This is a genomic window from Streptomyces sp. NPDC001315, from assembly GCF_042896175.1.
Classification (GTDB): Bacteria; Actinomycetota; Actinomycetes; order Streptomycetales; family Streptomycetaceae; genus Streptomyces.
Genome location: NZ_JBIAWZ010000003.1, coordinates 483,492 through 540,974 on the forward strand (window position 1 = coordinate 483,492; position 57,483 = coordinate 540,974).

General features: G+C 71.1%; 47 protein-coding genes, 1 tRNA gene and 1 pseudogene (2 of these 49 running past the window's edge). 31 read left to right on the forward strand and 18 right to left on the reverse strand.

The annotated features are described in order from the left end of the window. Window positions 1–72 carry the 5' portion of a hypothetical protein gene (locus tag ACFY16_RS12660; RefSeq protein WP_390647074.1) on the reverse strand. The gene continues 141 nt to the left of window position 1, outside the view, so 72 of the gene's 213 nt are visible here — the first part of the coding sequence; its start codon is at window positions 70–72; the stop codon falls past the left edge of the window. A gap of 126 nt (window positions 73–198) precedes the next feature. Between ACFY16_RS12660 and ACFY16_RS12665 the strand changes: the two genes are divergently transcribed. Together ACFY16_RS12665 and ACFY16_RS12670 are read left to right on the forward strand one after the other, a co-directional pair. Continuing rightward, window positions 199–1,548 (forward strand): hypothetical protein, encoded by a 1,350-nt coding sequence (locus ACFY16_RS12665; RefSeq protein WP_390647075.1) that lies wholly within the window; start codon window positions 199–201, stop codon window positions 1,546–1,548. Window positions 1,549–1,731: 183 nt separating this feature from the next. Beyond that, window positions 1,732–2,187: pseudogene (locus ACFY16_RS12670) on the forward strand (tyrosine-type recombinase/integrase); the annotation flags it as partial. A 79-nt stretch (window positions 2,188–2,266) separates the two neighbouring features. Here the strand turns inward: ACFY16_RS12670 and ACFY16_RS12675 are convergent. From ACFY16_RS12675 to ACFY16_RS12685, 3 genes are all read right to left on the reverse strand, one after another. Then, window positions 2,267–2,340, reverse strand: a tRNA-Pro gene (locus ACFY16_RS12675). 33 nt (window positions 2,341–2,373) lie between these two features. Further along, on the reverse strand, window positions 2,374–3,159 hold the full coding sequence (locus ACFY16_RS12680) for a Pr6Pr family membrane protein (protein ID WP_390647076.1): 786 nt from the start codon (window positions 3,157–3,159) through the stop codon (window positions 2,374–2,376). A gap of 175 nt (window positions 3,160–3,334) precedes the next feature. After that, window positions 3,335–4,261, reverse strand: a complete 927-nt coding sequence (locus tag ACFY16_RS12685) for a metallophosphoesterase (protein WP_390647077.1) — start codon at window positions 4,259–4,261, stop codon at window positions 3,335–3,337. Between the two features lie 108 nt (window positions 4,262–4,369). Here ACFY16_RS12685 and ACFY16_RS12690 point away from each other — a divergent pair, with 108 nt between their 5' ends. Then, window positions 4,370–4,834, forward strand: coding sequence for a GatB/YqeY domain-containing protein (locus tag ACFY16_RS12690; RefSeq protein WP_390647078.1), 465 nt, complete (start codon window positions 4,370–4,372; stop codon window positions 4,832–4,834). A gap of 101 nt (window positions 4,835–4,935) precedes the next feature. On the opposite strand, the gene ACFY16_RS12695 is transcribed toward ACFY16_RS12690, so the two are convergent. Further along, the gene (locus ACFY16_RS12695; protein ID WP_390647079.1) at window positions 4,936–7,200 is read right to left on the reverse strand and encodes a transglycosylase domain-containing protein; all 2,265 of its coding nucleotides are present in this window, start codon (window positions 7,198–7,200) and stop codon (window positions 4,936–4,938) included. A gap of 408 nt (window positions 7,201–7,608) precedes the next feature. Here ACFY16_RS12695 and wblA point away from each other — a divergent pair, with 408 nt between their 5' ends. Further along, window positions 7,609–7,947: a transcriptional regulator WblA gene (gene wblA / locus ACFY16_RS12700; protein ID WP_189956079.1), complete on the forward strand. Its 339-nt coding sequence runs from the start codon at window positions 7,609–7,611 to the stop codon at window positions 7,945–7,947. Between the two features lie 14 nt (window positions 7,948–7,961). On the opposite strand, the gene ACFY16_RS12705 is transcribed toward wblA, so the two are convergent. Together ACFY16_RS12705 and ACFY16_RS12710 are read right to left on the reverse strand one after the other, a co-directional pair. Next, window positions 7,962–9,356 carry an ArsA family ATPase gene (locus ACFY16_RS12705; RefSeq protein ID WP_390647080.1) on the reverse strand — a complete coding sequence of 465 codons (1,395 nt, stop codon included), beginning with the start codon at window positions 9,354–9,356 and terminating at the stop codon, window positions 7,962–7,964. After that, entirely contained in the window at window positions 9,353–10,330 is a 978-nt protein-coding gene (locus ACFY16_RS12710) for an ArsA-related P-loop ATPase (RefSeq protein ID WP_390647081.1), read from the reverse strand. Before ACFY16_RS12710 ends, ACFY16_RS12705 begins: the two co-directional genes overlap by 4 nt. Before the next feature lie 317 nt (window positions 10,331–10,647). On the opposite strand from ACFY16_RS12710, the gene ACFY16_RS12715 reads away from it, so the two are divergent. From ACFY16_RS12715 to ACFY16_RS12730, 4 genes are all read left to right on the forward strand, one after another. Next, complete coding sequence (locus ACFY16_RS12715) at window positions 10,648–10,809, forward strand: DUF4177 domain-containing protein (protein ID WP_003975360.1); 162 nt, start codon at window positions 10,648–10,650, stop codon at window positions 10,807–10,809. Further along, on the forward strand, window positions 10,806–11,273 hold the full coding sequence (locus ACFY16_RS12720) for a RidA family protein (RefSeq protein ID WP_390647082.1): 468 nt from the start codon (window positions 10,806–10,808) through the stop codon (window positions 11,271–11,273). Before ACFY16_RS12715 ends, ACFY16_RS12720 begins: the two co-directional genes overlap by 4 nt. Window positions 11,274–11,375: 102 nt before the next feature. Next, the gene (locus ACFY16_RS12725) at window positions 11,376–12,245 is read left to right on the forward strand and encodes an NUDIX hydrolase (protein WP_390647083.1); all 870 of its coding nucleotides are present in this window, start codon (window positions 11,376–11,378) and stop codon (window positions 12,243–12,245) included. Beyond that, window positions 12,242–13,072 (forward strand): MBL fold metallo-hydrolase, encoded by an 831-nt coding sequence (locus ACFY16_RS12730; protein WP_390647084.1) that lies wholly within the window; start codon window positions 12,242–12,244, stop codon window positions 13,070–13,072. The genes ACFY16_RS12725 and ACFY16_RS12730 overlap by 4 nt, the downstream gene beginning before the upstream one ends. 35 nt (window positions 13,073–13,107) lie before the next feature. On the opposite strand, the gene ACFY16_RS12735 is transcribed toward ACFY16_RS12730, so the two are convergent. Both ACFY16_RS12735 and ACFY16_RS12740 read right to left on the reverse strand, forming a co-directional pair. After that, the gene (locus ACFY16_RS12735) at window positions 13,108–13,929 is read right to left on the reverse strand and encodes a nucleotidyltransferase domain-containing protein (protein ID WP_390647085.1); all 822 of its coding nucleotides are present in this window, start codon (window positions 13,927–13,929) and stop codon (window positions 13,108–13,110) included. Between the two features lie 215 nt (window positions 13,930–14,144). Continuing rightward, window positions 14,145–14,819, reverse strand: a complete 675-nt coding sequence (locus tag ACFY16_RS12740; RefSeq protein WP_020129286.1) for a Crp/Fnr family transcriptional regulator — start codon at window positions 14,817–14,819, stop codon at window positions 14,145–14,147. A gap of 250 nt (window positions 14,820–15,069) precedes the next feature. Between ACFY16_RS12740 and nth the strand changes: the two genes are divergently transcribed. The 3 genes from nth (at window position 15,070) to ACFY16_RS12755 (ending at window position 18,187) form a co-directional block, all read left to right on the forward strand. After that, on the forward strand, window positions 15,070–16,011 hold the full coding sequence (nth, locus tag ACFY16_RS12745) for an endonuclease III (protein ID WP_390647086.1): 942 nt from the start codon (window positions 15,070–15,072) through the stop codon (window positions 16,009–16,011). 186 nt (window positions 16,012–16,197) lie between these two features. Next, window positions 16,198–16,893: an NUDIX hydrolase gene (locus ACFY16_RS12750; RefSeq protein WP_390647087.1), complete on the forward strand. Its 696-nt coding sequence runs from the start codon at window positions 16,198–16,200 to the stop codon at window positions 16,891–16,893. Between the two features lie 94 nt (window positions 16,894–16,987). Then, the gene (locus tag ACFY16_RS12755) at window positions 16,988–18,187 is read left to right on the forward strand and encodes a MarP family serine protease (protein ID WP_390647088.1); all 1,200 of its coding nucleotides are present in this window, start codon (window positions 16,988–16,990) and stop codon (window positions 18,185–18,187) included. A gap of 21 nt (window positions 18,188–18,208) precedes the next feature. On the opposite strand, the gene ACFY16_RS12760 is transcribed toward ACFY16_RS12755, so the two are convergent. The 6 genes from ACFY16_RS12760 to ACFY16_RS12785 form a co-directional block, all read right to left on the reverse strand. Then, complete coding sequence (locus ACFY16_RS12760) at window positions 18,209–18,388, reverse strand: hypothetical protein (RefSeq protein ID WP_390647089.1); 180 nt, start codon at window positions 18,386–18,388, stop codon at window positions 18,209–18,211. A 127-nt stretch (window positions 18,389–18,515) separates the two neighbouring features. Then, the gene (locus ACFY16_RS12765) at window positions 18,516–19,466 is read right to left on the reverse strand and encodes an alpha/beta fold hydrolase (RefSeq protein ID WP_390647090.1); all 951 of its coding nucleotides are present in this window, start codon (window positions 19,464–19,466) and stop codon (window positions 18,516–18,518) included. Then, the gene (locus ACFY16_RS12770; protein ID WP_390647091.1) at window positions 19,463–19,957 is read right to left on the reverse strand and encodes a phage holin family protein; all 495 of its coding nucleotides are present in this window, start codon (window positions 19,955–19,957) and stop codon (window positions 19,463–19,465) included. The genes ACFY16_RS12765 and ACFY16_RS12770 overlap by 4 nt, the downstream gene beginning before the upstream one ends. Before the next feature lie 143 nt (window positions 19,958–20,100). Next, window positions 20,101–21,540: a Na+/H+ antiporter NhaA gene (nhaA, locus tag ACFY16_RS12775; RefSeq protein ID WP_390647092.1), complete on the reverse strand. Its 1,440-nt coding sequence runs from the start codon at window positions 21,538–21,540 to the stop codon at window positions 20,101–20,103. A 232-nt stretch (window positions 21,541–21,772) separates the two neighbouring features. After that, on the reverse strand, window positions 21,773–23,731 hold the full coding sequence (gene acs, locus ACFY16_RS12780) for an acetate--CoA ligase (RefSeq protein ID WP_390647093.1): 1,959 nt from the start codon (window positions 23,729–23,731) through the stop codon (window positions 21,773–21,775). 530 nt (window positions 23,732–24,261) lie between these two features. Then, window positions 24,262–26,862, reverse strand: coding sequence for a bifunctional SulP family inorganic anion transporter/carbonic anhydrase (locus ACFY16_RS12785; protein ID WP_390647094.1), 2,601 nt, complete (start codon window positions 26,860–26,862; stop codon window positions 24,262–24,264). Window positions 26,863–27,197: 335 nt separating this feature from the next. Here ACFY16_RS12785 and ACFY16_RS12790 point away from each other — a divergent pair, with 335 nt between their 5' ends. Beyond that, window positions 27,198–28,475, forward strand: coding sequence for a hypothetical protein (locus tag ACFY16_RS12790; RefSeq protein WP_390647095.1), 1,278 nt, complete (start codon window positions 27,198–27,200; stop codon window positions 28,473–28,475). A 12-nt stretch (window positions 28,476–28,487) separates the two neighbouring features. Here the strand turns inward: ACFY16_RS12790 and ACFY16_RS12795 are convergent, their stop codons facing one another. Beyond that, window positions 28,488–29,468, reverse strand: a complete 981-nt coding sequence (locus ACFY16_RS12795; RefSeq protein ID WP_390647096.1) for an ATP-binding protein — start codon at window positions 29,466–29,468, stop codon at window positions 28,488–28,490. A gap of 101 nt (window positions 29,469–29,569) precedes the next feature. On the opposite strand from ACFY16_RS12795, the gene ACFY16_RS12800 reads away from it, so the two are divergent. Then, entirely contained in the window at window positions 29,570–30,394 is an 825-nt protein-coding gene (locus ACFY16_RS12800) for an oxidoreductase (protein ID WP_390647097.1), read from the forward strand. A 398-nt stretch (window positions 30,395–30,792) separates the two neighbouring features. Here the strand turns inward: ACFY16_RS12800 and ACFY16_RS12805 are convergent, their stop codons facing one another. Beyond that, a complete protein-coding gene (locus ACFY16_RS12805; RefSeq protein WP_390647098.1) occupies window positions 30,793–31,626 on the reverse strand; it encodes an HAD family hydrolase in 834 nt (277 codons plus the stop codon). 571 nt (window positions 31,627–32,197) lie between these two features. Here ACFY16_RS12805 and ssd point away from each other — a divergent pair. From ssd to ACFY16_RS12840, 7 genes are all read left to right on the forward strand, one after another. Then, window positions 32,198–33,310, forward strand: a complete 1,113-nt coding sequence (gene ssd, locus ACFY16_RS12810; RefSeq protein ID WP_390647099.1) for a septum site-determining protein Ssd — start codon at window positions 32,198–32,200, stop codon at window positions 33,308–33,310. Further along, the gene (locus tag ACFY16_RS12815; RefSeq protein ID WP_390647100.1) at window positions 33,307–34,617 is read left to right on the forward strand and encodes a TadA family conjugal transfer-associated ATPase; all 1,311 of its coding nucleotides are present in this window, start codon (window positions 33,307–33,309) and stop codon (window positions 34,615–34,617) included. Before ssd ends, ACFY16_RS12815 begins: the two co-directional genes overlap by 4 nt. A 27-nt stretch (window positions 34,618–34,644) precedes the next feature. Beyond that, complete coding sequence (locus tag ACFY16_RS12820) at window positions 34,645–35,520, forward strand: type II secretion system F family protein (RefSeq protein WP_390647101.1); 876 nt, start codon at window positions 34,645–34,647, stop codon at window positions 35,518–35,520. Then, window positions 35,517–36,302, forward strand: a complete 786-nt coding sequence (locus ACFY16_RS12825; RefSeq protein WP_390647102.1) for a type II secretion system F family protein — start codon at window positions 35,517–35,519, stop codon at window positions 36,300–36,302. The genes ACFY16_RS12820 and ACFY16_RS12825 overlap by 4 nt, the downstream gene beginning before the upstream one ends. A 105-nt stretch (window positions 36,303–36,407) precedes the next feature. Further along, complete coding sequence (locus tag ACFY16_RS12830) at window positions 36,408–36,617, forward strand: DUF4244 domain-containing protein (RefSeq protein ID WP_390647103.1); 210 nt, start codon at window positions 36,408–36,410, stop codon at window positions 36,615–36,617. Beyond that, window positions 36,604–36,969 (forward strand): TadE family type IV pilus minor pilin, encoded by a 366-nt coding sequence (locus tag ACFY16_RS12835; protein ID WP_390647104.1) that lies wholly within the window; start codon window positions 36,604–36,606, stop codon window positions 36,967–36,969. Before ACFY16_RS12830 ends, ACFY16_RS12835 begins: the two co-directional genes overlap by 14 nt. A 26-nt stretch (window positions 36,970–36,995) precedes the next feature. Next, the gene (locus tag ACFY16_RS12840) at window positions 36,996–37,427 is read left to right on the forward strand and encodes an Rv3654c family TadE-like protein (protein WP_390647258.1); all 432 of its coding nucleotides are present in this window, start codon (window positions 36,996–36,998) and stop codon (window positions 37,425–37,427) included. On the opposite strand, the gene ACFY16_RS12845 is transcribed toward ACFY16_RS12840, so the two are convergent. Beyond that, a complete protein-coding gene (locus ACFY16_RS12845; RefSeq protein WP_390647105.1) occupies window positions 37,324–39,846 on the reverse strand; it encodes a DEAD/DEAH box helicase in 2,523 nt (840 codons plus the stop codon). The genes ACFY16_RS12840 and ACFY16_RS12845 overlap by 104 nt on opposite strands. An 80-nt stretch (window positions 39,847–39,926) precedes the next feature. Between ACFY16_RS12845 and bldG the strand changes: the two genes are divergently transcribed. The 11 genes from bldG to ACFY16_RS12900 all read left to right on the forward strand — a co-directional run. Then, window positions 39,927–40,268, forward strand: coding sequence for an anti-sigma factor antagonist BldG (gene bldG / locus ACFY16_RS12850; RefSeq protein ID WP_009189842.1), 342 nt, complete (start codon window positions 39,927–39,929; stop codon window positions 40,266–40,268). Between the two features lie 106 nt (window positions 40,269–40,374). Then, window positions 40,375–40,809 (forward strand): ATP-binding protein, encoded by a 435-nt coding sequence (locus ACFY16_RS12855; protein ID WP_390647106.1) that lies wholly within the window; start codon window positions 40,375–40,377, stop codon window positions 40,807–40,809. Window positions 40,810–41,119: 310 nt separating this feature from the next. Next, entirely contained in the window at window positions 41,120–43,525 is a 2,406-nt protein-coding gene (locus ACFY16_RS12860) for a sodium-translocating pyrophosphatase (protein WP_390647107.1), read from the forward strand. Window positions 43,526–43,719: 194 nt separating this feature from the next. After that, window positions 43,720–44,322: a small secreted protein gene (locus tag ACFY16_RS12865; protein WP_390647108.1), complete on the forward strand. Its 603-nt coding sequence runs from the start codon at window positions 43,720–43,722 to the stop codon at window positions 44,320–44,322. Between the two features lie 179 nt (window positions 44,323–44,501). Beyond that, entirely contained in the window at window positions 44,502–46,031 is a 1,530-nt protein-coding gene (locus tag ACFY16_RS12870) for a methyltransferase (RefSeq protein ID WP_390647109.1), read from the forward strand. A gap of 180 nt (window positions 46,032–46,211) precedes the next feature. Then, window positions 46,212–48,608, forward strand: coding sequence for a serine/threonine-protein kinase (locus tag ACFY16_RS12875; protein WP_390647110.1), 2,397 nt, complete (start codon window positions 46,212–46,214; stop codon window positions 48,606–48,608). Window positions 48,609–48,735: 127 nt separating this feature from the next. Further along, window positions 48,736–48,933: a hypothetical protein gene (locus tag ACFY16_RS12880; RefSeq protein ID WP_390647111.1), complete on the forward strand. Its 198-nt coding sequence runs from the start codon at window positions 48,736–48,738 to the stop codon at window positions 48,931–48,933. 243 nt (window positions 48,934–49,176) lie between these two features. Then, complete coding sequence (gene topA / locus ACFY16_RS12885; RefSeq protein ID WP_390647112.1) at window positions 49,177–52,035, forward strand: type I DNA topoisomerase; 2,859 nt, start codon at window positions 49,177–49,179, stop codon at window positions 52,033–52,035. 190 nt (window positions 52,036–52,225) lie between these two features. Further along, entirely contained in the window at window positions 52,226–55,435 is a 3,210-nt protein-coding gene (gene tmk / locus ACFY16_RS12890) for a dTMP kinase (RefSeq protein ID WP_390647113.1), read from the forward strand. A gap of 261 nt (window positions 55,436–55,696) precedes the next feature. After that, window positions 55,697–56,902, forward strand: a complete 1,206-nt coding sequence (locus ACFY16_RS12895; RefSeq protein ID WP_390647114.1) for a DNA polymerase III subunit delta' — start codon at window positions 55,697–55,699, stop codon at window positions 56,900–56,902. 139 nt (window positions 56,903–57,041) lie between these two features. After that, window positions 57,042–57,483, forward strand: partial view of an alpha/beta hydrolase gene (locus ACFY16_RS12900; protein ID WP_390647115.1) — the 5' portion only. Its footprint extends 1,184 nt past the window's final position; the window shows 442 of its 1,626 coding nt (coding positions 1–442); it begins with the start codon at window positions 57,042–57,044; its stop codon lies off the right edge, out of view.

Below are 57,483 nucleotides of genomic sequence, written 5' to 3' on the forward strand. Positions count from 1 at the left end.
GATCACGGCCGCCCGCCCGCCCAGGTCACCGATCAGTGCCGTGGCGAGATCCAGAGCTACCCGACTGATCAAGAAGACGGTAAGAACCACGCACCACGTGCGCCCCTCCCTACAACCTTCAGTCTCGGCAGGTCGTCCAATTCGCGCCTGGTGCTGATCACTGTGCCGGGGTCTCTTCTGTCCCATCTGGGGGATGTCATGAGTTCTGTCTCCGTCGGGCGTGCGCTGCGTCGCGGAGCCTGTGCCGGAGCCGTGGGGGCGTTGGTCGCAGCCGGTCTCGGGAGTGGGGTCGCCTTCGCCGACGACCAGCCGCAGAGCGATCAGCTGTGGATCCAGGCGCCGTACGAGCAGTCGGTCACCGTCGCTCCGGACGGCGGTGCGGCGCAGTTCCGGTCGCTGGCGCTCGGCCTTTACCACGACAACGACAACTTCACCGTGACCGACGGGCGGCTGACCGTCGACGTCTCCGGCCTCGCCGGCGTCGCGGACGTGTCCTGGCCCGACAACTGCACGCCGAACGATGCCGGCACCGTCGCCGTGTGCGACACCGGAGACGTGGCGACCCGCTACAGCGCGCAGGTGCAGCTGAAGGTGCAGGCCGCGGCTGGCGCCGTCGTGGGAGCGCAGGGTGCGATCGAGTACTCCGCCGAAGCCACCGGCGGACCCGACGGCACGCTCGTCGCCCCGCAGGACTCCGCGGAGACCGTCGTCACCGTCGGCTCCGGCCCCGACCTCGGCATCAGCGCCCCGCATGACACCACCGACGTCGCGCCCGGCACCAGCCTCACCGTGCCGTTCACCGTCACCAACACCGGCAACGAGACCGCCCACGGCTTCAGCGTGAAGATGTGGGCGACGTACGGCCTCGACGTCGTCACCCGCTACCCGCAGTGCACCTACACCGGGCCGGACGACGGCGGCGAGTACACACCCATGACGTACGTGACCTGCTCCTTCGACACCGACGTCGCGCCCGGCGCCAGCGTCGACCTCCCGGAGCCGCTACGCCTCACCGTCACCGACCACGCCCTGTACGAACGGTTCGACTACGAGGTCCAGCCCGGCCGCGACGCCACCGACCTCGACGGCTCGGACAACGGCCGCTCCTGGCGCATCACCGCCGACAACACCGCCGACTTCGCCGTGCGCGGCACCGAGGTGAGCGGCGCGGCCGGCGACACCGTCACCGCCGCCTTCCGCTTCGTCAACCGCGGCCCGGCCTGGGTAGGCAACGTCGGCTCCGGCGACCCGGTCGCCGTGATCGACTACTACCTCCCGGAGGGCACCACCGCCACGTCCGTGCCCGACACCTGCCACAACGCCTGGACGTCCGGCGACGACCCGGCCATCGGCCACTACGCCTGCACCCTGCCGATGTGGGCCAAGCAGGACATGAAGGTCAGCTTCCCGTTCCAGCTGCGCATCGACCAGGTCGTCCCCGACGCGACGGGCCGCGTCGTCGTCCACCCCCACTCCGACACGTCCTCCACCTTCGACCCGAACAGCAAGAACAACTCGGCCAAGGTGGTCGTCAACCCGTCCGCCTGACAGCGGTGAGGGGGCGAGCCCGCGGCTCGCCCACGTAACCAGCAGCTCTAGCTTGACGCTTGGTCAGTTAGCCCTGCGCAGTTTCTCCCGGAACGCCCCGGACAACAAATCAGGCCCGGTGCTGATCTCAGCACCGGGCCTGATTTGGTATTTCTCTGTCGGGGTGGCGGGTTTGAACCCACGGTGTGGCGGTCGGTGCGGCGCAGTGGGGACACCAAGACCAGGAAGTCCCGGCGCACGCTCGCCCTGGCGGCGCGCTGCGTGGACGCCCTCTGGCAGCAGTTCGAAGATCAGGGCTGGGACCGGCTCGCCGCTGACGAGGAGTGGGAGGAGCACGGGCTCGTCTTCTCCTCGGCCGTCGGCAGGCCGCTCGACGCGGCCAACGTCCGCCGTGCCTTCCGCCAGGCGCTCAGGGACGTCGAAGGGGTCGACCCCGCCGAGTGGACGCCCCGGGAGCTCCGGCACAGCTTCGTGTCGCTGCTCTCCGACCGGGGCGTCCCGCTGGAGGAGATCTCCCGGCTCGTCGGGCACTCCGGGACGGCGGTCACCGAGGAGGTCTACCGGAAGCAGATCCGTCCCGTGATCCAGACCGGTGCTGTGGTCATGGACGGCATCTTCCAGCGCGGCCCGAACCGATAGTCACGCAGATAGACACGCACGCAGAAACAGGTGAGGCACCTACGGAAATCCGTAGGTGCCTCACCTGGTGTTTCGGCTGTCGGGGTGGCGGGATTTGAACCCACGACCTCTTCGTCCCGAACGAAGCGCGCTGCCAAGCTGCGCTACACCCCGATGTCGCTGCTTGTCGCGGCGACGTCGTTTACTTTAGCCCACTGGTGGCCGGAGACGAAATCCGGTTTTGCCGCGGTGGCGCATCGGGTTGGGGCGGACGTGGTCGAGGACTACGAGGAGGATGGCCAGGGCGTAGAAGGAGAGGCCCAGGAGGAGGGCGTTGGCGAGGGCGCCCTTGTAGCCGTGGTGGTCCACGTCGAGGAACGGGTAGAGGTAGCGGCCCGGGGTGCCGGGGAGGATCAGTTCGCCGCGGGCCAGGGAGAAGGCCAGGTAGGCCAGGGGGTAGAGGAGCCAGGTGCTGGCCTGGCGCAGGCGCAGGCAGCCGGGGGCGGTGAGGAGCAGCCAGTCCAGGAGGGCCGCGGCCGGGGTGACCGTGTGCAGGATGTGGCCGGCCAGTGCCTGCCAGAGCCTGTGGGTGTCGGGCGCGCTCGTCAGGGAGAACGGGGGTGCCGTGCCGGTCAGGAGCAGGTGGTGGACCAGGGCCGTGATGGTGACGTAGAGGAGGGTGGCGCCGGTCAGGACGGAGGGCAGGGGGCGCCGGGCGGTCGCGGCCCTGCGGGCCGAGAGGATCAGGACCAGGGCCAGCAGGATGTTGCTCTGGATCTCGAAGTGACTCAGGACCCGGACCGGGCTGCCGATCAGCAGGTCGATCGTCACGCCCGCGGCCGCCGTCGCGGCGATCACCAGGCGGTAGACGGCGGTCAGGGGGCGGCGTACGGGGTTCACCACCGCCGTGGCGGGGACGTGGGAGGTCAGTGGCGGGGCCATGCCCGGGACCGCGGGAAGGTCTGGGAGGTCCCTGGGTATCGGGGCGATCATGCCCTCACGTTACGTAAAACCGGCATATGGGGCGATGCGGGTGTGGCATGTGGGTTACTTCCCCCGATCCATGGATGCCTCCGCCCTCCACCTGTGGATGCCCGCCCCCAGCCGGCCCCCACCCGCGGCTTCCTGCAGCCCCCACCCGCAACCGCAGCCGTGACGGCCGGCGCGTCTACTCCCGGCCCACCAGCGTCAGCAGTGTCGCCTCCGGCGGGCACGCGAACCGCACCGGCGTGTAGCGGTTCGTGCCGCAGCCCGCCGAGACGTGCAGGTAGGCCGTACGGCCCTCCGCCGTGTGCGTGGACAGGCCCTTCACCCGGTCCGTGTCCAGGTCGCAGTTGGTGACGAGCGCGCCGTAGAAGGGGATGCAGAGCTGGCCGCCGTGGGTGTGACCGGCCAGGACCAAGGGATAGCCGTCCGCCGTGTAGGAGTCCAGCACCCGCAGGTACGGGGCGTGCACCACGCCCATCGAGAAGTCGGCGGAGGGGGCCGGACCGCCGGCCACCAGTGTGTAGCGGTCCCGCTTGATGTGCGGGTCGTCCAGCCCCGTCAGCTCGATCGTGACGCCCTCGACCTTCAGGGTGCCGCGCGTGTTCGTCAGGTTGAGCCAGCCCGCCCCGTCGAATCCGTCGCGCAGGTCCTCCCACGGGTTGTGGATCGCTCCTACGGCGGGCGCGTTGCCGTTCAGGCCGTGGCGGCCGCTGGTCTTCTCCAGCAGGTAGCGGGCGGGGTTGCGCAGCTTGGGGCCGTAGTAGTCGTTGGAGCCGAAGACATACGCGCCCGGGAACTCCATCAGCGGACCCAGAGCGTCCAGCACCTCCGGGACGCCCTCCGGGTCGGAGAGGTTGTCGCCCGTGTTGATCACGAAGTCCGGGCGTAGACCCGCCAGCGAGCGCAGCCAGCGCTGCTTCTTGCGCTGCCCGCTCACCATGTGGATGTCGGAGACCTGGAGCACGCGCAGCGGGCGCATACCGGCGGGGAGGACGGGGATCGTCACCCGTCGAAGGCGGAAGGAGCGGGCCTCGAAGCCCGCAGAGTAGACGAGTCCGGCGGTCGCGACCGCCGTGATGCCCAGGGGTACTCCGTATCGCGCGCGCATACGACCATCGTGTCAGACCGCGTCGGCGCGCCGTACCCGGCCGCCGCTCACGGACGCCCCTTTAAATCAGCGGGCGTTCCGGCTCGCACACCTGCGACAATCAAACCCATGACCACGCTCAAGTCGAAGTTGCAGGAAGACCTCAACGCCGCGATCCGGGAGCGGGACGAGCTGCGCTCCTCGACGCTCCGGCTGACGCTCACCGCGATCACCAAGGAGGAGGTCGCGGGCAAGGAGAAGCGTGAGCTCTCCGACGACGAGGTGCTGAAGGTGATCACCAAGGAGGCGAAGAAGCGCCGCGAGGCCGCGGACGCCTTCGCGCAGGGGGGTCGCGCCGAGTCGGCCGAGCGGGAGAAGGCGGAGGGCGAGCTGCTCGCCACGTACCTGCCCAAGCAGCTGTCCGACGAGGACCTGAACCAGATCGTCGCCCAGGCCGTCCAGGAGGCCAAGGCCGCCGGCGCCGAGGGGCCGCGGGCCATGGGTGCCGTCATGAAGATCGTGAACCCGAAGGTGGCCGGCCTGGCAGAGGGCGGCCGAGTCGCCGCCGTGGTCAAGAAGCTCCTGGCCGGCTGAACAAGCCGACTCCGGCTGCCGCACAGACGAACGGCCCCTTCCTCTCCGTCGCACGACGGAAAGGAAGGGGCCGACGTTGTGCCGGGCCAGAGGCCAGGGGCTCAGTCCCGCCCGCCGTTCCCGTTCCCGTTGCTCCCGCCGTTGGTCAGCCCCTGGATGAACCCGTCCGGGAGCGAGACCGAGGGGGTCGGGACACCGCCGCCGTCCGCGCCGCCGTTCGTCAGGCCGGCGATGAGCCCGCCGATGGTGTCGCCGTTGCCATGGCCGTTTCCGTCGCCCTTGTCCTTGTCCTTGTCGGCGTCCGGGATGTCGACGAGGTTGAAGGTATCGGCGGACTTGCCCGCGAGGGCGCCGGTCATGGCGTCCTTCCAGATCGGGCCCGGGACCTCGCCGCCGTAGACGAGCGGGTGGTAGACGCCGCCGATCGTGATGTTCTTCATCTTGACCTTCTGGGAGGCGCTGCCGACCCAGACGGCACCCGACAGGTTCGGCGTGTAGCCGACGAACCAGGCGTTCTTGCGCTCGTCCGTCGTACCCGTCTTACCGGCGCTCTCGCGGTCGGTGAGGCCGGCCTTCTGGCCCGTACCGGAGTCGACCACGCCACGCAGCAGCGTGTTCACCGTGTCGGCCGTCTTCTCGCTCATCGCGCGCGAGCACGTCGACTTCGGCACCTCGAGCGACTTCTGCTCGTTGCCGACCTTCTGGGTGATCGACTCGATGGCGACCGGCGTGCAGTACATGCCCCGGGAGGCGAAGGCGGCGTACGCGCTCGCCATCGTCAGCGGGGACAGACCCACCGCGCCGAGGGCGATGGAGGGGCTCTCGGGGAGCTTGGTGCCGTTGCCCTGCGTCACGTGCAGCGCGTCGGTCATCTTCACCACGGGGCAGAGGCCGATGTCGGAGATCATCTGGACGAAGTAGGTGTTGACCGACTTCTCCATCGCCTCCTTCAACTGGTACGGGCCGGACTCCGACTCGCTCTCGTTCTCGACCTTCTCGCCGGTCCGGTTGGTCCACGGATTGCTGGCGCACGTCTGGACCGGGCTCGGGTACGCCATGTCGTACGGCGACGAGTACTCCTGCGTCACGGGCTTGCCGCCCTCCAGCGCGGCCGCGGCCACGAACGGCTTGAACGTCGAACCGGTCGGGAAGCCGAAGTTCGAGCCGCCCATCGAGGCGTTGACCGAGAAGTTGTACTCGGTCTCGTTCTTGCCGTAGCCGTACGGCTTCGACTGGCCCATCGCGACGATCTTGCCGGTGCCGGGCTCCACCAGGGTGGACGCCGCGGCGACCTTGTCCGACTTCTTGACGTGCTCCTTGAGCGAGGCCTGGACCGACTCCTGGGCCTGCGGCTGGAGCGTGGTGCGGATCGTCAGACCGCCCTGGTTCCAGAGCTTCGCCCGCGCCTCCTGGGTCTTGCCGAAGACCGGGTCGTTGAGGAAGACCTTCTCCACGTACTTGCAGAAGAAGCTGGCACCACGGACGGCCGTGATGCAGCCGTTCTTGGGCTGGCTGACCTTCAGGTCCAGCGGCGCTTCCTTGGCCTTGTCGGCCTCGGCCTGGGAGATGTCGCCGACCTCGGCCATGCGCTGGAGCACGACGTTGCGGCGCTTGGTGGACTCCGCCTCGTCGTTCACCGGGTCGTAGCGGCTCGGGGACTGCACGATGCCCGCGAGCATCGCCGACTCCGGGAGGGTCAGGTCCTTGGCGTGCTTGGAGAAGTAGCGCTGGGCGGCCGCCTCGACTCCGTAGGCCTGCTCACCGAAGAACGTGATGTTCAGGTAGTTCTCGAGGATCTTCTTCTTGCCGAGCTCCTCCTCCACCTGGATCGCGTACTTCAGCTCCTTGATCTTGCGGCCGAGGGTCTGCTGGGTGGCCTGCGCGACCTTCGTCGGGTCGTCGCCGGCCTCCTCGACGAAGACGTTCTTCACGTACTGCTGCGTGAGCGTGGAGGCGCCCTGGGAGACACCGCTGCTCTGCACGTTCTTGTTCAGCGCGCGCAGGATGCCCTTCAGGTCGACCGCGCCGTGCTGATAGAAGCGCGAGTCCTCGATCGCGACGATCGCCTTCTGCATGTACGGCGAGATGCTCTTGAGCTCGACGACCGTGCGGTCACGGGAGTAGACCGTGGCGATCTGGCCGCCGTCCGCGTCGAGGATCGTGGTGCGCTGGCTCAGCGGCGGCGTCTTCAGATTGGCGGGGAGCTCGTCGAAGCTCTCCACCGATCCCTTGGCGGCCAGGCCCAGCACGCCGAAGGCGGGCACTGCGATACCGGCCAGGACGGCTCCCGCGAGCACACTGACACCGAGGAACTTGGCGGCCTGCTGCGTTGCCGACAGGCCACCGCCCGAGCGCTTCTTTGGCATGAGGGCAGCCTACGTTCTCATTCGCCGGACACGCGTATATGCCTTGGCCTAAGCTGCTCTCAACTGTCACAGCAGTAGGGCTACGTATCAATACGTCCGGCGACCCTGAATCGTTCCGGAGGTTCCCCAACTTTTTTGGTGGGGGCGTGTCCGAATCCGCCTTCTGTGTCACCTGGCGCCCGTTGTGACTCGACAGAACTGTCCGGTTTTGCCGGGAAAGTCACGCATGTCGCCAGCTCACTCCCCCGGGTGATCTGCCGCTTACCCATAGTCCGTTCGGGCCATTCAAGATTGGGCCCGAAGGGGGTGTTGCGCTGTCCCCACCTTCCGTAACGTCCTCAACTGGCGGCGGTGAATATGCCGCTGCCGCCGTGGGGGAGCCTCGATTCGGGAGAGGACGGCGCCGGTATGGGCTGGGTAACCGACTGGAGTGCGCAGGCCGCCTGCCGCACTACCGATCCGGATGAACTGTTCGTTCAGGGAGCAGCGCAGAACAGGGCCAAGGCAGTGTGCACCGGATGCCCGGTACGCACCGAGTGCCTGGCCGACGCGCTCGACAATCGCGTCGAGTTCGGCGTGTGGGGAGGCATGACGGAGCGGGAGCGCCGCGCACTGCTGCGCAGGCGGCCCACCGTGACCTCCTGGCGCAGGCTGCTGGAGACGGCTCGTTCGGAGTACGAGCGCGGTACGGGCATCGTGCCGCTCGACGACGACGAGGTGTACGAGAACTACGCGGCGGTGAGCTGAGGGGACCCCTCGGCTCAGCTGTCGGCAGCCTCGGGCAGCTCCGGCCGGTTGGCCGCGAGCCGGTTCCCGATGTCCCGCAGCCCCGCGAGGTCGTGCACGTCGCCGGGCAGCGCGCCCACTTCGGCCACCGCCACCTCAGGGTGGAGCGCGGTGAAGCGGTCACGCGTGCGCTGCTCGCGGGAGAGCAATTGCATACGTTCGGCGTGCAGGCGCAGCAGACCCGCGGTGAGCTGTTCGACGCTTTGATCGGTGCCGGTGGACTGATCGGCGCCCGGGGAGCCGGGCTGGGATGCGGAAGACTCTGAACTTCCGTACGTGTCGGGAGAGTTACGAAGTCCAGCTTTCCCGCCGTCCTGATCCACAATGCGGGGCTCTTCAAGATTTTCCGCGGCGGGGTCGGTGGGGTCGGTGGAATCGGCGGGATCGGCGGGGTCGCCGGCGAGATCGAGGTTCTCCGCAGCGGCGAGTGCCCGCTCGGCCGACAGCCGGGCGGCTCCGCTGCCGTGGACCCGGTTGAGCACCAGACCGGCGAGCGGCATGTCCTCGGCGGCCAGCCGCTCCACGAAGTACGCGGCTTCGCGCAGCGCGTCCCGCTCCGGGGCCGCGACCACCAGGAACGCCGTCCCGGGCGCCTGCAGCAGCTTGTACGTCGCGTCCGCGCGCGTGCGGAAACCGCCGAAGGTCGTGTCCATCGCGGCCACGAACGTCTGGACGTCCTTGAGGAGCTGACCGCCCAGCAGCTTGCCGAGCGTGCCGGTCATCATCGACATCCCGACGTTCAGGAACTTCATCCCCGCGCGTCCGCCCAGCTTCGCCGGCGCGGTCAGCAGCCGGATCAGCCGCCCGTCCAGGAAGGACCCGAGCCGCTTCGGCGCGTCGAGGAAGTCGAGCGCCGAGCGGGACGGCGGCGTGTCGACGACGATCAGGTCCCACTCGTCCCGGGCCCGCAGCTGCCCGAGCTTCTCCATCGCCATGTACTCCTGCGTGCCCGCGAAGCCCGCCGAGAGCGATTGGTAGAAGGGGTTGTTCAGGATCGTGGCGGCCCGCTCCCGGTCCGCGTGCGCCTCGACGATCTCGTCGAAGGTGCGCTTCATGTCGAGCATCATGGCGTGCAGCTCGCCGCCGCCGTCGACTCCCTTGACCCGACGAGGGGTGTTGTCCAGGGAGTCGATGCCCATCGACTGGGCGAGCCGGCGGGCCGGGTCGATGGTGAGGACGACGACCTTGCGGCCCCGCTCGGCCGCACGCAGGCCCAGCGCCGCCGCGGTGGTGGTCTTCCCGACCCCGCCCGAGCCGCAGCAGACGACGATCCGCGTCCCGGGATCGTCGAGCAGCGGATCGACGTCGAGCACGCGCGCGGGGGAGAGACGACGCGCGCTGTCCTGCGCAGGCGCCGGGTCCGGACTCATGACATTCCCTGCTTCCGCAACTCGGTGGCCAGTTCGTACAGTCCCGCCAGGTCCATGCCCTCGGTGAGCAGCGGCAGTTCGTGCAGCGGCAGTTCCAGCTCGCCCAGGACGGCGCGCTGCTCGTGCTCCAGCGCGTACCGCTCGGCGTACTCCTCGGCCTGCGCCAGCAGCGGATCCACCAGCCGCTCGGCGTTCCCGCCGCGCCGCGCCCCGCCGAGCCCGGCACTGGACAGCGATCGCGCCAGGGCGGTGCGCGGCACGGTCCGTACGAGTTCCAGGTCGGACGCGTCCAACACTGCGGGCCGCACCATGTTGACCATGATCCGCCCCACCGGCAGCCCGGCGGCGCGGAGTTCCGCGATGCCGTCGGCGGTCTCCTGGACGGGCATCTCCTCCAGCAGCGTCACCAGGTGCACGGCCGTCTCCGCCGACTTCAGCACCCGCATCACGGCCTGCGCCTGATTGTGTATCGGGCCGATCTTCGCCAGGCCCGCGACCTCGTCGTTCACGTTGAGGAACCGCGTGATGCGTCCCGTCGGTGGCGCGTCCATGACGACGTAGTCGTACATGAACCGCCCGCTCTTGTCCTTCCGGCGGACCGCCTCGCACGCCTTCCCGGTCAGGAGTACGTCCCTGAGGCCGGGCGCGATGGTGGTGGCGAAGTCGATCGCGCCGAGCTTCTTCAAGGCACGCCCCGCGCTCCCCAGCTTGTAGAACATCTGGAGGTAGTCCAGAAGGGCCAGTTCGGGGTCGATGGCGAGGGCGAACACCTCCCCGCCCCCGGGAGCGACGGCGATCTTCCGCTCCTCATAAGGCAGCGCTTCCGTTTCGAAGAGCTGCGCGATGCCCTGCCGACCCTCGACCTCGACGAGAAGCGTCCGCTTCCCCTCGGTCGCGAGGGCCAACGCGAGGGCTGCGGCGACCGTCGTCTTTCCGGTCCCGCCCTTGCCGCTGACGACCTGGAGCCTGCTCACGTCTTCGAGCGTAACCAGTCCGCGCCCGAGCCAACCGGCAGGCTGTGGACAAGAGGGTCGAGACTCGGCCACATGGCTTGTGGACAACGGAGCGAGAGCCGGGCACTCGACCCGTGCGTGACGGGGGCGCCGACACAGCCACTCCGCCTGTGCGTGACGGGGGCGCCGATACGGCCACTCGCCCTGTGCGTGCCCGGCGTGACAGTCGGACCTTCGACCTGCGCTCGACGGGCGTGACAGTCGGGCACTCGGCCGGTGTGCGACGACGGTCGTGGTCGCCACGTGCCCCACGGACCACAGCGGATACAGTCGGCCACATGACCAAGTGGGAATACGCAACCGTGCCGCTGCTCGTCCATGCCACGAAGCAGATTCTGGACACCTGGGGCGAGGACGGCTGGGAGCTCGTCCAGGTCGTGCCCGGGCCGAACAACCCCGAGCAGCTCGTGGCCTACCTGAAGCGGGAGAAGCAGGCGTGAGCGCGGTCGAGGCGAGGCTCGCCGAGCTGGGCCTGACCCTGCCGGAGGTCGTGCCGCCGCTCGCCGCGTACCAGCCGGCCGTGCGGTCGGGCGTGTACGTGTACACCGCCGGCCAGCTCCCGATGGTGGAGGGCAATCTTCCGGTCACCGGCAAGGTGGGCGCGGAGGTCACCCCGGAGGAGGCCAAGGGCCTGGCCCGCACCTGCGCGCTGAACGCGCTGGCCGCCGTGAAGTCCGTCACCGGCGACCTGGACCGCATCGCGCGCGTGGTGAAGGTCGTGGGCTTCGTGGCCTCGGCATCCGACTTCACCGGCCAGCCGGGTGTCGTCAACGGCGCCAGCGAGCTGCTCGCCGAGGTGCTCGGCGACAAGGGCGTGCACGCGCGCAGCGCGGTCGGCGTGGCGGTGCTGCCGCTGGACGCGCCGGTGGAGGTCGAGATCCAGGTCGAGCTGACGCAGGCGTAACCGCGCCCCAGCGGCGGCTCCGCAGGGTCTCCCAGGGCTCTCCCCCGGGAGCCCGTGATCGTGGCCCTCGAACATCCGCGCGCTACGGGATAGCCTCCGCCCATGGCGAATGGGCAGTGGTTTCCCGAGGACTGGCCGGAACGCATCCGTGCGCTCACGGAGGGCACGCTCACGCCGGTGACCCCCAGGCGCGCGGCCACCGTCATGCTCCTGAAGGACACCGACGACGGCCCCGCCGTGCACATGCTGCGCAGACGCGCCTCCATGGCCTTCGCCGGAGGCGCGTACGCGTACCCGGGCGGCGGCGTCGACGCCCGCGACGACGACCACCTCGTCCGCTGGGCGGGCCCCACGCGCGCGTGGTGGGCCGACCGGCTCGGCGTCGACGAGAAGGCCGCCCAGGCGATCGTCTGCGCGGCCGTACGGGAGACGTACGAGGAGGCCGGCGTCCTGCTGGCCGGGCCGACCCCCGACACGGTGGTCGGCGACACCACAGGCGCGGACTGGGAGACCGACCGCGCGGCCCTCGTCGCCCGCGACGTGTCCTTCGCGGAGTTCCTCGACCGTCGTGGCCTGGTCCTGCGCTCCGACCTCCTCGGCGCCTGGACCCGCTGGATCACCCCGGAGTTCGAGTCCCGCCGCTACGACACCTGGTTCTTCGTGGCCGCCCTCCCCGAAGGCCAGCGCACGCGCAACGCCTCCACGGAGGCCGACCGCACGGTGTGGATCCGGCCGGAGGACGCGGCGGCCTCGTACGACAAGGGTGAGCTGCTGATGATGCCGCCCACCGTGGCGACCCTGCGCCAGCTGCTCCCGCACCCCACCGCCGCCGCGGCCCTGGCCGCCGCGCCCGGCCGCGACCTGACCCCCGTGCTGGCCCGCGCGCGCCTGGAGAACGGCGACATCGTGCTCTTCTGGCCCGGCCACGACGAGTTCACCAAGCACATCCCGACCGGTGGAGCCCCCGAATGACGGACGCAGCAGCCCTTCCCGGACAGCCGCGGGGCGGGGTCCTCTCCGGCCCCGCCACCCCGCGGGCCGTCAACGTCCTGGCGCCCAACGCCTCCGCGATGACCCTGGACGGCACGAACACCTGGATCCTCGGCGAACCCGACTCCGAGCTGGCCGTCGTGGTCGACCCGGGCCCGCTGGACGACGGCCACCTGCGCACCGTCGTCGACATGGCCGAGAAGGCCGGCAAGCGCGTCGCGCTGACCCTGCTGACGCACGGCCACCCGGACCACGCCGAGGGCGCCGCCCGTTTCGCCGAGCTGACGGGGACGAAGGTGCGGGCCCTGGACCCGGCGCTGCGGCTGGGCGAGGAGGGGCTGGCGGCCGGAGACGTGCTCGAGGTCGGCGGACTGGAGCTGAGGGTCGTACCGACCCCCGGCCACACCGCGGACTCCCTCTGCTTCCACCTCCCGGCCGACCAGGCCGTCCTGACCGGCGACACGATCCTGGGCCGCGGTACGACGGTCGTGGCGCACCCCGACGGACGCCTGGGCGACTACCTGGACTCACTGCGGCGGCTCAGGTCGCTCACGGTCGACGACGGCGTCCACACGGTGCTGCCGGGCCATGGGCCCGTCCTGGAGGACGCCCAGGGCGCCGTCGAGTTCTACCTCGCCCACCGCGCCCACCGGCTCGCCCAGGTCGAGACGGCCGTCGAGAACGGCTACCGCGCCCCGACCGAGGTGGTGTCCCATGTGTACGCGGACGTCGACCGTTCCCTGTGGCCGGCGGCGGAGCTGTCGGTGCGGGCGCAGCTGGAGTACCTGGAGGAGCACGGGCTCATCTAGCCGACTCGGTCGCCGGTCGCCGCTTGCCCGTCGCTTCAGTCGGGCCTGGGGGCCTTGATGCCGTGCACGCGCGCGTACTCCTCGGCGAGCCACGGGCCTAGGTCGTCGACGTACGACCGCAGCACGTCCGCGTCCCCGGTCGGCTCGTACCCGAGCACGGCCGCGGCCCGCAACTGCTCGGCGCGCTCGGGGTAATGGCCGCCGAACGCCTCGGCCATCTCGTGCAGGTCGCTCGTCCAGCCGTTCCAGCGGGGCATGACGAGGGTGAAACCGGTGCGGACGAGGTGGCGGGACATGAAGCGGACGAGGGGCCGCCGAGCCGCCTCGGTGTCCTCGGCGTCGGCGATCCGCTCCCGCCAGCGGGGCAGGAAGAGGGCCAGGTCCCCGTTCGTCTCACGGGCGAGCAGCGAGTCGGGACGGTAACGCGGCAGGTGCTCGGCGAGGTCCTCACCGATGAGTGGCGTGCACAGACAGGCGACGAACCAGCCGAGGTCGTACCGCTCCGGCTCGCTCAGCGCCCGCTCCCGGCCGACCAGGAGAGTGCCGCCCCCGTCGATCTGCCAGAACTCCTTGTCGAGCGCCTCGTCGAGTGCCCGCGCGTCCGTCCGGTCCGCCTCGGTCGGTTCCTCGCGCAGGACGAGGAGCAGGTCCAGATCACTGCGCCCCACGCGCGCGGTGCCGCGTGGAATCGACCCGTAGAGGTACGCGCTGTGCAGCCGCGCCCCGAACACGTCCAGCAGCCGGTCCCGTGCCGCGGCGACGACGGGCCGGTAGTCGGACGGCACGCGCGCGAGGGAGCCTTCGCGGGTGATGTATCCCTGGGCGTCCAGCCCTGGGCGGCGAACGGTTTCGGTCATGCGTTCACTGTGCCCCGGCGGGACGGGGCAGCGCGGCTCATTTTCAGCGCGGGCAGTGACAGCCGGCCGGCGAGGTCAGCGGGGAACCACCGTCGAGGTTCGCTGCCAGACCGACAAGGTCAGCGGAGAGCCGGCCACGAGGTCGGTGCCAGACCGCCGACGAGGTCAGCGGCAGCAAACACCGACACGGCCGGTGCCGAACCTCTCCGGCGAGGTCAGCGCGATCGCTTCGCCAGTCGCTCCACGTCCAGCAGGATCACGGCGCGTGCCTCCAGGCGGAGCCACCCGCGCTGGGCGAAGTCGGCCAGTGCCTTGTTGACCGTCTCGCGAGAGGCGCCGACGAGCTGGGCCAGCTCCTCCTGCGTCAGGTCGTGGACGACGTGGATGCCCTCCTCGGACTGCACGCCGAAGCGGCGGGAGAGGTCCAGCAGCGCTCGGGCCACGCGACCCGGGACGTCCGAGAAGACCAGGTCGGACATGGCGTCGTTGGTCTTGCGCAGTCGGCGGGCGACGGCGCGCAGCAGCGCGGTGGCCACCTCGGGGCGCGCGTTCAGCCAGGGCTGCAGGTCACCGTGGCCGAGGCCGAGCAGCTTGACCTCGGTCAGCGCGGTGGCCGTCGCCGTGCGCGGGCCCGGGTCGAAGAGCGACAGTTCGCCGATGAGCTCGCTGGGGCCCACCACCGCCAGCATGTTCTCGCGGCCGTCGGGGGATGTGCGATGCAGCTTGACCTTGCCCTCGGTGACCACGTAGAGCCGGTCGCCCGGGTCGCCCTCGTGGAAGAGGGAGTCGCCGCGTGCCAGGGTCACCTCACTCATGGAGGCGCGAAGCTCCGCGGCCTGCTCGTCGTCGAGTGCCGCGAAGAGCGGGTTGCGCCGCAGAACGTCGTCCACGAGTTCTCTCCTTGTCGACCTGCTCAGGGGATCTCGCTCCCCGGTGTACCAGGGGATCGTGCTCCCCATTTTGCCGGACGATCCAAACAGTGTGATCTGTCACAAGGATGCCGCACACGTGTCCCGAGGTAAGCGGCAGGGGGCCAATTGGGCGCCGATCTTCGAGGTCCGGGGCGGATGTCGGTGGCGGGCTTTAGGCTGGCCGGGTGTCCAAATCGCCGTGAGAGCACAGGCCAAGGGGGCTGGACGTGTGGTTGCACGTCGCGATTCCGCCGTGGGCGAACAAGGGTCCGGCGGTGGCGAGAAAGCAGCAAAGACGTCAAAGGCGGCAAAGGTGGTAAAGCCAGTGAAGGCGTCAAAGGCGACCAAGGCGACAGAAGGGGCCCCGGTGAAGAAAGCGGTCGCCAAGGCCCCGAAGGTCGAGTCCCGCACCGCCCTCGTCCGCCGCGCCCGCCGTATCAACCGGGAGCTCGCCGAGGCCTACCCCTACGCCCACCCCGAGCTGGACTTCGAGAACCCGTTCGAGCTTCTGGTCGCCACGGTCCTGTCCGCCCAGACCACGGACCTCAGGGTCAACCAGACCACGCCCGCCCTCTTCGCCAAGTACCCCACCCCCGAGGATCTGGCCGTCGCCAACCCCGAGGAGGTCGAGGAGATCCTCCGCCCCACGGGCTTCTTCCGGGCCAAGACCAAGTCGGTGATAGGGCTCTCCAAGGCCCTGGTCGAGCAGTTCGGCGGCGAGGTCCCGGGCCGGCTCGAGGACCTCGTCAAGCTGCCCGGCGTCGGCCGTAAGACCGCTTTCGTCGTGCTCGGCAACGCCTTCGGGCGGCCCGGCATCACCGTGGACACGCACTTCCAGCGGCTGGTGAAGCGCTGGCAGTGGACCGACGAGACCGAGCCGGACAAGATCGAGGCGGCCGTCGGAGGGCTCTTCCCCAAGAGCGAGTGGACGATGCTCTCGCACCACGTGATCTTCCACGGCCGCCGCATCTGCCACGCCCGCAAGCCCGCCTGCGGCGCCTGCCCCATCGCCCCGCTCTGCCCGGCGTACGGCGAGGGCGAGACAGACCCGGAGAAGGCGAAGAAGCTGCTCAAGTACGAGAAGGGCGGCTTCCCGGGCCAGCGTCTGAAGCCCCCGCAGGCCTACCTGGACGCGGGCGGCAGGCCGGCACCGCCGCTGGGGGCCGGATGACGGGGAGTCGGCGGATCGACGAAGCCGGTCGAACCGACCGGGTCGATCGAACCCACCGGGCCGACCGGACGACGAGGAGCCGACGGCCTGGCCGGCCCGCCCGGCCCGTCGGGTCCGCCCGGCCCGCCCGGAACGATCTCGGCCACGTAAGGCGTTGGAGCAGCAGGCAGGACGACGGGGGTGGCGATGACGCGGGCGAGTGAGACCCAGGGTGGGCCGGTGGTGCTCAGCAAGAGGGGGCTGCCCACGTGGCTCGACCCGGTGGTGCACGCCGTCGAGACGGTCGAGCCGCTCCAGCTGAGCCGCTTCCTGCCACCGGAGAACGGCGCGGGGCGGCAGTCCGCCGTCCTCATCCTCTTCGGCGAGGGGGAGCGCGGACCCGAGCTGCTGCTCATGGAGCGCGCCAGCTCGCTGCGCTCCCACGCCGGACAGCCCTCCTTCCCGGGTGGTGCCCTCGATCCGGAGGACGGTGACCCGAAGGCCGACGGGCCGCTGCGCGCCGCCCTGCGCGAGGCCGAGGAGGAGACCGGCCTCGATCCGGGCGGCGTCCAGCTCTTCGGCGTGCTGCCCAAGCTGTACATCCCGGTCAGCGGATTCGTCGTCACACCGGTGATGGGCTGGTGGAGAGAGCCGAGCCCGGTCGGCGTCGTCGACCCGAACGAGACCGCTCGGGTCTTCACCGTCCCCGTGGCGGATCTCACGGACCCCGGCAACCGCGCCACCGCGGTTCACCCCCGTGGTCACCGGGGTCCGGCATTCCTGGTCGAATCGGCTCTGGTGTGGGGTTTCACGGCCGGAGTGATCGACCGCCTGCTGCACTACGCGGGCTGGGAGCGCCCCTGGGACCGCGAGAAGACGGTGCCACTCGACTGGCGGTCATGACAGGGTGTCGTCCGTGCTGTGTCCATCGGGGGACAACCCCCGGACCCCCAGCCGTCTGGAGTGACCGGAAAGTGTTGAGGCGAGGCCTGAAGCGGTGAACGTGCTGGACATCCTGCTGCTGGTCGCGGCCGTGTGGTTCGCGATCGTCGGCTATCGCCAGGGGTTCGTCGTCGGCATCCTGTCGGTGATCGGCTTCCTGGGCGGCGGTCTCGTCGCCGTCTACGTATTGCCCGTCATCTGGGACTGGCTGACCGACAACTCGGCGGTCAGCACCACGGCCGCCGTCGTCGCGGTGGTCGTCGTCATCGTCTGCGCCTCCGTCGGGCAGGCCCTGACCACCCACCTCGGCAACAAGCTGCGCCGGTACATCACCTGGTCCCCGGCCCGCGCGCTGGACGCGACCGGCGGTGCCCTCGTCAACGTCGTCGCCATGCTGCTGGTCGCCTGGCTGATCGGTTCGGCGCTGGCCGGTACCACCCTGCCCACGCTCGGCAAGGAGGTCCGCAGCTCCAAGGTGCTCCTCGGCGTGTCCGAGACGCTGCCCACCCAGGCCGACACCTGGTTCGCCGACTTCTCCTCGGTCCTCGCGCAGAACGGCTTCCCGCAGGTCTTCAGCCCGTTCTCGAACGAGCCGATCACCGACGTCCAGCCCCCGGACCCGGCCCTCGCGAGCAGCGCGGTCGCCACCCGCGCCCAGCGCTCCATCGTCAAGGTCACCGGCACCGCCGAGGGCTGCGGCAAGGTCCTGGAAGGCTCCGGCTTCGTCTTCGGGGACCGCCGCGTCATGACCAACGCGCACGTCGTGGGGGGCGTCGACGAGCCCACCGTCCAGATCGGCGGCGAGGGCAGGCGGTACGACGCCACGGTCGTCCTCTACGACTGGCGGCGCGACATCGCCGTACTCGACGTACCGGACCTCGACGTACCCGCCCTGCAGTTCTCGTCCGAGGACGCGGCGAGCGGCGACAGCGCGATCGTCGCGGGCTTCCCGGAGAACGGGTCGTACGATGTCCGCGCCGCGCGGGTGCGCGGGCGCATCTCGGCCAACGGCCCGGACATCTACCACCGCGGCACCGTCCGCCGCGACGTCTACTCGCTCTACGCCACCGTCCGCCAGGGCAACTCCGGCGGCCCGCTGCTCACGCCCGACGGCAAGGTGTACGGCGTGGTGTTCGCGAAGTCGCTCGACGACGCCGACACCGGGTACGCACTCACCGCCGACGAGATCCAGCAGGACATCGCCGAGGGGCGGAGTGCGAACCAGCAGGTGGGGAGCGACAGCTGCGCGCTGTAGGCCGGTGGGGCCCGCGCGGGCTCAGCCGCGCGGGTGGCGCAGACGTACCGAGACCCAGCGGGCCCGGCGGCGCAGGATGCGCGGGATTCCCACCCTGGGGTCCGCCTCCGCGAGCTGCGGGGCGCCCCTCTGGTGGGAGCTCAGACCACCGGCCGAGCGGCGGTTGCGTGCTACGTCACTGTAGTCGTGCGTCCAGCCCATACCCCGACGTGTGCCCCTGCCCCAAGGTCGATAACCGCCTCCGAGGCCCTCAATTGGCCTATGCGCCGGGCAATTGGCTGTTCGTAGGACAGTTGTTCAAGTTCGGATACCGGGCGCATCGGTGCGGTCACCGATCGGGTTCGGGATCCTTCAGCCAGTTGACGAGCTCCGTGGAGAACGCCGCGGGGTCCTCCTCGTGCGGAAAGTGCCCGAGCCCGTCGAACAGCCGCCAGCGGTACGGCGCTTCGACGTACTCACCGGAGCCGGCCGCGCTGCGCGTGCGCATCACCGGGTCGAGCGAGCCGTGGAGGTGGAGGGTCGGTACGCGTACCGGCCGCTTCATACGGCGGTTGAACTGGATGCCGTCAGGCCGGGCCAGGGAGCGCACCATCCACCGGTACGGCTCGATGGAGCAGTGCGCCGTCGAGGGGATGCAGATGGCGCGGCGGTACGTCTCCACCGCCTCGTCGTCCGGCAGACGCGGCCCGGACCAGTCCCGGATCAGCCGTCCGACCAGCGCGCCGTCGTCGGCGGTGAGCTGCCGCTCGGGGATCCAGGGCCGCTGGAACCCCCAGATGTAGGAACTCGCCGCCGTCTGCTTGACATCGGAGATCATCGCCGAGCGCCAGCGCCGGGGGTGCGGCATCGAGGCGACCGCGAGGCGTCGTACGAGCTTCGGGCGCATCACCGCCGCCGTCCACGCCAGATAGCCGCCCAGGCCGTGACCGACCAGCGCGGCGTCCGGCTCGCCGAGCGAGCGGATCACGCCGGTGATGTCGAGGGCGAGGTTGGCGGGGTCGTAGCCGCGCGGGGTGCGGTCGCTGCCACCCACGCCGCGCAGGTCCATGGCGACGGCCCGGAAGCCCGCGTCGGCCAGCGCGACCAGCTGGTGCCGCCAGGCCCACCAGAACTGCGGGAAGCCGTGCACCAGCATCACCAGGGGGCCGTCGCCCAGCTCCGCGATGTGGAAGCGGGCGCCGTTGGCGGCGACGTCCCGGTGCGTCACCTCGTGCCCGCCGGGGATGTCCGACCGTACGACCGAGGTGGGCTGCGCCGAAGGAGTGGCAGGGTCCGTCATGAGGACGAGCGTGCCACAGCCTCGATGGCCGCGGGTGCCCGGTCCTCCAGGGCGGGGGTCGCCGGGCGCGGATGCGGCTTGGCGTTCTGCAGGACGCCCGCCGTCTCCTTCATCGAGGCCGCGACCTTCTGCGGGCCCTTGCTCTTCTGCGTCTTCTTCGCGAAGACGACGCCGATCAGCGCGAGGACACCGGCGACGAGCACGTTCGCCGCGAAGGACAGCAGGAAGCAGACCGCGAGGTTCCAGCCGCTCCAGGTGCGGATGCCGTACGCGAGGGCGAAGTTCAGCATCGGCAGGGAGAACAGCAGGACCATGGCGGCCACCGAGAACGCCCCGCCGCTCGTCGCACCCTTCTTGACGTCCTGCTTGAGCTGCGCCTTCGCCAGCGCGATCTCGTCGTGCACCAGCGCCGACATTTCGGTCGTCGCTGAGGCGAACAGCTGGCCGATGCTGCGTTCGGCGCCGACCGGGCTGCCGTCGGGTGCGCTCATCGCGGTCTCCCTGTTTCTGCGTGCGGTTCCGTCGCCCGTACGACGTCGGTGGCGTCGTGCGACGTCTGCGCGTCGTTCTGCGACGTCTGTCCGGCGTCTGTCCGGCTGCGTACGGTCCCGCTCTTTTGTACCGTCCCGTCAGATCATGCCGGACGGTCGTCCTCCTCGCCTGCCCCGCCCGGTACTTCGGCAAGCCCGTGCCGCGCCACGACCTTCTCCTGGGCGATCCGGCGGTGCTCGGCGGCCTTGCGCTCGTGGATCTCTGCCATCCGCAGGTGGTACTCCGGCTCGTCCTCCTCGTAGATGTCCGGGATGCCGTCGAGATCGTCGTCGCGCTCCTCGTCCTCGCACAGCCTGCGGTACCTGGCGTTGCGCAGCTTCAGCAGCACGGTCGCCAGCGTCGCCGCGATGACCGAGCCGGTGAGGACCGCGGCCTTGACCTCGTCCGTGAGGACGGCGTCGCCGTCGAAGGCGAGCTCGCCGATGAGCAGCGAGACGGTGAAGCCGATGCCGGCGAGCGTGGCGACGGCGAACACGTCGGGCCAGGCCAGGTCCTCGCTGAGGGAGGCCCGGGTGAAGCGGGCCGTGAGCCAGGTGCCGCCGAAGATGCCGATCGTCTTGCCGACGACGAGGCCCAGCACGACCCCCAGGGTCTCCGGCTTGGTGAAGACGTCCCCGAGCGCGCTCCCGGAGACCGCGACACCGGCGCTGAACAGCGCGAACAGTGGAACAGCCAGCCCCGCCGACAGGGGCCGTACGAGGTGTTCGATGTGCTCGCCGGGGGAGTGCCTCTCGTCCTCGCGGGTGGTGCAGCGCAGCATCAGGCCCATGGCGACGCCCGCGATGGTGGCGTGCACGCCGCTGTTGTACATCAGTGCCCAGATCACGAGAGCCAGCGGGACGTACACGTACCAGCCGCGCACACCCTTGCGCAGCAGCAGCCAGAAGACGGCGAGGCCGACGACGGCACCGCCGAGTGCGGCGAAGTCGATCTGCTCGGTGAAGAAGACCGCGATGATCAGGATCGCGAACAGGTCGTCGACGACGGCGAGGGTGAGCAGGAAGGCGCGCAGGGCGCTCGGCAGCGACGTACCGATGACCGCCAGCACGGCCAGCGCGAACGCGATGTCGGTCGCGGTGGGGACCGCCCAGCCGGCCGGCGAGCCCCCGCCGGTGAGGTTGGTGAGGGCGTAGACGAGGGCGGGCACCGCCATGCCGCACAGCGCGGCGGCCACCGGCAGGGCGGCGGCCTTGGGGTCGCGCAGATCACCGGCGACGAGTTCGCGCTTGAGTTCGATGCCGGCGACGAAGAAGAAGACCGCCAGGAGTCCGTCGGCGGCCCAGTGGGCGACGGACAGGTGCAGGCCGAGGGCCTCGGGGCCGAAGTGGAAGTGGCTGACGCTCTCGTAACTGTCGTGCAGCGCCGGTATGTTCGCCCAGACCAGCGCGGCGATCGCGGCGACGAGCAGCAGCACGCCGCCGACCGTCTCGGTACGCAGCGCGTCCGCGACGAACGTCCGCTCGGGCAGGGACAGACGTCCGAGGACCTTGCGGGTGCGGTTACTGGTGCTGGGCGCGGCCACGGCGGGGACCTCCGGGTCGGTACGGCTTGCCGACAGCCGTCACGCGGGGTCGCAGACGGCGTTGCCGACCAGACTTCCCGGCACACCCTGAAGTGCCCAGTTTACCCGACCATTACACCGGCAAATGCCGCGGTACAGGCAAAGGGGGCGGAAGGTGATGGAGTTCAGTGAAGGGGGTGAGAGGGACGCAAAGGGGCGCCCGGTGTGCTGCCGGGCGCCCCCAGGGCCTTACTCAGTCCTCGCTGGGCGCCGCCGGAAGCTTCGTCTGGATCAGGTCCATGACGGTGGAGTCCGTGAGCGTGGTGACGTCGCCGAGCTGGCGGTTCTCCGCGACGTCCCGCAGCAGCCGGCGCATGATCTTGCCGGAGCGCGTCTTCGGCAGCTCCGCCACCGGCAGGATGCGCTTCGGCTTGGCGATCGGGCCGAGGGTGGCGCCGACGTGGTTGCGCAGATCGGCGACCAGGCTCTCGTCCTCGGTGTTCGCCGTCCCGCGCAGGATCACGAAGGCGACGATCGCCTGCCCCGTCGTCTCGTCCGCCGCGCCGACCACGGCCGCCTCGGCGACCGCCGGGTGCGAGACGAGCGCCGACTCGACCTCGGTCGTCGAGATGTTGTGCCCGGACACCAGCATGACGTCGTCGACGCGCCCGAGGAGCCAGATGTCGCCGTCGTCGTCCTTCTTCGCGCCGTCGCCAGCGAAGTACTTGCCCTCGAAACGCGACCAGTACGTGTCGAGGAACCGCTGGTCGTCACCCCAGATCGTGCGCAGCATCGACGGCCACGGCTCGGTGAGGACGAGGTAGCCACCGCCGCCGTTCGGCACTTCCTTGGCCTCGTCGTCGACGACGGTCGCCGAGATACCCGGCAGCGGGCGCTGCGCGGACCCCGGCTTGGCCTCGGTCACGCCCGGCAGCGGGGAGATCATCATCGCGCCGGTCTCGGTCTGCCACCAGGTGTCGACGATGGGTGTCCTGTCCGCCCCGATGTGCTTGCGGTACCAGATCCAGGCCTCGGGGTTGATGGGCTCACCGACCGAGCCGAGGACCCGCAGGCTGCTGAGATCGAACTTCGCGGGGATGTCGTCGCCCCACTTCATGAACGTACGGATCGCCGTCGGCGCCGTGTACAGGATCGTCACCCCGTACTTCTGCACGATCTCCCAGAAGCGGCCCTGGTGCGGGGTGTCGGGCGTGCCCTCGTACATGACCTGGGTCGCGCCGTTCGCGAGCGGTCCGTAGACGATGTACGAGTGCCCCGTGACCCAGCCGACGTCGGCCGTGCACCAGTAGACGTCGGTCTCCGGCTTGAGGTCGAAGACGGCGTGGTGCGTGTACGCGGTCTGCGTGAGGTAGCCGCCGGAGGTGTGCAGGATGCCCTTCGGCTTACCCGTCGTACCGGACGTGTAGAGGATGAACAGCGGCTGCTCGGCCTCGAACGCCTCCGGGGTGTGCTCGGCGGACTGCCGCTCGACGATCTCGTGCCACCACACGTCCCGCTCGTCGTTCCAGGCGACCTCCTGGCCGGTACGGCGGACCACGAGCACATGCTCGACGTTGTCCACGCGCGCGATGGCGTCGTCCACGGCCGGCTTGAGCGCGGACGGCTTGCCGCGCCGCCAGCCGCCGTCGGAGGTGATGACGACCTTGGCGTCGGCGTCCTGGATGCGGGTGGCGAGGGCGTCCGCCGAGAAGCCGCCGAAGACGACCGAGTGCGCGGCGCCGATGCGGGCGCAGGCCAGCATCGCGATCGCCGTCTCGGGGATCATCGGCATGTAGACGGCGACCCGGTCGCCCGCCTGAACACCGAGCTCCAGCAGCGCGTTGGCGGCCTTCGACACCTCGTCCTTGAGCTCGGCATAGGTGATGGCACGGCTGTCGCCGGGCTCCCCTTCGAAGTGGATGGCGACGCGGTCGCCGTTCCCCGCCTCGACATGCCGGTCCACGCAGTTGTACGCGACGTTGAGCTCGCCGTCCTTGAACCACTTGGCGAACGGCGGGTTCGACCAGTCCAGCGTCTCGGTCGGCTCCTTGGCCCAGGTCAGTCGACGGGCCTGCTCGGCCCAGAAGCCGAGCCTGTCAGCCTTGGCCTGTTCGTACGCCTCTGCCGTGACGTTGGCGTTCGCGGCCAGGTCAGCGGGCGGCGCGAAGCGTCGCTCCTCCTTCAAGAGGTTGGCCAGGCTTTCGTTGCTCACGACATCTCCCTTTCCAAGGGTGTCCGTTGTGTCCCAGGCCACAGCTCATCAGACGCGGGGGTCCGATGACAAGGGCCGTCCCCAAAATTGGTTTAGACCTATGGGGCGGGATCTGTGGCCGAGGTCAGCCGAGGTCAGCCGAGGTCAGCCGAGGTCAGCCGAGGTCATCCGTACTCACGGACGCCGGCACGGTGGAGTTCAGCGTGATTCGCGCGAGGAAGCCCAGGGCGTTCACGCCCAGGAGGAATCGCATCCGGGGTGCGCGGTGGCGCCGCAGTGTCAACCTGGGTGGCAGGGGTCGGCCGGCGTGTCGCCGACGTTCGGTCCGGGTGCCGGGTGCCGGGTGCCGGGTGCCGGGTGCCGGGTGCCGGGTGCCGGGGCCAGGGCCAGGGGGCCGGGTCCGGGGTTCGGGGTTCGGGTTCGGGTTCGGGTTCGGGGCCGGGGGTTCGGGGTTCGGGGTTCGGGTTCGGGTCCGGGGTCCGGGGCTCGGGGTTCGGGTTCGGGTCCGGGGTTCAGGTCCGGGTCCGGGGTCACGCGGACACGTCCGCCGCTCCCACGTGGTCGAACACCGCGCTCCCGCCGGCCTCCGTGAGCAGATAGGCCTGCGCCTCGCCCACGTGGAAGTACATCCCGTGCAGCTCCAGCGGTGCCCGCTCCCGCAGGGCCCGGGCCACCGACTCGTGTGCGCGCAGGTGTTCGAGCTGCTGGACGACATTGGTCAGGCAGAGCTGCTCGACCGCGTCGGCGGGCCGGCGCCCGGACAGCCGGGCCCGGGACCGGGTGTCGTCGGCCATGCGCTCCAGGCTCGGCGAACCGTGCCGCAGCCAGCGCTTCAGCGGCGTCCGGGGGCCGCCGGGCTCGGAGTTGAGCAGCGCCTGCATGGCCCCGCACCCGGAGTGCCCGCACACCGTGATGGAGCGCACCTTCAGCACGTCCACCGCGTACTCGATCGCGGCCCCCACCGAGTCGTCCCCGCCTTCCTCGCCGGGCAGCGGCACGAGGTTGCCCACGTTGCGCACCACGAACAGGTCGCCCGGACCACTGGAGGTGATCATCGAGGTGACGAGGCGGGAGTCGGCACAGGTGAGGAAGAGCTGGGCCGGGCGCTGACCTTCGCGGGCCAGTCGGGCCAGCTCACCCCGAATCAGCGGCGCGGTGTTGCGCTGGAACGCGCTGATGCCACGCACCAGTTGGTGCTCACTGGGCTCGGACAGGGCGGAGTCTGCCGGGCCACCGCCTGGAACTCCATCGGGACCTCCGCCCGGACCTCCGCCGGGGGCTCTGCCTGGACCTCCATCGGGGGCTCTGCCCGGGCTTCCGCCCGGGCTTCCGCCGGGACCTCCCCCCGGACTTCCGCCAGGGGCTCCGCCCGCGTCTCCGTCGAGTGCTCCGCCCGCGTGTCCGCCGGGGGTCGGCGCGGACTGCGGGCGCTCGCACTGGTGGTTGCGCCAGGGCGTCCAGGGCCGGCAGCGGCAGACGGCGGAGCCCTCGGGGCCGTCGGTCCCAGCTTCGGTGTGGCGGCCCGCCGGACCGAAGGGCTCGGCGATCCGGACCCCGGCACGGCGGCCGGTCAACTCGGCGGAGCCGCCCTGCGCGGTGTGCGTCTTCTGCCAGTCCTGCAGGGACTCGTACGCCGCGTGATCCATGAACGAACCGTCCAACTCCACGACGGCATGGGCGCCTTGGGGTACGAGATGCAGGGCGCGACTGAGCCGCGGCACCGCCAGGAACGTCAGCTGTCCTCGTACGTGTACGTGATGGACTCCTTCCCTCTCGGCACGGGTGATGCGGGTGCGGGTGAGGCGGTGCAGGGCGACGGCGACGGCCACGGCGATGCCCAGCGTCACGCCCGCCAGGACGCCGAAGATCACCACGCCGAGTGTGGTGACGGCGTACACCAGCACTTCTCGGTGGCGGGTCACCGTGCGGATGTGGTGCAGGGACACCATCTGGATGCCGACGGCCATCACCAGGGCGGCGAGCGAGGCGAGCGGGATGAACTCCAGGACCGGGACCATCAGCAACGCGGCGACCACTACGAGAACGCCGTGCAACATCGTGGAGTTCCGGCTCACCGCACCGGCTTGCACATTCGCCGAACTGCGCACGGCCACACCCGCGACAGGCAGTCCGCCGAGCGTGCCGGAGACGACGTTGGCGGCGCCCTGGCCGAGCAGTTCGCGGTCCAGGTCGGAGCGGCCGACGCGGGCGCTCAGCCCGGGGGTCCCGGCCACCAGCTTGTCCACGGCGACCGCGCCGAGCAGCGACTGCACGCTGCACACCAGCGTGGTGGTGAGCACGGCGGTGACCAGACCGAGCACCGGTCCCTCGGGCAGACCGGCCAGAGCGTGGCTGTGCCAGGACGGCAGGTCGACCCGGGGCAGGGTCAAACCGGTGACCGCCGCGGTCGCGGTGGACCCGGCGACGGCGACGAGCGCCGCCGGGATCCTGCGCAGCAGTCGGCCGACCCGCCCCGGGACCCGCGGCCAGAGCAGCAGCAGGGTGAGCGTCAGCGCGCTCATGGACACGGCGGCGGGATGCAGGGCGGCCATCTGGGCGGGCAGCGCGCGGAGGTTGGCGAGGACGGAGCTCTGCGGACTGCCGCCGAGGACGATGTGCAGCTGCGCGACGGCGATGGTGATGCCGATGCCGGCGAGCATCCCGTGCACGACGGCGGGGCTGACGGCGAGCGCGGTGCGGGCCACGCGCAGGCAGCCCAGGCCCAGTTGGGCGAGTCCGGCAAGGACGGTGATGGCGCATGTCGTACGCCATCCGTAGCGGTGGATGAGGTCGGCGGTGACGACCGTGAGTCCGGCGGCCGGGCCGCTGACCTGGAGCGGGCTGCCGCCGAGCCGGCCGACGACGAGGCCGCCCACGGCGGCGGCGACGAGGCCGGCCTGGAGCGGTGCGCCGGTGGCGAGGGCGATGCCGAGCGACAGCGGCAGGGCGATCAGGAAGACCGCGATCGAGGCGGACAGGTCGGCACCCGAGCCAGGGAAACGATGGGGCGGGACCGGTCGGGGGCGGTGGGTTCGGTGGTGGCGCTCCGTCCGGGTCGTGTCGGCGGTGGGGGGCGCCATCGCCAGGGCGAGGCCGGTGGCTTTGGGGTGGGTGGGGACGCTGGCTGACATGTTTCCCGTCTCCTCCGGGGCAGCGCGGTCGCGGAACGGATGGTCCCCGTCGGTGGCGGGGAACTGGTCGCGGCCGTGGGTCACGGCGTGCAGCGGCGGGATGAATCAACGTTCGGTAAACAGACAGTAATGCAGAGTAAAGGGTTTGCGTGGACTTTACGGGCGAATGGGGTAATAAGTCACCCCAATGGGTGATGTGAGCATTTCATCGGCTTGTCGTACTAATTCCTTCTCGGTCCCGTGCGACCTTGGCGGCGCTGTCGGCTCGTCCCGGCACAACCCGGAAGACGCCCTCATCAGCGTTGGCCTGAGAGAAGGAAGTAGGTGGGCGGAACATGGTCGCCACCCAGAGGATCGCCGCGGGCGCTGTGGTCGCCGCGGTCGTAGCCGCATCGCTCGCCGGTTGCGCGACGGAAACCGGTTCCAACGGTGCGAAGGAAGGGGCGCCCGGCCCGCAGAAGGCCAAGGGTGCCCCGGCGCCGGGGAGCGTGGTACGTCTGATCGGCGACGGCTCCACCGCGTACACCGGGGCGCAGCCGCATCTGCCGAGGCCGGAGCGGCTCAAGCCCGGCCAGAAGCCTCCGCAGTTCGTGGTGTTCTCCTGGGACGGGGCGGGCGAGGACAGCCAGAAACTGTTCTCCCACTTCCGTAAGGTCGCCAAGGAGAACCACGCGACGATGACGTACTTCCTGAGCGGCGTGTACATGCTGCCGGAGGAGAAGCGCGACCTCTACAAGCCTCCGGAGCACTCGCCGGGCCGCTCCGACATCGGCTTCAACGACGAGCAGGGCATCGCCGACACCGTGAAGCAGCTGCGCCTGGCGTGGCTGGAGGGCAACGAGATCGGCACCCACTTCAACGGCCACTTCTGCGGGCCCGACGGTGGTGTCGGCGAGTGGTCCGTCGACGAGTGGAAGGACGAGATCGCCCAGGCCAAGCAGTTCGTCGAGAGTTGGAAGACCAACTCCGGCATGAAGACGGCGGCACCGCTGCCCTTCGACTACGACAAGGAGCTCGTCGGGGCCCGCACTCCCTGCCTGGAGGGTCAGAAGAACTTCATGAGGGCCGCCCGCGACCTGGGCTTCCGCTACGACACCAGCGGCGTCAACAACCAGGTCTGGCCGAAGAAGAAGGAAGGCCTGTGGGACCTGTCCATGCAGCTCGTGCCCTTCCCCGGCCATGCCTACGAGCAGCTCACCATGGACTACAACTTCATGGTCAACCAGTCGGGCACCCAGACCCAGGGTGACCCGGACAAGTACGCGTACTGGGGCGACCAGATGCGGGACGGCCTGCTCAAGGGCTTCGAGCGTGCCTACGACGGCAACCGCGCGCCCCTGATCATCGGCAACCACTTCGAGTCCTGGAACGGCGGCACCTATATGCGGGCCCTCGACGATGTCATCGCGAAGGTCTGCAACAAGCCCGAGGTGCGCTGCGTCTCCTTCCGGCAGCTCGCCGACTGGCTGGATGCCCAGGACCCCCAGACCCTGGCCAGGTTGCGCACCCTCGAGGTCGGCGAGGCCCCGAAGCAGGGCTGGGCCTCCTTCCTGTCGGCCCGCCCGGCACCGGCCCCCAAGGGCGTGCCCGGGGCGCCGGCGGTCAAGCAGTAGTCCTGGTTCCCGCTATACGGGAGCGGTGACCCCTTCGCCGAGCACGAACCCGGGGTCGACCTGCGCCGCCAGGTCGGCCCCGGTGCGCTCATTGCCCCACGCCTGGGCGTTCTTCAGGTGGAAGTGCACCATCTGCCGCGTGTAGCGCTCCCAGTCGCGCAGTTCGTACGTCGCGTCGACGGCCGTGTGCAGCAGGCGCAGGGCGCGGCGGTTGGTGTCCTCCAGGAGCTCGAACCGGGGCGGGCGGCCCTTCTCCATGGCGCGCACCCAGTCCGAGTGCCCCACCGTCACGAGCAGGTCCTCCCCGACTTCGTCGCGGAGGAAGTCGACGTCGTCCTGGCCCTGCACCTTGTTGCCGACGACCTTCAGGACGACACCGAAGTCGCGGGCGTACTCCTTGTACTGGCGATAGACGGAGACCCCCTTCCGGGTCGGCTCGGCGACGAGGAACGTGATGTCGAAGCGGGTGAACATGCCGGAGGCGAAGGAGTCCGAGCCCGCTGTCATATCGACCACGACGTACTCGTCACGGCCGTCCACCAGGTGGTTCAGGCACAGCTCCACCGCTCCCGTCTTGGAGTGGTAGCAGGCGACCCCCAGGTCGGCGTCCGTGAAGGGGCCGGTGACCATCAAACGGACGGCGCCGCCGTCGAGTTCCACCGGCCGCGCACAGGCGTCGTAGACCGGATTGGGCTCGCGCACCCGCAGCAGTCGAGAGCCCTCGCCGGGCGGGGTCGTCTTGATCATCGTCTCGGCGGAGGCGATGCGCGGGTTGGAGCCGCGCAGGTAGCTCTTGATCAGCGGGAGCTGTTCGCCCATCGCGGGGAGCCTCGCCGCCTCCGCCTCGTCGAGGCCGAGCGCGGCGCCCAGGTGCTGGTTGATGTCGGCGTCGACGGCGACGACCGGCGCGCCGACTGCTGCCAGGTGGCGGACGAACAGGGAGGACAGGGTGGTCTTGCCGCTGCCGCCCTTCCCGACGAAAGCAATTTTCATGTTCACCAAGCGTAGTTCAGTGGTAGCTGTATGTGGCGGACGGGAGTGAAGAAGACCACTCCTTCGTGGGGTGTGCGCTCGGGGTGCGTAGTGTCGTACTCATGAGTACGACAGGCGCGACCGCCGATCCGCTTGCGGCCCTGGGCTCACTGCCCGGTGTGGCCGAGTCCGTGGAGTCCGTGCGCAAGGCCGTGGACCGGGTCTACGGGCACCGGGTCATGCGGCGGCGCAGCAACGAGATCACCTCCGAGGCGGCGCTGCGCGGCGCCCGTGGTTCCGCGGCGCTGTCCGGCGCGGACTGGGGCCTCGAAGAAGTACGCCGACGCACCGACTTCAGCGGCGACGACGAGGCGCGCGCGATGGGCGCGGCGCTCCGGCTGACCGCCGAGGCGGGCCAGCTGCTGTCCATCTGGCGACAGTCGCCCCTCAGGGTGCTGGCCCGGCTGCATCTGGTCGCCGCCGCGAGCCAGAACGACGAGGTCGGGCGGCCGCGCCAGGTGGGCGAGAGCGTCGACGAGCCGCTGATCGAGCTGCCGCTGCCGAGCGCGGCGGACGTCTCGGGCCGTCTGGAAGGCCTGTCCGAATTGATCATCGCGGGCAGTTCCGCCCCTGCCCTGGTGACGGCCGCCGTGGTCCACGGCGAGCTCCTCGCGCTGCGCCCCTTCACCTCCCACAACGGCCTGGTCGCGCGTACCGCCGAGCGCATCGTCCTGATCGGCAGCGGCCTCGACCCCAAGTCCGTCTGCCCGGCCGAGGTCGGCCACGCCGAGCTGGGCCGGGCGGCCTACCTCGCGGCTCTGGACGGCTATGTCTCGGGCACTGCGGAGGGCATGGCGGCCTGGATCACTCACTGCGGCAAGGCGGTCGAACTCGGGGCCCGTGAGTCGACGGCGGTGTGCGAGGCGCTGCAGCGCGGGGCGGCGTAACGCACGCGCGCGTGGGGCACGAAAAAAGCCCCCGAAGGGGCCTGGCAGGGTTGCGGCGGTACGATTTCTCGTACCGCCGCTGGCATGTTCACCGGGTTACCAAGCGTCCTCGATATGTGCCCATCAGGCCGGGAACATTGCCCGTCACCTGGTGTGGCTGGCCCGTAATCGACGGGTCGACGTCGCGTGGGTGCCTGATGTTCATGCTGGGTCCGTGGGGCCAAATGCGTTTAAAAGGTGATCCTCTCGGATGTCCTTGGTCTCGCGGGCCTGATTCCTTTGTACTGCACACCCGGAGAAAGCGGAAGCCCTGGCCGCACTTCTTTACTTTTAGTCCAAAAACATGCGAAACGGTCACCAAAGTGTCAGGGAAGGTCGGGTGGCAGCGAACGTGCAGGTCAGACGATCGGCTCCCGGCGCCGACTCGCGTACCAGACAAGTCCCGCCGTGGCGGCCGCGGCCCCTATTGCCGCGGCCGCGACGAGAACGGGACGGGGCGGTACGGAGAGCCCCGGAATTCGCTGCTTGAGCCGCACCGGTCGGTGGAAGTCGAGAATCGGCCATCCGTGCGTGACCGCCTCACGGCGCAGCGCGCGGTCCGGATTGACGGCGTGCGGATGGCCGACAGCGCTGAGCATCGGCAGGTCGGTCACCGAGTCGCTGTACGCGTAGCAGCGGGCGAGGTCGTACCCCTCGGACGCCGCCAGCTCCTTGATCGCCTCGGCCTTCGTCGGGCCGTAGGCGTAGTACTCCACCTCTCCGGTGAAACAACCGTCGTCGCCGACGACCATCCGGGTGGCCACCACGCGGTCCGCGCCGAGCAGCTCGCCGATCGGCTCGACCACTTCGGCGCCGGACGTGGACACGATCACCACGTCACGTCCGGCGGTGTGATGCTCCTCGATGAGGGAGGCGGCCTCGTCGTAGATGATCGGATCGATCAGGTCGTGAAGGGTCTCGGCGACGATTTCCTTCACTTGTTGGACGTTCCAGCCGCGGCACAGCGCGGACAGATACGCGCGAGTGCGCTCCATCTGGGCGTGGTCCATGCCGCCCAGCAGGAACACGAACTGGGCGTATGCGGTCCGCAAGGCGGCCCTGCGGTTGATCAGCCCGCCTTGGTAGAAGGACTTGCTGAAGGTGAGCGTGCTCGACTTCGCAATGACCGTCTTGTCCAGGTCAAAGAAGGCTGCTGTGCGGGGCAAGGAGTGGTTTTCCACGGCCCCGAGCATAGGCGCAGCCCATTCGGCGTAAGGTTGGCGCGTGGGTTTGCTTGAGAGGGCTCTCGGGTACACCATGGAAGTCACGGATCGTTCGCGACCGTGCTAACCCGGTCCGACTCCTCCCCCCCCGAGTCGGCCGTGGAGACGACCCCCGCTCTCCCCCCCGGCGGGGGTCGTCGCATGTCCGGACGGGTTTTCCCCTCTCATGAACGGCCGTGGTGCCGTGTCCAGGCGGCTGAGGCCGCCTTCTTCGCATGCTCATGATCGGTCACTGTCTGTAGTTGAGAGGCTGCTCTGTGGAAGTCGCACAGGGAGCAGCACGGGGGTCACCGGTTTGGGTGACGGCGATATTCACAACAGCTGAGTTGTCCACAGTTTTCGACCAAGATCCACACGATTTCCGGGATCGCTGCACCGTGATTCCTACGCGTCCGGCCGGCGGCGAGTTCCTGGCCGGTTCCGATTGCCGGACGCGTATGGCCGGTTTCTGGCGGCCGCTCATATGGCGGCCGGATGCCGGATCTTCACACGTTTGGGAATCGCGAGGCCGCAGAGGCTGCGCGACACGCAGCGAAGGGGGATGGAAACCGTGGCCGGAACCGTCACACACGACCCGCCGCCGACCGCCGGAGGGCGGCAGGGCAAACCGTTGATCGTCACGGAGGACGCAGAACTCCTCGACGACCTGCTGCGCCTGTGCGCGGCGGCCGGCGCCACGCCCGAGGTCCACCACGGGGTACCGGAGCCGAGAGGCAGCTGGGAGGCCGCGCCGCTCGTCCTGGTCGGCGACGACGCCGCTCGGCGGGTGAGCGGGGCCGCCCGCAGGCGCGGAGTGGTACTCGTCGGCCGTGACCAGGACGACTCCGGGGTGTGGCGGCGGGCCGTCGAGATCGGCGCCGACCACGTCCTGATGTTGCCCGACGGAGAGCAGTGGCTGGTCGACCGCATCGCCGATGTCGCCGAGGGCGTCGGTCGGCCCGCGCTCACCGTCGGCGTGATCGGTGGCCGCGGCGGCGCCGGAGCGTCCACGCTCGCGTGCGCACTCGCCGTCACCTCCGCCCGCGAGGGGCTGCGCACTCTGCTCGTGGACGCCGATCCGCTGGGCGGCGGACTCGACGTACTTCTCGGCGGCGAGACGGCTGAGGGACTGCGCTGGCCTGCCTTCGCCGCCTCTCGCGGGCGGGTCGGCGGCGGCGCTCTGGAGGAGTCCCTGCCGCGCCTGCACTCGCTGCGGGTGCTGAGCTGGGACCGCGGCGATTGCGTCGCCATCGCGCCCCAGGCCGTACGGGCGGTACTCGCGGCGGCCCGACGCCGGGGCGGCACGGTCGTCGTGGACCTGCCGCGCCGCATCGACGACGGGGTCGCCGAGGTCCTCGCCCAGCTCGACCTCGGCCTTCTCGTGGTCCCGGCCGAACTGCGCGCCGTCGCCGCGGCGGGCCGAGTGGCCTCCGCCGTCGGCATGGTCCTGCGCGATCTGCGGGTTGCGGTACGGGGGCCGTACACGCCCGGACTCGACGACCGTGAGGTGGCACGGCTGCTCGGACTGCCCCTGGCCGGCGAGGTACCCGCGGAATCAGGGCTGCTGCGCCCGAACGGGGGCAAGGCACCGCCGGGCGCCGCCGCGCGGGGACCGCTCGCCCGGTTCTGCAAGGAGTTCTGGGAGCGAGCCCTGAGCGAGGCGGGTGCCCCATGAGCACGCTTCCCCGACTCGAGCGGGCGACCGGCCCGGCGCTCCTCGACGGCGTACGGCAGTGGCTGGCCGAGAGCGGCGCCGAACCGACACCCGCGCGCGTGGCACAGGCCCTGCGCGAACAGGGACGGGTGCTCGGGGACGCCGAAGTACTCGGCGCGGCCGAGCAGCTGCGCTCCGAGCTGGTCGGCAGCGGGCCCCTGGAACCGCTGCTCGCCGACCCCACGGTGACCGACGTACTGGTGTCGGCTCCGGACCGGGTCTGGGTGGACCGGGGCGGCGGGCTTGAGCTGACCGCCGTCGCCTTCCCGGACGCGGCGGCCGTACGACGCCTCGCCCAGCGGCTGGCTGCGGTGGCCGGACGCCGGCTGGACGATGCGCGGCCCTGGGCCGACGCCCGGCTGCCGGACGGCACCCGGCTGCACGCGGTACTGCCCCCGGTCGCCGTCGGCTGCACCTGTCTCTCGCTGCGAGTGGTACGCCCGCGCGCGTTCACGCTCGACGAGTTGGTGGCGGCGGGCACGGTGCCGCCGGGCGGGGACCGCGTGCTGCGTGCGCTGCTGCGGGCCCGGCTGTCCTTCGTGATCAGCGGCGGAACCGGCAGCGGCAAGACGACCCTCCTGAGCGCGTTGCTCGGGCTCGTCGGGCCCGGCGAGCGGATCGTGCTCGCGGAGGACTCGGCGGAACTGCGGCCGGACCATCCGCACGTCGTACGCCTGGAGACGAGACCCGCCAACCAGGAGGGCGCCGGCCTCGTCACCCTCGAGGACCTGGTGCGGCAGGCGCTGCGCATGCGCCCGGACCGGCTGGTCGTCGGCGAGGTGCGAGGCCCCGAAGTGGTTCATCTGCTGGCCGCGTTGAACACCGGTCACGAGGGCGGGTGCGGGACTGTCCACGCCAACGCGGCCGCCGACGTGCCGGCTCGGCTGGAAGCGCTCGGCACGGCGGCCGGGCTCGACCGGGCCGCGCTGCACAGCCAGGTCGCGGCCGCGCTGTCGGTGGTCGTGCACCTGGCGCGCGACCGAGCGGGGCGGCGGCGGATCGCCGAGGTGCACGTGCTGGAGCGGGACGCATCAGGGCTGGTGAGGACGGTGCCGGCGCTGCGGTGGGGCGCGGAGGCGTTCGCCCGCGAGCGGGGATGGGAGCGGTTGCGCGGGCTCCTGCACGGCCGGGACGACGAGAACAGCCCGGGCGAGGAGAACGGTCTGGGCGGCGAGGAAGTGCCGGGCGGCGGGGGCGGTCCGGGTGGCGAGGAAGTGCGGGCGGCCAGGGGGCCAGGGCGGTCCGGGGCGTGGAGAAGTGCTGGATGACGAGGACGAGCGGGAGCGGTGAGCGGAATGGGTGACATCTCGGCGGGCGAGCTGGCGATGGGCGTGGCCGTGATGTGCGTCGGGGCGGCCGCATGGGCGATGGGCGGATGGCACTCCGGGGTGCGGAGGGCGCAGTCGCTGCTCGCCGGCGGCGGGGTGGTGGGCACCGGGCCGCCGGAGTGGCGGCACCTGGCCGGTGGACTGCGGCGGATCAACGAGCGATGGCGGGCCGAGTGGTGGGCGTTGGTCGCCGGGCTGGTGCTGGCGGTGCTGGGTGCTTCGGTGCTGCCGGTCGTCGTGGGGGCGGCGGGAGTGCCGGTGCTGCGCCGGGTGCTGCTGGCCGGTCGGGCGCGGCGGGAGCGGGAGCGCCGGGGAGACGCGGTCATCGCGCTGTGCGGGACGCTCGCCGGCGAGGTGCGCGCCGGGCGTCAGCCGGGGGAGGCACTGCTACGTGCCGCACGTGACTCCGGAGGGCTCGGGGACGCGCAGGCGGCGGTGCTGGCGGCGGCGAGGTTCGGCGGGGATGTCCCCGGGGTGCTCTCGGCGGCGGCTCGGCAATCTGGGGCTGAGGGCCTGCTGGGCCTCGCGGCGTGCTGGCGGGTTGCCGTGGACCGGGGCGCGGGTCTCGCGGCCGGACTCGACCGGCTCGAAGGGGCGCTGCGCGCCGAACGGGACCAACGTGCGGACCTCCGCGCCCAGTTGGCGGGCGCCCGCTCCACCGCCGTGATGCTCGCCGGACTGCCTGCCCTGGGTCTCCTCCTCGGCGCCGCTCTGGGCGCCGACCCGCTGCACGTACTGCTGCACACCGGAGCGGGCCTGGGCTGTCTCCTGATCGGCGGCCTGCTGGAGGGCGCGGGGATGTGGTGGGCGCTGCGGATCGTACGAGGAGCGGAGACGACGTGAGTACGGAGGTTGTCCACAGGCTGGGGGCGGCCTTGGGGGTGGTGATCGCCCTCGGATGGCCGGCGCGCTGGGTGGTGGCGGTGCGGCGGGAGCGCCGGGCACGGCGTCGGCTGGCCGAACTGTTGGCCCGGGAAGAGGCGTCGGCGGGTTGCCGCCCGGTGGTGAGTGGAGCGGTGCGGCGGTGGTCGGCCCTCGTGGGAGTGGTGATGGCCGGGTGGATGGTGGTCGGCGGTGTCGCAGGTGTCGTGGTCGGGCTGATCGCGGCGGTCGCGCTGCGGCGATGGCGCCTTCGGCAGGCGTCCGCCGGCGCCGCGGCCGAGGTCGACGCGGGGGAGGCCGCCCGGCAACTCCCGCTCGCGGCAGAACTGTTGGGTGCGTGCATCGAGGCGGGAGCCGGCCCGGTGATCGCGGCCCAGGCGGCGGGCGAGGCGCTCGGTGGCCCCGTCGGGGAAGCGCTGGCGCGCGGCGCGGCCGAAGTGCGGCTCGGCGGTGAACCGGGCGAGGCCTGGTGGCGGCTGGCCTCGATCCCGGGCGCCGAACCCCTGGCGCGGTTGCTGGCACGGGCCGACGTCTCCGGACTCCCCGCGGCCGGCCCCGTCACCCGGCTCGCCGCGGACGCCCGCGCCGACCGGGCGCGCAACGCGACGGCACGGGCCAGACGGGCGGCAGTGATGGTCACCGCGCCGGTCGGGCTGTGCTTCCTGCCCGCGTTCATCGCGGTCGGCGTCATGCCTGTGGTGATCGGGCTGGCGGGCGAGGTGGTGGGAGGGGGTGGTGGCTGACGGGGCGGTGGCCGTGGACGGCGTACGGCCGGCTGTGAGAGATCCGACGCGCGACCGGCGACGGTGGATCAGAGAGAGCAACAGAGCGAACCTACGGGGGTTGAGATGTACAAGGCGGTACGGGCGCGGTTGCGTGCCCTGGTGTGCAGGGCGCGTGCGGCGCGCAGGGACGCGGGGATGGTCACCTCGGAGTACGCGATGGGGATCGTCGCGGCAGTGGCCTTCGCAGTGCTCCTCTACAAGGTGGTGACGAGCGGTCAGGTCAGTGCGGAGCTGCAGGCCATCGTGAAGCGAGCACTCAGTGCGCGGATGTGAGCGAGGTGCGGACCGGGGGTTCGTGACGGCCGAGTCGGCGGTGGTGCTGCCCGTGCTGGTGCTGTTCGCGATGGCGCTGGTGTGGGGGCTGCTCGTGGTGGCCGCACAGATCCAGTGCGTGGACGCGGCGCGGACGGGAGCCCGGGCCGCGGCCCGCCAGGACCCGGCCGGCTCGGTCCTCGAGGTCACCCGCGCGGCGGCACCGGCCGGCGCGAAGGTCACGGTCGGCCGGCAGGGCGACCAGGTGCGTGTGGTGGTCGTGGCCAGGCCCCCGGCGCTGAACGGACTGCCCTTCGAGGTACGGGAAGAAGCCGTGGCGTCGGTGGAGGAGCTGGTGGGGGTGGGGTCGTGACCAGGGGTCTGTCCGTGGCAAGGCGTTTGCCCGTCCGGGCGCGGGGTGACGGGCTGAGATCGGACCGCGGTTCCGCCACCGTCTGGAGCGTCGGTGCCGTCGCCGTGCTGTGCGTGGTGTTCGGGGTCGTGCTGGCGCTGGGGCAGGCTGTCGTGGCCCGGCACCGCGCGGCCGGCGGCGCGGACCTCGCGGCGCTCGCGGCAGCCGACCACTGGGCGGAGGGCGCCGCGGCGGCCTGCGCCCGCGCGGACCGGGTGGCGCGGGCCCAGGGGGCGCGGCTGGTGCGGTGCGCGATCGTCGCCGACACCTCGGACGTGTCGGCGGCGTCGGGGCGGGGGCCGTTCGCGGCGGAGGTCAGGGCGCGGGCGGGCCCGGCGGGACCGGTCCCGCCGGCTCCCCCTGGGCCTGCTGCTCCGCCTGCGGCTTCTCCTCCGGAGCCCCCCGCAGCAGGACCGTGAGCAGGCGCACGGCGCCTCTCTTGTGCAGGGGATCGTTCCCGTTGCCGCACTTGGGGGACTGGATGCAGGACGGGCAGCCGGCGTCGCACTCGCAGGAGGCGATGGCCTGGCGGGTGGCGGTGAGCCAGGCGCGGGCGGTGTGGAAGGCGCGCTCGGCGAAGCCCGCGCCGCCGGGGTGGCCGTCGTAGACGAAGACCGTCGGCAGGAGGGTGTCGGGGTGCAGCGGCACGGATACGCCGCCGATGTCCCAGCGGTCGCAGGTCGCGAAGAGGGGCAGCATGCCGATCGACGCGTGCTCGGCGGCGTGCAGTGCGCCACCGAGGATCTCCGGGTTGATCCGGGCCTCGTCCAGCTGGTCCTCGGTGACCGTCCACCACACGGCGCGCGTACGGAGCGTACGAGGCGGGAGGTCGAGTTTCGTCTCGCCCAGCACTTCACCGGTGATGACACGTCTGCGCAGGAAGGAGACCACTTGGTTGGTGACCTCGACGGAGCCGTAGCAGAGGCGGCCGTCGCCCCAGGGGATCTCGACGTCCGTCTCCAGGACGGAGATCGACGTCGTGTCGCGGGCGACCGTCGAATACGGTGGGCTCGCCTCCTCGACGAGGGCGACCGAATCCTCCAGGTCGAGGGAGCGGACGAGATACGTACGGCCCTGGTGGAGGTGGACCGCGCCCTCATGGACGGTCGTGTGGGAGGCGGCCTCGTCGACCGTGCCCAGCAGCCGTCCCGTCCCGGCCTCGACGATCTGCACCGGCCGGCCGCCCTCACCGCGGATGTCGGCCAGGTCGGCGGCCCGCTCCCGGCGCGTCCAGTGCCAGGCCTTCGTCCGGCGGCGCAGCAGCTTCGCGGCCTCCAGCTGCGGCAGCAGCTCCGCGGCCGCCGGACCGAAGAGGTCGAGGTCCTCCTCGACCAACGGCAGTTCCGCCGCGGCCGCGCACAGGTGCGGGGCGAGGACGTACGGGTTGTCGGGGTCGAGGACCGTCGATTCCACCGGTTGGTCGAACAGGGCCTCCGGATGATGGACGAGGAACGTGTCCAGCGGGTCGTCACGGGCCACCAGGACGGCGAGAGCCCCCTGACCGGAGCGTCCGGCCCGGCCCGCCTGCTGCCACAGGGACGCGCGCGTGCCCGGGTAGCCGGCGATCAGTACGGCGTCCAGGCCCGACACGTCCACGCCGAGCTCGAGCGCGGTCGTGGCGGCGAGACCGAGGAGTTCGCCGGAGTGCAGGGCGCGTTCCAGGGCGCGGCGCTCCTCGGGAAGGTAGCCGCCGCGGTACGCCGCGACCCGCCGGGCCAGGGACCGGTCGACCTCGGCGAGGCGTTCCTGGGCGATGACGGCGATGAGCTCGGCGCCGCGCCGGGAGCGCACGAAGGCGACCGAGCGCACGCCCTGGACGGCGAGGTCCGTGAGCAGGTCGGCGGTCTCGGCGGTGGCGGTACGGCGGACCGGGGCGCCCTTCTCGCCCTGCATCTCCGTGAGCGGGGGCTCCCAGAGGGCGAACACCACTTCCCCACGTGGGGAGGCGTCGTCGGCGACCTCGACCACCGGCAGGCCGGTCAGGCGGCGGGCGGCCACGGACGGCTCGGCGGCGGTGGCGGAGGCCAGCAGGAAGACCGGGGAGGCCCCGTAGCGCGCGCACACCCGGCGCAGACGGCGCAGGACCTGGGCGACGTGGGAGCCGAAGACGCCGCGGTAGGTGTGGCACTCGTCGATGACGACGTACTTGAGCGACCTCAGGAAGGAGGACCAGCGGGGATGTGACGGCAATATGCCGCGGTGGAGCATGTCCGGGTTGGTGAGGACGTAGTTGGCGTACTGGCGGACCCACTCGCGTTCCTCGAACGGAGTGTCGCCGTCGTACACGGCCGGGCGTACGGCGTTGCCCAGAGGTTGTGAAAGTTCCTTCACCGAGCGGCACTGGTCGGCCGCCAGGGCCTTCGTGGGGGCCAGGTAGAGGGCGGTGGCACCGCGGCCGTTCGGGGCCTCGGTGCCGTCCAGGAGGGTGGACAGAACCGGTACCAGGTAGGCCAGGGACTTGCCGGACGCCGTGCCGGTGGCGACGACCACGGAATCACCGTCCAGGGCGTGCTCGGCTGCCCGTGCCTGGTGGGCCCAGGGGTGCTCGATGCCGCACGCCTGCACTGCCGCGATGACCTCCGAGCGAATCCGGTCAGGCCAGACGGCATGGCGACCCGCGCGCGGGGGCAAGTGCTCCGTATGAGTGATGCGCGAAGCCCGGCTCGGCCCCGAGGCGAGCCGGTCCAGGACCGCGCCCGGTGCGGGACGGGATTCGGGGTCCGTCGGGGTTCGATCGGATCGGTGATTCTTGGCCATCGGCACCGAGTGTGTCACTGGAGTGACGGACAATGGAGCCAAGGCGTCGTGCACGCCTGCCGGTAAGTGATTGAATGCCATCGCGGCTGGCGAACCGTCCTGGGGGCTCCGCCGAGGTGTCCCATGGGGCGACCGCTCGATAGCAAGGTGCTGGAGGATCCGTGGACCTGTCCCTGTCGACCCGTACCGTCGGCGATCGTACGGTCGTCGAGGTCGGTGGCGAAATCGACGTATATACCGCGCCCAAGCTGCGCGAGCAGCTGGTCGAGCTGGTGAACGACGGGAATTTCCACCTCGTCGTCGATATGGAGGGCGTGGACTTCCTCGACTCCACCGGGCTCGGCGTGCTGGTCGGCGGCCTGAAGCGAGTGCGTGCCCATGAGGGCTCGCTGCGCCTGGTCTGCAACCAGGAGCGCATTCTGAAGATCTTCCGCATCACCGGTCTCACCAAGGTGTTCCCGATCCACACCTCGGTCGACGAAGCGGTGGCGGCCACCGACTGATCGCCGGCCCGGGCAGCTGCCCGGACGGCAGAGTTGAACACAGGGGGGACCGGGCTTTCGTCAGCCCGGCCCCCCGACCGCACGCCCGTAGTTCCGAGGGGGATGCATGGCCACCGTTGAACTCCGCTTCAGCGCGCTGCCCGAGCACGTCAGGACCGCCCGACTGGTGGCGGCAGCGGTGGCGCGCAGGGCCGGAGTGGACGAGGCCGTCCTCGACGAGGTCAGACTCGCCGTCGGCGAGGCATGTTCCCGTGCCGTCGGACTGCACCAGAGCAGCGGCATCACGGCACCGGTGCAGGTGATGCTGATCGAGGAGGAGAAGCAGTTCTCCATCGAGGTCGGCGACGAGGCGCCGCACGCGCCCCGGGACGGCTCGGCCGGTGCCGCGGCCGAGGATCCGGACATCGAGGCCGAGGAGGACGAGATGGGCCTCGCGGTCATCAGCGGGCTCGTCGACGACGTGGAGGTCACCGCCGGGGAGGACGGCGGCCGCATCCGCATGACCTGGCCGACCACCCCGCCCGCCGCCGTGCCGGCCTGACGCCTCCTCGTCGTATCACCGCATCTCCCACTCCAGGGCCCTGCTCAGCAGGGCCCTTCGTGTTTGCCTCACCCGTATGCGGGAATTCGTGAAGGAATTCACGATCAATCGCGGGATAATTTGATCAAGTGCCAATGTGGGCGTCAATGGTTTTGGGGCGTTACCTCGTTCGGGTTCGATGGCATGACCTCGATCATTTGCTGAAGAGCAAGTGAAGGCCAATTCCATTTACCGCGCACTGTTTTGATCAGGTTCCGGTACCTAGAATCCGTCCACATCTTGAGCTCAGCCCAAGCGTCAAGGAGGACGAATGGCGGGGCTTTCTACCCCTCAGCAGTTCGATCACCCCACAACCTTCGCAGCCGCAGTACTGACCGACGACAACCGCATCCTCGTGACGGTCATCGGCGTCGTGGCGCTGGCGGCGCTCGTGGTCGCGGGCATCCTGTTGCGCCAGGTGCTCGCCGCGGGCGAGGGCACCGACAGCATGAAGAAGATCGCGGCGGCGGTCCAGGAAGGCGCCAACGCCTATCTGGCCCGGCAGTTGCGCACGCTCGGCGTATTCGCCGTGGTCGTGTTCTTCCTGCTCATGCTGTTGCCCGCGGACGACTGGAATCAGCGCGCCGGCCGATCGATCTTCTTCCTGATCGGCGCCGGGTTCTCGGCGGCCACCGGTTATATCGGCATGTGGCTCGCGGTACGCAGCAATGTGCGCGTCGCCGCCGCGGCTCGGGAAGCGACCCCGGCGGAGGGCGAGCCGGAAAAGGATCTCACCACCGTCTCGCACAAAGCCATGAAGATCGCTTTCCGTACGGGCGGCGTCGTCGGCATGTTCACGGTGGGGCTCGGTCTGCTGGGCGCCTCCTGCGTGGTGCTGGTGTACGCGGCCGACGCGCCGAAGGTGCTCGAGGGCTTCGGCCTCGGGGCCGCCCTGATCGCCATGTTCATGCGTGTCGGCGGCGGCATCTTCACCAAGGCCGCCGACGTCGGCGCCGACCTGGTCGGCAAGGTCGAGAAGGGCATTCCGGAGGACGACCCGCGCAATGCCGCGACCATCGCCGACAACGTGGGCGACAACGTCGGCGACTGCGCGGGCATGGCGGCCGACCTCTTCGAGTCGTACGCCGTGACCCTGGTCGCCGCGCTGATCCTCGGCAAGGCGGCCTTCGGCGACTCCGGCCTCGCCTTCCCGCTGCTCGTGCCGGCGATCGGTGTCCTCACCGCCATGATCGGCATCTTCGCCGTGGCCCCGCGCCGCAGCGACCGCAGCGGCATGTCCGCGATCAACCGGGGCTTCTTCGTCTCCGCGGTGATCTCGCTCGCGCTGGTCGCGCTCGCGGTCTTCGTCTATCTGCCGTCGTCGTACGCCGGCCTCGACGGTGTCACCGACGCGGCGATCAAGGGCAAAGGCGGCGATCCTCGGATCCTCGCCCTCGTCGCGGTGGCGATCGGCATCCTGCTCGCCGCCGTCATCCAGCAGCTGACCGGCTACTTCACCGAGACCACCCGGCGCCCGGTCAGGGACATCGGCAAGACCTCGCTGACCGGCCCGGCCACCGTCGTCCTGGCCGGCATCTCCGTCGGCCTGGAGTCGGCCGTCTACACCGCCCTGCTGATCGGCCTCGGCGTGTACGGGGCATTCCTGCTCGGCGGCACGTCGATCATGCTGGCGCTGTTCGCGGTGGCGCTGGCCGGCACCGGACTGCTCACCACGGTCGGTGTGATCGTCGCGATGGACACCTTCGGGCCCGTCTCCGACAACGCTCAGGGCATCGCCGAGATGTCCGGTGACGTCCAGGGCGCGGGCGCGCAGGTGCTCACCAACCTGGACGCGGTGGGCAACACCACCAAGGCCATCACCAAGGGCATCGCCATCGCCACCGCCGTCCTGGCGGCGTCGGCGCTCTTCGGGTCGTACCGCGACGCGATCACCACGGGCGCGCAGGACGTGGGCGAGAAGCTCACCGGGCAGGGCGCGCCGATGAGTCTGATGATGGACATCTCGCAGCCCAACAACCTCGTCGGCCTCATCGCGGGCGCGGCGGTCGTCTTCCTCTTCTCGGGGCTGGCGATCAACGCGGTGTCGCGGTCGGCGGGGTCCGTGGTGTTCGAGGTCCGGCGACAGTTCCGCGAGAAGCCCGGGATCATGGACTACACGGAGACCCCGGAGTACGGCAAGGTCGTCGACATCTGCACCAAGGACGCCTTGCGCGAGCTCGCCACGCCCGGTCTGCTGGCGGTCATGGCGCCGATCTTCATCGGCTTCACGCTCGGCATCGGCCCGCTCGGGGCGTATCTCGCGGGTGCGATCGGGGCGGGCACGCTGATGGCGGTGTTCCTCGCCAACTCCGGTGGCGCCTGGGACAACGCCAAGAAGCTGGTCGAGGACGGCCACCATGGCGGCAAGGGCAGCGAGGCCCACTCGGCCACGGTGATCGGCGACACGGTCGGCGACCCCTTCAAGGACACCGCCGGTCCCGCGATCAACCCGCTGCTGAAGGTCATGAACCTGGTGGCGCTGCTGATCGCGCCCGCTGTCATCAAGTTCTCCTACGGCGACGACAAGAATCTCGGCGTACGGATCCTGATCGCGGTCGTCTCGCTCCTGGTGATCGTGGTCGCGGTGTACGTCTCCAAGCGGCGAGGCATCGCCGTGGGTGACGAAGACAACGCCGAACGGGTGTCCAAGTCGGCTGATCCTGCGGTGGTTTCGTAGGCGGTCCCGACGAGGCCCAGCTCACAGGGCGGGCGGTGGCGCGCATCGACGCGTCGCCGCCCGCCCTGTGCGCGTTCGCGCCCCTCCTCGTGAGCCTTCTCTCACTTGGTGCAAATGGCTTCAATGACTCCCTTAAGGGGCATTCGTCGCGTGTTTCTCGGCCACGTGGCGTGTATGTTCCGGGGCCGAGAGCCATGGAAGGGACCAATCCGGTGAACAAGAAGCTCGCGGCCGCGCTGTCCGGCGGTGCGGTACTGGCAATGGCGCTGTCGGGATGCAGCAGTGACGACGGCAGCAGCGAGAAGCTGACCGCCTGGGCCAAGGAGGTCTGCGACTCCGTACAGCCGCAGGCCAAGAAGATCGAGGCCGCCAACACCGCCATCCAGAAGCAGACCTCGGACAGCAGTGCGCCGGAGGACGTCCAGAAGACCGACTCCCAGGCCTTCCAGGACATGTCGGACGCCTACAAGGCGATCGGGGCGGCCGTCGACAAGGCGGGTGCGCCGGACACCGGGGACGCCAAGAACGCCGAGCAGAAGCAGCAGGACGCGGTCAAGGAGCTCAACGACCTCGCGTCGTCGTACGCCTCGCTGAAGAAGCAGGTGGACGCGCTCGACACGAAGGACCAGGCCAAGTTCGCGGACGGTCTGAAGGACGTCGCCACCGAGCTCGACAAGCTGAGCAAGACCGGGAACGGCGCCCTCAAGACCCTCGAGGAGGGCGACGTCGGCAAGGCGATGGGCGAGCAGGCGAGCTGCAAGTCCGCGGCCTCCTCGGCGCCGGCCACGGCGAGCTGACCCGGCCCGCCGTCCGCCCCGCACGACCCCGGAAGCCCCCGCTACGCGCGCGTAGCGGGGGCTTCCGGCTGTGCCAGCGGGGTTTTCCGCCCGCGCGTACAAGGGCTTCGGCCGTGTACGCGCGGTGCGGGGCGAGTGGGCGCGATCGCGATGTCGGTCCGAGCGGACACAATGGGGGCGTGAGCAATTCCACCCTCAGCCCCCTGCCCTCCGCCGACCGCCCCGACGCCACCGCCCGGCTGCGCGACGCCCTGCTCGGCGCCTCCTTCACCGCCGACGGGCTGCTCGAACTGCTCGGCGCCCCCGCGTACGCGGCGCTGGCGCGCAGCGAGACCGTCCCCGCGCTCCGGGCGACCCGCGGGGACACGCCGCTGGAGACGCTCGTCCGGCTGTTCCTGCTGCAGCAGCCCGTGCCGCACACGCGCGTGGCGGGCGTTCTGCCCGTCGACGCGTGCCTGGAGAGCGGCTGGCTGGTGCGCGCCGGCGAAGACGCCGGGGACGACGTCGCCGCGACCGTGGACGTACGGCCGTACGGCGGGCCCGGTGGCGAGGACTGGTTCATCGTGTCCGACCTGGGGTGCGCCGTCGGCGGCGCCGGCGGTATCGGCAGCCAGGACGAGCGTGTCGTCCTCGGCGTCGGCGGTGCCTCCACGACCCTCGCAGGCATCACCGTCCGTACGCCCGTCTCCTCCGCCCTCGACCTCGGCACCGGTTCCGGGATCCAGGCGTTGCACGCCGCCCAGCACGCCACACGCGTGACGGCGACCGACCTCAACCCGCGCGCACTGCACATCACCGCCCTCACCCTCGCGCTGTCCGGCGCGCCGGCCGCCGACCTTCGCGAGGGCTCACTCTTCGAGCCGGTGCGGGACGACGAGACGTACGACCTGATCGTGTCGAACCCGCCGTTCGTGATCTCACCGGGCGCCCGGCTGACGTACCGCGACGGCGGGATGGGCGGGGACGATCTGTGCCGCACGCTCGTTCAGCAGGCGGGGGAGCGGCTGAACGAGGGCGGGTTCGCGCAGTTCCTCGCCAATTGGCAGCACATGGAAGGGGAGGACTGGCAGGACAGGCTCAGGTCGTGGGTGCCCCGCGGGTGCGATGCCTGGATCGTGCAGCGCGAGGTGCAGGACGTCACGCAGTACGCCGAGCTGTGGCTCAGGGACGCGGGCGACCACCGGGGTGACCCGGTCGAGTACCAGGCACGGTACGACGCGTGGCTGGACGAGTTCGAGGCGCGCAAGGTGAGGGCCGTCGGCTTCGGCTGGATCACGCTGCGCAGGACGGCGGCCGGCGAGCCCTCGATCACTGTGGAGGAGTGGCCGCACCCGGTCGAACAGCCGCTCGGCGACACGGTCCGGGAGCACTTCGCCCGCCTCGACTACCTGCGGGAGCACGACGACGCGGCCCTGCTCGCGGGCCACTTCAGGCTCGCTGCCGAGATCGTCCAGGAGCAGGTCGGACTGCCCGGCGCCGAGGACCCGGAGCATGTCGTGCTGCGCCAGCACCGCGGCATGCGTCGGGCCACCAAGGTGGACACGGTCGGCGCGGGCTTCGCGGGCGTGTGCGACGGTTCGCTGAGCGCCGGTCGTATCCTCGACGCCATTGCCCAACTGGTCGGCGAAGACCCGGTGTCGTTGCGCGACCGCACGCCCGCGCAGATCCGGCTGCTGGTGGAGCAGGGGTTCCTCGAGCCGGCGCAGTGACACGGTACGAGGCCCGTACGGGCGTCACACCTGGGGCGGGCCCGCGCTCCTGAGGCCCCTGTGTCCGGTCTGGCGGGATTGATCCGGAAAAGGTCTCCTGTCAGTGGCAGGTGCGAAGCTACCTTCGAGGGACAGGTCCACGCGTTCTCGGGGGAGGCGCGCTGTCCCGGGGGAGGCGTGATGGCGGGGGAGACGCCGGATCAGGGCGAAGGCAGGATCATCAACGGCCGGTACCGGCTGCTGCGGACGCTGGGCGCGGGCGGCATGGGCCGCGTCTGGCGGGCGTACGACGAGGAGTTGGCCTGCGACGTCGCGATGAAGGAGATCGCGTTTCCGGACGTGCCGATGGACGCGGCCGAGCCCGCGCAGCGCATCGCCCGGGCCCGCAGCGAGGCCCGGCACGCGGCGCGGCTGCGCGGCCATCCGCACGTGGCGACGGTGCACGACGTGGTGGTGCACGACGGCCTGCCCTGGATCGTCATGGAGTACGTGCCGGACGCGGTCGACCTTCAGGCGGTGGTCCGAAGGTCGGGACCGCTGCCGCCCGTACAGGTGGCCCGTGTCGGACTCGCCGTCCTCGACGCGCTCACCGCCGGGCACCGCATCGGCATCCTCCACCGGGATGTGAAACCGGCCAACATCCTTCTGGCGCCGGACGCTTCGGGCGACGCCTACGCGCGCGTGCTGCTCACCGACTACGGCATCGCACTCCAGCCCGAGTCCCGTGAGCCCCGGCTGACCTCCACCGCCGGCATCCTCGGCACGCCCGGCTACCTCGCCCCGGAGCGGGCGCGCGGCGAGCCGCCCACCCCGGCCGCCGACCTGTTCTCGCTGGGCGCCACCCTGTACGCCGCCGTCGAGGGCCGCGGCCCCTTCGACCGCCACGGCGAGTACGCGACCCTGACGGCCCTGCTCGGCGAAGAGCCGACACCACCGGCGCGGGCCGGTGAACTGGCACCGGTGCTCCACGGGTTGCTGGTCAAGGATTCGGTGCGGCGGTCGGCGCCGGAGGCGGTGGCACGAGGGCTGGAGCGGGTGGTGCAGGGCGCGGGAGCCGTCGCGGGCCCGGGAGCCGGGGCGGCGTCCGGCTGGGGAGCGGGACCCGCGCAGGCGGGCTTCGGTCCGCCGCCGCCGGGATTCGGCCCGGCGCCGGGTACTCCGCAGACCCCGGGCATCCCGCAGAGTCCGGGCACCCCTCCGACGCCGGCCACGCCTCCCACACCGCATACCCCGCCGGGCGGCCCCGCGATTCCCGTGGCGGGCGGTCCGGGCACCCCGGGAGGCGGCGGTCCCGGCGGTGGCGGTCCGGCCACGCCCGGCGGGACGCCCGCTCCGGCGCCGTACGACGCCTGGCCGCCGCCTGCCCCGCAGCACGCCGCCGACTCCGGCAACCCGTACGCGCAGGGCAGCGGCTCCGCGGGCGGTTCCCCGTACGGGGGCGGGCCGTACGCGGGAGGCGGCACCCCGACGCCTTACGGAGGCGGTGGCGGAGGCACCCCGCAGCCCTACGGAGGTGCAGGCGGTGGCGGTAGTACCCCGCCGCCCTACTCGGGCAACAGCACACCTACGTACGCGGGAAGCACCGGTCCTTCGCCCTACGCGGCCGGCGGCTACGGAACCCCCGGCGGGCCGCCCGTCGCCGGTGCCGTGAGCGGGGGCCCGCCGTCCCCCGGGGGAAGGAGGCGCGCGGCGATCGTCGCGCTCGTGGTGGCCGTCGTCCTCGTCGTGGCCGGCGCCGCCTGGGCGGCCGTTTCGCTGACCGGTGACGACGGAGGCGGCGGCAAGAACAGCGTGGCCACGAAGAAGTCGCCCTCGGCGAGCGCGTCGCAGGAGTCACCGTCGCCGACCGGGCCCGTGTATCCCTACGGGGACGTGGTGGGGCTCACCGAGCCGCTGCAGGCCGGGGACTGCGTCAAGGCGGTGTGGTCGGGGACGCCGTTCGAGTCGGTGCCGAACCTCGGTGTGGTGGACTGCGCCGACGACTGGCCCGACGGGCAGGTCGTCGCGGTGGACACGGCCACCGACTACGCCGACGCCCGCGCGCAGGGCGCCAAGCGCTGCGAGAGCCAGAGCCGGACGGTCGTCGCCGCGCTGCCGGACGCGGGCGGCTACGCCGTAGTACCGACGAAGGAGGGCTTCACCGCGGCCGAGAGCGGTACGGCATGTCTCGTACTCGGCCGCCATGCGGCGATAGGCGGCGAGGTGGGCAGTTTCCGCGACGCGGGTACGGATTTGTGGATCGGTCAGATGAGTGTGGGCGACTGCTGGATCTACGAGGAACTGGACGACGGATACAAGGCGTCGCTCACCGACTGCGTCAAGCCGCACACGGATCAGGTGATCGGTAGCGTTCAGGCTCCCACCGAAATGAGCTACAAGAAGGGCGTCGACAACGCGACCAAGCTCTGCGGCAACAAGTTCGAGTCGACCTGGGCGCCGGGGACGGCGCGCAAGGTCTTCGGCTGGGTGGCGGACGAGGACGACTGGAACGCCGGATTCAACAAGGTCGTGTGCACGGTGGGCCGGACCGACAACGCCAAGACGACCGGAAAAATACCCGTGCCCGGTTCGGTCTGAGGCCGGCCGGGAGATCCACAGCTCCGGCGGCCCCGCGTTCACCTCGGGTTTGCCTGTACGCCGCCCGCGCGTGCCAGTCTCCTGGCGCCGGCCCCTCGCGGTCGGCAGAAAAGGGGCGCGGCTAGCCATGGAGAGCGGACCGGCGATCTTCACCGGAGCGGTGTTCGCCCTGTTCGGAGCCGGGTTGCTGGTGTGGACCGCGACCCGCGTCAGGCGTCGCGAACCCGTTGCCCACGATGTGAACCCGGTCGCATCGGCGACCCTCGCCGGCGCCGCGGGAGTGGTCGCGCTGGTCCTCGCCGCATGGTGCCTCACCCGGGTCTGACAGCCGCCCAGTACCCCCGCATCCGTAATTAAGAAGTCACGCTCCGGTTTGGCCCGAAAGGACTGGTGGACACTCCGGGCGGCAGGAAGGGCGGGAGTCGGGTTACCGTTCGAGTGGCCGTTGCGGGCTTTTCCCGTTTGACACGGGGGCGGGATGTACCGTCACACTCCGCAGCGTCACCATGACCCGACCCCGGGACGAAGGCCTGGGGAGGCCCAGCGTCGACCGGAGAGAAGAGCGAAGTTGTCCCCGACCAGCGAGACCGCACAGGGCGGCCGCCGACTCGTCATCGTCGAGTCGCCTGCCAAGGCGAAGACGATCAAGGGCTATCTCGGCCCCGGCTACGTCGTCGAAGCGAGCGTCGGGCACATCCGCGACCTCCCCAACGGCGCCGCGGAGGTGCCGGAGAAGTACACCGGCGAGGTCCGCCGCCTCGGCGTGGACGTCGAACACGACTTCGAGCCGATCTATGTCGTCAACGCCGACAAGAAGGCCCAGGTCAAGAAGCTCAAGGACCTGCTGAAGGACTCCGACGAGCTCTTCCTCGCCACCGATGAGGACCGCGAGGGCGAGGCCATCGCATGGCACCTCTTGGAGGTCCTGAAGCCCAAGGTCCCGGTCAAGCGGATGGTCTTCCACGAGATCACCAAGGACGCGATCCGCGAGGCCGTCGCCAACCCGCGCGACCTCAACCAGCGCATGGTCGACGCCCAGGAGACCCGCCGCATCCTCGACCGCCTCTACGGCTACGAGGTCTCGCCGGTCCTGTGGAAGAAGGTCATGCCGCGCCTGTCGGCAGGCCGCGTCCAGTCCGTCGCCACCCGACTCGTGGTGGAGCGGGAACGCGAGCGCATCGCGTTTCGTTCCGCCGAGTACTGGGACCTGACGGGCACCTTCGCGACCGGCCGCGCGGGGGACGCGTCGGACCCGTCGTCGCTGGTCGCCCGCCTCCAGACCGTCGACGGCAGGCGGGTCGCACAGGGCCGCGACTTCGACTCCCTGGGACAACTCAAGAGCGCGAACATCCTCCACCTCGACGAGGCGAACGCCCGCGCCCTGGCCGCCGCCCTGGAGAACACGCGGTTCGCCGTCCGCTCCGTCGAGTCCAAGCCGTACCGTCGCTCGCCGTACGCCCCGTTCCGTACGACGACGCTGCAGCAGGAGGCCAGCCGCAAGCTCGGCTTCGGCGCGAAGGCCACCATGCAGGTCGCGCAGAAGCTGTACGAGAACGGCTACATCACGTACATGCGTACGGACTCCACGACGCTGAGCGACACCGCGGTCACCGCCGCCCGCGCCCAGGTCACGCAGCTGTACGGCGCCGACTATCTGCCGGCCCAGCCGCGTACGTACGCCGGGAAGGTCAAGAACGCGCAGGAGGCCCACGAGGCGATCCGCCCCTCGGGTGATCGTTTCCGTACTCCCGCCGAGACCGGTCTCACCGGGGACCAGTTCAAGCTCTACGAGCTGATCTGGAAGCGGACCGTCGCCTCTCAGATGAAGGACGCGGTGGGCAACTCCGTCACCGTGAAGATCGCCGGCGCCGCCGCCGACGGCCGGGACGTCGAGTTCAGCGCGTCCGGCAAGACGATCACCTTCCACGGCTTCCTGAAGGCATACGTCGAGGGCGCCGACGACCCGAACGCCGAGCTCGACGACCGCGAGCGCCGCCTGCCGCAGGTCGGCGAGGGCGACGCGCTCACGGCCGAGGAGATCACGGTCGACGGGCACGCCACCAAGCCCCCGGCCCGCTACACCGAGGCCAGCCTGGTCAAGGAGCTCGAAGAGCGCGAGATCGGCCGCCCGTCCACGTACGCGTCGATCATCGGGACCATCCTCGACCGCGGCTACGTCTTCAAGAAGGGCACGGCACTCGTGCCGTCCTTCCTGTCCTTCGCCGTGGTCAACCTCCTGGAGAAGCACTTCGGGCGGCTCGTCGACTACGACTTCACCGCCAAGATGGAGGACGACCTCGACCGCATCGCCCGCGGCGAGGCGCAGGCCGTGCCGTGGCTGAAGCGCTTCTACTTCGGTGAAACCGTGCCCGACAGCGGCTTCGCCGCGGGCGGCGCGGGCGGTGCCGCCGACGCCGGCAACGGCGACGGGGACCACCTCGGTGGCCTCAAGGAGCTGGTGACCGACCTGGGCGCGATCGACGCGCGCGAGGTGTCGTCGTTCCCCGTGGGCAACGACATCGTGCTGCGGGTCGGGCGCTACGGTCCGTACGTCGAGCGCGGCGAGAAGGACTCCGAGAACCACCAGCGCGCCGACGTGCCGGAGGACCTCGCCCCGGACGAGCTGTCCGTCGAACTCGCGGAGGAACTGCTCGCCAAGCCGAGCGGCGACTTCGAGCTGGGCACCGACCCGGAGACGGGTCACCCGATCATCGCCAGGGACGGCCGCTACGGCCCGTACGTCACCGAGGTGCTCCCCGAGGGCACCCCGAAGACCGGCAAGAACGCGGTCAAGCCGCGCACGGCCTCCCTCTTCAAGTCGATGTCGCTGGACACGGTGACCCTGCAGGACGCGCTCAAGCTGATGTCGCTCCCGCGCGTCGTCGGCACGGACGCGGACGGCGTGGAGATCACCGCGCAGAACGGCCGCTACGGCCCGTACCTGAAGAAGGGCACGGACTCGCGCTCGCTGCAGTCCGAGGACCAGCTCTTCACGATCACGCTGGAGGAGGCGCAGGCGATCTACGCCCAGCCCAAGCAGCGTGGCCGCGCGGCCGCCAAGCCGCCGCTGAAGGAGCTGGGCGTGGACCCGGTCAGCGAGAAGCCCGTCGTCGTCAAGGACGGTCGCTTCGGCCCGTACGTCACCGACGGGGAGACCAACGCGACCCTGCGCTCCGGCGACAGCGTCGAGGAGATCACCCCGGAACGCGGCTTCGAGCTGCTCGCCGAGAAGCGGGCCAAGGGGCCCGCCAAGAAGACGGCGAAGAAGGCGCCCGCGAAGAAGGCCCCGGCCAAGAAGGCCGCTGCGACGAAGACGGCCGCCAAGAAGACCACGGCCGCCAAGAAGACGACGGCTGCGAAGAAGACCGCCGCCAAGACGACCGCCGCGAAGAAGGCGACGGCTTCGAAGGCGTCCGCGGAGGACTGAGGAAGAGGCCGCACAGGCCCGAGGATCGGCCACGGCTCTCCGACGACGGATCGGGCCGCGGCCCTTCGAGGGCCAGGTTCCTTCACCACAGGTTCGCGAAACGCACGCCCCGGCATCACTTTGGTGTCGGGGCGTGCGCACGTCCAGGCGTGCGCCTCGGGCTGTCGGTGGGTCCCGATAGGCTGAATGCATGACGCGAGCCGAGCAGCCAACGGCCAACCACCCGGCCCCGGACGACGCCCTGGTGGCGGACTCCCGCGAGCGCGCCGTCCGCGCCCTGCTGCGCCAGCCGCAGCTCAAGCGGCTGTGGAGCGCCCAACTCGTCGGAGGCGTGGGGGACATCCTCGCGCTCCTGGTGCTGGTCGTCCTGGCCCTTCAGGCGGCGATCGCCGAGGGCTCCTTCGGCGGCGGGTACCGGGGCGTGGCCTTCGCGGTGGCGGCCGTCTTCGGGGTGCGCGTCCTGGCGACCCTGCTCTTCGGCGCCGTCCTCCTCGGCCCGCTCACCTCGCTGACCTCGCAGGAGGGCCCGCTCGACCGACGCTGGACGATGGTCGGGGCCGACGGTCTGCGGGCCGCACTGCTGATCATCGCGCCGCTGTGGATCGACTGGACGCCCGACGACGCACTCGCGGTCCTCCTCGTCACCGTGTTCGTGACGGGGGTCGCCGAGCGCTTCTGGACGGTGTGCCGCGAGAGCGCGGCGCCCGCCCTGCTGCCCGCCCCGCCCCCGGAGGGCGCGACGGTACGACCGCTGCCGGACCACATGGACGCCCTGCGCCGCCTGTCGCTGCGTACGAGCTTCGTGGCGATCCCCCTCGCGGCCGCCGCGCTGGCCGCCGCGGCACTGGTCAACAACCTGCTGGGCGCCGGGATCGACTGGTTCGCCCAGCACCAGGCGGCCCTCGGTTCGTATCTCGCGGCGGGACTCTTCGCCGCGTCCCTGTCGGTGCTGACCTTCCTGGAACTGCCCGACGTGCGCACCCCGCGCGCGCGGTCGCCGCTGGAGGGCCTGCGCCGACCCAAGACGGCCACGGGCGTCGACACCGGTCGTACGGGCGCAATCCCGTTGCTGGTGCTCGCCTGCGCCGCCATCGCCGGTGCGATCGCCGCCGGTGTCGCCGTGTCGGTGCTGCACGCCAAGGACCTGGGCGGCGGCCCCGTGCTGTACGGGCTGCTGGTGCTGGCGCTGACCGGCGGTGTCGTGGTCGGTATCCGCACCGCCCCGGCCGTCCTGCCGACGCTCTCGCGGCGCCGGCTGCTGTCGCTGGCGATCGCCTTCACCGGCGTGGCGCTGCTGGCCGCCGGGCTCGTCCCGGACGTCACCAGCGTGCTGCTGATCGTCGCGCTGGCCGGCGTCGGCGCGGGCGTGGCCGCCAACACCGGGCACACGCTGCTCGACCAGGAGACCGAGGACCACCGGCGGGCGCGTACGACCGAGCACCTGCACGCGGTCGTACGGGTCCTCGTGGCGCTGGGTGCGCTGATCGCCCCGCTGGTGGCGGCGCTCATCGGGCCGCACCGGCTGGAAAACGGCAAGTTCGTGTTCGCGCACGGCGGGGCCGCCTTCACCCTGATGCTGGTCGGCGCGCTGCTGCTGCCGGTGGCCGCGCTGGTGCTCGCGAAGGTCGACGACCGTGCCGGCGTACCGCTGCGGCACGACCTGCGGGACGCGCTGCTCGGCGGCGACGACCCGGTGCAGGCGCCCGCGGACGGTGGCTTCTTCATCGTCCTGGAGGGCGGCGACGGCGCGGGCAAGTCCACGCAGGCGGAGGCGCTCGCCGAGTGGATCAGGGCCAAGGGGCACGAGGTCGTCCTCACGCGCGAGCCCGGAGCCACGCCCGTGGGCAAGCGGCTGCGGTCGATCCTGCTGGACGTGTCGTCGGCCGGGCTGTCGCACCGCGCGGAGGCGCTGCTGTACGCGGCGGACCGCGCCGAGCACGTCGACACCGTCGTACGGCCCGCGCTGGAGCGCGGCGCGGTGGTGATCTCCGACCGGTACATCGACTCGTCGGTGGCGTACCAGGGGGCGGGCCGGGACCTGTCGCCGACCGAGATCGCGCGGATCTCGCGCTGGGCGACGAACGGGCTGGTGCCGCACCTGACGGTGCTGCTGGACGTGTCGCCGGAGGCCGCCCGCGAGCGGTTCACGGAGGCGCCGGACCGGCTGGAGTCGGAGCCCGCGGAGTTCCACGCGCGCGTGCGGTCCGGTTTCCTGACGCTGGCCGCCGCCGACCCCGGGCGGTACCTGGTCGTCGACGCCGCGCAGGCGCCCGAGGCGGTGACGACGGTCGTCCGGCACCGGCTCGACCAGATGCTGCCGCTGTCCGAGGCCGAGGTGAAGGCCGCGGAGGAGGCCCGCAAGGCGGCCGCGGAGGAGGCCCGCCGCAAGGCCGAGGAGGAGGCCGCGCGCAAGGCCGAGGAGGAACGCCTGGAGCGCGAGCGCCAGGAGCAGCTGGAGCGGCTGCGCGCCGAGGAGGAGGAGCGCAAGCGGCGCGAGCTGGAGGAGGCGCAGCGGCGCGAGGCCGAACGTCAGGCGGAGGAGGCCCGGCAGCGGGCCGAGGAAGCGCGCCGGCGTGCCGAGGAGGAGCGGGCACGGCTGCTCGCCGAGGAGAAGGTCCGGGCCGAGGAGGAAGCACGGCGCAGGGCCGAGGAGGAACGGCGCCGCAAGCAGGCCGAGGAGGAGGCCAGGCTGCACGCCGAGGCCGAGGCCCGGCGCCTGGAGAAGCAGCGCAAGGCCGAGGAAGCCCTGCTGCGGGCCGAGGAGGCGCGCCGGGCGGCCGAGCAGGCCGCGGCCGTCGCGCAGGCGGGGCCGCAGCCCACGGCACCGTCGGCCGCGTCCGGCGTGGCGCCGGACGCGGCGACCGTGCCGACGCCGGTGGTGACGCCGACGAACGCGTCGGGCGGGCCGGTGGACGAGACGGCGGTGCTGCCGCGGGTCGAGCAGGGGCCCGGAACAGGGGAAGCCGATCAGACTTCCGTAGGTTCCGACTCGGAGGTGACGGCCGAGCTGCCGCAGCCGCCGGCGCCGCCCGTGCCGCCGGGCGCGGCCGACGAGACCGCGGTGCTGCCGGCGGTCGCTCCCGGAGCCGCCGACGAGACGGCCGTGCTGCCTCCCGTGCCCGGGGAGGCCCCTGCGGACCGGGTGCCGTCCGGATACTTCCGGGACGAGCCGTCCGGGCCGTCGGGAGCATCGCAGGCGGACCGGTCCGACGACCGTACGCGGGAGCTGCCGCAGGTCGACGAGGATGGCGTGCCGCGGCGGCGGGCCCGGTCCGACTGGGCCGAGGAGACGCCGCTGGACGACCTGCCGACGCTGGCGGACGAGCTGCTCGGGCCGCGCGGGGACGAGGACGAGGGGTACGGCGACGAGCCGGGGCGCAGGCGGGGCCGGGGGCGTTGAGCTCGGTCGTCTGAGTCTGAGGCTGAGTTTGAATCTGGTCGCTTGGGTTGCTCGGGACGCTTGGGCCCCCGGGAGTTCTGGTGGCCTCAGTCCCGGGGTGCCTGGGCCCTGGGGTGCCTGGGCCCTCTGGTGGCCCGGCGCCGCCTCGGGGGCCGTGCTCGCGCGGTCGGTGGCTGCGTTGTCAGTGGCTCCCCGCACAATGGATCGTGCAACGCGAAACGGATCCCGCGACGCGAACGTGACGAAAGGGCGGCGTGACCCATGACCGTGTGGGACGACCTCGTCGGGCAGGAGAAGGTCAGCGAGCAGCTGGCCGCCGCTGCCCGGGACGCCGACGCCCTGGTCACGGCGGTCGCTGCCGACGCGCCGCTGCCCGAGACGTCGAAGATGACGCACGCCTGGCTGTTCACCGGACCGCCCGGGGCGGGGCGGACGCAGACGGCGCGTGCCTTCGCCGCCGCGTTGCAGTGCGTGAGCCCCGACCGGGCGCTCGGCGGAGTCCCCGGCTGCGGGTTCTGCGACGGCTGTCATACGGCGCTCATCGGCACCCACGCCGACGTCAGCACGGTCGCCGCCGTGGGCGCGGAGATCCTCGTGAAGGACATGCGGGACACGGTCCGCAAGTCGTACACGTCACCGGCCAACGGCCGCTGGCAGGTCATCCTCGTCGAGGACGCCGAGCGGTTGAACGAGAAGTCCGCCAACGCCGTCCTCAAGGCCGTGGAGGAGCCGGCCCCCCGCACGGTCTGGCTGCTCTGCGCACCCTCGCTGGAAGACGTCCTGCCGACCATCCGCTCCCGCTGCCGCCACCTGAACCTGCGGACACCGTCCGTCGACGCCGTCGCCGACATGCTCGTACGCCGTGAGGGCATCGAGCCCGGCGTCGCCGCTGCCGCCGCCCGCGCCACCCAGGGGCACGTCGACCGGGCCAGGCGCCTCGCCTCCGATCCGGCCGCGCGCGAGCGCCGGGCCGCCGTGCTGAAGCTGCCGCTGCGGGTGGAGGACATCGGCGGCTGCCTCAAGGCCGCCCAAGAGCTCGTCGACGCGGCCGCCGAGGACGCCAAGCAGCTCGCCGAGGAGATGGACGGCAAGGAGACCGACGAGCTGAAGGCAGCCATGGGCGCGTCCCAGGGCGGCCGGATGCCGCGCGGCACGGCGGGCGTCATGAAGGACCTGGAGGAGATGCAGAAGCGGCGCCGGACGCGGACGCAGCGCGACAGCCTCGATCTCGCCCTCACCGACCTCACCGGCTTCTACCGCGACGTACTCGCCCTCCAGCTCGGCTCCCGGATCGCCCTCGCCAACGCGGACGCCGAGGACACCCTGGAGCGCCTCGCCCGCGGCACCAGCCCCGAGTCCACCCTCCGCCGTATCGAGGCGATCGCCGCCTGCCGCGACGCCCTCGACCGGAACGTGGCCCCGCTGCTGGCCGTGGAGGCGATGACGATGGCACTGAGATCGGGCTGAAACCGGCCTGGGATCGGGGCTGGGCGCAGCGACGAGTGGTCGCCGCCGGGCCCATCACCGCAGGTTGACGGCGTAACTCATACGAGGCACGTTCCGTACGGAACGCATCCGGGTCGTCGCACAGGGTTAGGATCTCGTGATGTACATCAGGCGCGCCCTCCGTCCGACCAGCCGAAATCCTCAGCACCGCTCCGGAGCCACCGGCACCTACACGATCCGTACCGCCGGCATCTTGCTCGTCGCCGCGGGCCTGCTCGTCTCCGCGTGCTCCTCCGGGGGTGCGACGAGTTCCGGCAGTTCATCGGCGGAGGTGGCGCTGGCCGCGCTGCCCCGTGCCACGCCCGCCGCGCTCTCGCCGTACTACGGGCAGAAGCTGGCCTGGCGTAGCTGCGGTGTCCCCGGCTTCGAGTGCGCCACGATGAAGGCGCCGCTCGACTACGCCAAGCCCACCGCCGGTGACATCCGGCTGGCCGTGGCACGCAAGAAGGCCACAGGGCCGGGCAAGCCCCTGGGGTCGCTGCTGGTGAACCCGGGCGGGCCGGGCGGTTCGGCGATCGGCTACCTCCAGCAGTACGCCGGCA

Excerpts from the sequence above, each read along its gene's own strand:
- ACFY16_RS12665 (WP_390647075.1), top strand. The coding sequence starts at position 199 with ATGAGTTCTGTCTCCGTCGGGCGTGCGCTGCGTCGCGGAGCCTGTGCC.
- ACFY16_RS12680 (WP_390647076.1), bottom strand. The coding sequence starts at position 3,159 with ATGATCGCCCCGATACCCAGGGACCTCCCAGACCTTCCCGCGGTCCCG.
- ACFY16_RS12685 (WP_390647077.1), bottom strand. The coding sequence starts at position 4,261 with ATGCGCGCGCGATACGGAGTACCCCTGGGCATCACGGCGGTCGCGACC.
- ACFY16_RS12690 (WP_390647078.1), top strand. The coding sequence starts at position 4,370 with ATGACCACGCTCAAGTCGAAGTTGCAGGAAGACCTCAACGCCGCGATC.
- ACFY16_RS12695 (WP_390647079.1), bottom strand. The coding sequence starts at position 7,200 with ATGCCAAAGAAGCGCTCGGGCGGTGGCCTGTCGGCAACGCAGCAGGCC.
- wblA (WP_189956079.1), top strand. The coding sequence starts at position 7,609 with ATGGGCTGGGTAACCGACTGGAGTGCGCAGGCCGCCTGCCGCACTACC.
- ACFY16_RS12705 (WP_390647080.1), bottom strand. The coding sequence starts at position 9,356 with ATGAGTCCGGACCCGGCGCCTGCGCAGGACAGCGCGCGTCGTCTCTCC.
- ACFY16_RS12715 (WP_003975360.1), top strand. The coding sequence starts at position 10,648 with ATGACCAAGTGGGAATACGCAACCGTGCCGCTGCTCGTCCATGCCACG.
- ACFY16_RS12725 (WP_390647083.1), top strand. The coding sequence starts at position 11,376 with ATGGCGAATGGGCAGTGGTTTCCCGAGGACTGGCCGGAACGCATCCGT.
- ACFY16_RS12730 (WP_390647084.1), top strand. The coding sequence starts at position 12,242 with ATGACGGACGCAGCAGCCCTTCCCGGACAGCCGCGGGGCGGGGTCCTC.
- ACFY16_RS12735 (WP_390647085.1), bottom strand. The coding sequence starts at position 13,929 with ATGACCGAAACCGTTCGCCGCCCAGGGCTGGACGCCCAGGGATACATC.
- ACFY16_RS12750 (WP_390647087.1), top strand. The coding sequence starts at position 16,198 with ATGACGCGGGCGAGTGAGACCCAGGGTGGGCCGGTGGTGCTCAGCAAG.
- ACFY16_RS12760 (WP_390647089.1), bottom strand. The coding sequence starts at position 18,388 with ATGGGCTGGACGCACGACTACAGTGACGTAGCACGCAACCGCCGCTCG.
- ACFY16_RS12765 (WP_390647090.1), bottom strand. The coding sequence starts at position 19,466 with ATGACGGACCCTGCCACTCCTTCGGCGCAGCCCACCTCGGTCGTACGG.
- ACFY16_RS12770 (WP_390647091.1), bottom strand. The coding sequence starts at position 19,957 with ATGAGCGCACCCGACGGCAGCCCGGTCGGCGCCGAACGCAGCATCGGC.
- ACFY16_RS12785 (WP_390647094.1), bottom strand. The coding sequence starts at position 26,862 with ATGTCAGCCAGCGTCCCCACCCACCCCAAAGCCACCGGCCTCGCCCTG.
- ACFY16_RS12790 (WP_390647095.1), top strand. The coding sequence starts at position 27,198 with ATGGTCGCCACCCAGAGGATCGCCGCGGGCGCTGTGGTCGCCGCGGTC.
- ACFY16_RS12795 (WP_390647096.1), bottom strand. The coding sequence starts at position 29,468 with ATGAAAATTGCTTTCGTCGGGAAGGGCGGCAGCGGCAAGACCACCCTG.
- ACFY16_RS12800 (WP_390647097.1), top strand. The coding sequence starts at position 29,570 with ATGAGTACGACAGGCGCGACCGCCGATCCGCTTGCGGCCCTGGGCTCA.
- ACFY16_RS12805 (WP_390647098.1), bottom strand. The coding sequence starts at position 31,626 with ATGCTCGGGGCCGTGGAAAACCACTCCTTGCCCCGCACAGCAGCCTTC.
- ssd (WP_390647099.1), top strand. The coding sequence starts at position 32,198 with ATGGAAACCGTGGCCGGAACCGTCACACACGACCCGCCGCCGACCGCC.
- ACFY16_RS12815 (WP_390647100.1), top strand. The coding sequence starts at position 33,307 with ATGAGCACGCTTCCCCGACTCGAGCGGGCGACCGGCCCGGCGCTCCTC.
- ACFY16_RS12820 (WP_390647101.1), top strand. The coding sequence starts at position 34,645 with ATGGGTGACATCTCGGCGGGCGAGCTGGCGATGGGCGTGGCCGTGATG.
- ACFY16_RS12830 (WP_390647103.1), top strand. The coding sequence starts at position 36,408 with ATGTACAAGGCGGTACGGGCGCGGTTGCGTGCCCTGGTGTGCAGGGCG.
- ACFY16_RS12845 (WP_390647105.1), bottom strand. The coding sequence starts at position 39,846 with ATGGCATTCAATCACTTACCGGCAGGCGTGCACGACGCCTTGGCTCCA.
- ACFY16_RS12855 (WP_390647106.1), top strand. The coding sequence starts at position 40,375 with ATGGCCACCGTTGAACTCCGCTTCAGCGCGCTGCCCGAGCACGTCAGG.
- ACFY16_RS12860 (WP_390647107.1), top strand. The coding sequence starts at position 41,120 with ATGGCGGGGCTTTCTACCCCTCAGCAGTTCGATCACCCCACAACCTTC.
- ACFY16_RS12865 (WP_390647108.1), top strand. The coding sequence starts at position 43,720 with ATGGAAGGGACCAATCCGGTGAACAAGAAGCTCGCGGCCGCGCTGTCC.
- ACFY16_RS12875 (WP_390647110.1), top strand. The coding sequence starts at position 46,212 with ATGGCGGGGGAGACGCCGGATCAGGGCGAAGGCAGGATCATCAACGGC.
- ACFY16_RS12880 (WP_390647111.1), top strand. The coding sequence starts at position 48,736 with ATGGAGAGCGGACCGGCGATCTTCACCGGAGCGGTGTTCGCCCTGTTC.
- tmk (WP_390647113.1), top strand. The coding sequence starts at position 52,226 with ATGACGCGAGCCGAGCAGCCAACGGCCAACCACCCGGCCCCGGACGAC.
- ACFY16_RS12895 (WP_390647114.1), top strand. The coding sequence starts at position 55,697 with ATGACCGTGTGGGACGACCTCGTCGGGCAGGAGAAGGTCAGCGAGCAG.